General features: G+C 64.8%; 46 protein-coding genes (1 of these 46 running past the window's edge). 22 read left to right on the plus strand and 24 right to left on the minus strand.

The genetic code is table 11. The annotated features are described in order from the left end of the window. Both ACE3UG_RS04990 and ACE3UG_RS04995 read right to left on the minus strand, forming a co-directional pair. Positions 1–7,726: autotransporter-associated beta strand repeat-containing protein (locus tag ACE3UG_RS04990; protein ID WP_374620476.1), on the minus strand; the 7,726-nt coding region annotated here is incomplete at its 3' end. A gap of 616 nt (positions 7,727–8,342) precedes the next feature. Further along, positions 8,343–9,476: a 2-aminoethylphosphonate--pyruvate transaminase gene (locus ACE3UG_RS04995; RefSeq protein ID WP_374620478.1), complete on the minus strand. Its 1,134-nt coding sequence runs from the start codon at positions 9,474–9,476 to the stop codon at positions 8,343–8,345. 414 nt (positions 9,477–9,890) lie between these two features. Here ACE3UG_RS04995 and ACE3UG_RS05000 point away from each other — a divergent pair, with 414 nt between their 5' ends. The 5 genes from ACE3UG_RS05000 (at position 9,891) to ACE3UG_RS05020 (ending at position 16,179) form a co-directional block, all read left to right on the plus strand. After that, positions 9,891–10,607 carry a phosphonate utilization associated transcriptional regulator gene (locus ACE3UG_RS05000; RefSeq protein WP_374620481.1) on the plus strand — a complete coding sequence of 239 codons (717 nt, stop codon included), beginning with the start codon at positions 9,891–9,893 and terminating at the stop codon, positions 10,605–10,607. A gap of 104 nt (positions 10,608–10,711) precedes the next feature. Beyond that, entirely contained in the window at positions 10,712–11,965 is a 1,254-nt protein-coding gene (phnA, locus tag ACE3UG_RS05005) for a phosphonoacetate hydrolase (RefSeq protein WP_374620484.1), read from the plus strand. A gap of 102 nt (positions 11,966–12,067) precedes the next feature. Then, on the plus strand, positions 12,068–13,522 hold the full coding sequence (gene phnY, locus ACE3UG_RS05010; RefSeq protein ID WP_374620487.1) for a phosphonoacetaldehyde dehydrogenase: 1,455 nt from the start codon (positions 12,068–12,070) through the stop codon (positions 13,520–13,522). Between the two features lie 340 nt (positions 13,523–13,862). After that, positions 13,863–15,671, plus strand: a complete 1,809-nt coding sequence (locus tag ACE3UG_RS05015; RefSeq protein WP_374620490.1) for a Na/Pi cotransporter family protein — start codon at positions 13,863–13,865, stop codon at positions 15,669–15,671. Then, positions 15,631–16,179: a phosphonate degradation HD-domain oxygenase gene (locus ACE3UG_RS05020; protein ID WP_374620493.1), complete on the plus strand. Its 549-nt coding sequence runs from the start codon at positions 15,631–15,633 to the stop codon at positions 16,177–16,179. Before ACE3UG_RS05015 ends, ACE3UG_RS05020 begins: the two co-directional genes overlap by 41 nt. On the opposite strand, the gene ACE3UG_RS05025 is transcribed toward ACE3UG_RS05020, so the two are convergent. The 6 genes from ACE3UG_RS05025 to uvrA all read right to left on the minus strand — a co-directional run bounded on the left by ACE3UG_RS05025 (position 16,173) and on the right by uvrA (position 23,712). Further along, positions 16,173–17,210 carry a hypothetical protein gene (locus ACE3UG_RS05025; RefSeq protein ID WP_374620496.1) on the minus strand — a complete coding sequence of 346 codons (1,038 nt, stop codon included), beginning with the start codon at positions 17,208–17,210 and terminating at the stop codon, positions 16,173–16,175. The two genes, ACE3UG_RS05020 and ACE3UG_RS05025, sit on opposite strands and share 7 nt — an antisense overlap. 262 nt (positions 17,211–17,472) lie before the next feature. Next, a complete protein-coding gene (locus ACE3UG_RS05030) occupies positions 17,473–17,871 on the minus strand; it encodes a RidA family protein (protein WP_374620498.1) in 399 nt (132 codons plus the stop codon). Further along, on the minus strand, positions 17,868–18,848 hold the full coding sequence (locus ACE3UG_RS05035; protein WP_374620501.1) for a threo-3-hydroxy-L-aspartate ammonia-lyase: 981 nt from the start codon (positions 18,846–18,848) through the stop codon (positions 17,868–17,870). The genes ACE3UG_RS05030 and ACE3UG_RS05035 overlap by 4 nt, the downstream gene beginning before the upstream one ends. Continuing rightward, complete coding sequence (locus ACE3UG_RS05040; RefSeq protein WP_374620503.1) at positions 18,845–19,519, minus strand: transcriptional regulator; 675 nt, start codon at positions 19,517–19,519, stop codon at positions 18,845–18,847. Before ACE3UG_RS05040 ends, ACE3UG_RS05035 begins: the two co-directional genes overlap by 4 nt. Before the next feature lie 182 nt (positions 19,520–19,701). Continuing rightward, positions 19,702–20,730 (minus strand): AI-2E family transporter, encoded by a 1,029-nt coding sequence (locus tag ACE3UG_RS05045; RefSeq protein ID WP_374620506.1) that lies wholly within the window; start codon positions 20,728–20,730, stop codon positions 19,702–19,704. 117 nt (positions 20,731–20,847) lie between these two features. Then, the gene (gene uvrA / locus ACE3UG_RS05050) at positions 20,848–23,712 is read right to left on the minus strand and encodes an excinuclease ABC subunit UvrA (protein ID WP_374620509.1); all 2,865 of its coding nucleotides are present in this window, start codon (positions 23,710–23,712) and stop codon (positions 20,848–20,850) included. Positions 23,713–24,140: 428 nt separating this feature from the next. Between uvrA and ACE3UG_RS05055 the strand changes: the two genes are divergently transcribed. After that, positions 24,141–25,364, plus strand: a complete 1,224-nt coding sequence (locus ACE3UG_RS05055; RefSeq protein WP_374620512.1) for an MFS transporter — start codon at positions 24,141–24,143, stop codon at positions 25,362–25,364. A 30-nt stretch (positions 25,365–25,394) separates the two neighbouring features. Beyond that, positions 25,395–25,919, plus strand: a complete 525-nt coding sequence (locus tag ACE3UG_RS05060; protein ID WP_374620514.1) for a single-stranded DNA-binding protein — start codon at positions 25,395–25,397, stop codon at positions 25,917–25,919. 47 nt (positions 25,920–25,966) lie between these two features. On the opposite strand, the gene ACE3UG_RS05065 is transcribed toward ACE3UG_RS05060, so the two are convergent. From ACE3UG_RS05065 to ACE3UG_RS05075, 3 genes are read right to left on the minus strand one after another with little or no spacing between them, the layout of a single operon-like run. Further along, entirely contained in the window at positions 25,967–26,548 is a 582-nt protein-coding gene (locus ACE3UG_RS05065) for a DUF2878 domain-containing protein (RefSeq protein ID WP_374620516.1), read from the minus strand. A gap of 6 nt (positions 26,549–26,554) precedes the next feature. Next, entirely contained in the window at positions 26,555–27,070 is a 516-nt protein-coding gene (locus tag ACE3UG_RS05070; RefSeq protein WP_374620519.1) for a chalcone isomerase family protein, read from the minus strand. Between the two features lie 11 nt (positions 27,071–27,081). After that, the gene (locus ACE3UG_RS05075) at positions 27,082–27,768 is read right to left on the minus strand and encodes a lipocalin family protein (RefSeq protein ID WP_374620991.1); all 687 of its coding nucleotides are present in this window, start codon (positions 27,766–27,768) and stop codon (positions 27,082–27,084) included. A 226-nt stretch (positions 27,769–27,994) separates the two neighbouring features. Here ACE3UG_RS05075 and ACE3UG_RS05080 point away from each other — a divergent pair, with 226 nt between their 5' ends. Both ACE3UG_RS05080 and ACE3UG_RS05085 read left to right on the plus strand, forming a co-directional pair. Further along, a complete protein-coding gene (locus ACE3UG_RS05080; RefSeq protein ID WP_374620522.1) occupies positions 27,995–28,888 on the plus strand; it encodes an alpha/beta hydrolase in 894 nt (297 codons plus the stop codon). Positions 28,889–28,934: 46 nt separating this feature from the next. Next, positions 28,935–29,519: a fasciclin domain-containing protein gene (locus tag ACE3UG_RS05085; RefSeq protein ID WP_374620524.1), complete on the plus strand. Its 585-nt coding sequence runs from the start codon at positions 28,935–28,937 to the stop codon at positions 29,517–29,519. Between the two features lie 173 nt (positions 29,520–29,692). Here ACE3UG_RS05085 and ACE3UG_RS05090 read toward each other — a convergent pair whose 3' ends face one another. Further along, entirely contained in the window at positions 29,693–29,923 is a 231-nt protein-coding gene (locus ACE3UG_RS05090) for a hypothetical protein (RefSeq protein WP_374621015.1), read from the minus strand. A gap of 15 nt (positions 29,924–29,938) precedes the next feature. On the opposite strand from ACE3UG_RS05090, the gene ACE3UG_RS05095 reads away from it, so the two are divergent. Both ACE3UG_RS05095 and ACE3UG_RS05100 read left to right on the plus strand, forming a co-directional pair. Further along, positions 29,939–30,496 carry an HD domain-containing protein gene (locus tag ACE3UG_RS05095; RefSeq protein WP_374620994.1) on the plus strand — a complete coding sequence of 186 codons (558 nt, stop codon included), beginning with the start codon at positions 29,939–29,941 and terminating at the stop codon, positions 30,494–30,496. Between the two features lie 124 nt (positions 30,497–30,620). Beyond that, positions 30,621–31,892: a Zn-dependent hydrolase gene (locus tag ACE3UG_RS05100; RefSeq protein WP_374620526.1), complete on the plus strand. Its 1,272-nt coding sequence runs from the start codon at positions 30,621–30,623 to the stop codon at positions 31,890–31,892. A gap of 10 nt (positions 31,893–31,902) precedes the next feature. Here ACE3UG_RS05100 and ACE3UG_RS05105 read toward each other — a convergent pair whose 3' ends face one another. Then, positions 31,903–32,640 (minus strand): GntR family transcriptional regulator, encoded by a 738-nt coding sequence (locus ACE3UG_RS05105; protein ID WP_374620529.1) that lies wholly within the window; start codon positions 32,638–32,640, stop codon positions 31,903–31,905. Positions 32,641–32,877: 237 nt separating this feature from the next. Here ACE3UG_RS05105 and ACE3UG_RS05110 point away from each other — a divergent pair, with 237 nt between their 5' ends. Next, positions 32,878–34,332 (plus strand): 2-hydroxymuconic semialdehyde dehydrogenase, encoded by a 1,455-nt coding sequence (locus ACE3UG_RS05110; RefSeq protein ID WP_374620531.1) that lies wholly within the window; start codon positions 32,878–32,880, stop codon positions 34,330–34,332. A gap of 191 nt (positions 34,333–34,523) precedes the next feature. Here the strand turns inward: ACE3UG_RS05110 and ACE3UG_RS05115 are convergent, their stop codons facing one another. The 3 genes from ACE3UG_RS05115 to ACE3UG_RS05125 form a co-directional block, all read right to left on the minus strand. After that, entirely contained in the window at positions 34,524–35,729 is a 1,206-nt protein-coding gene (locus ACE3UG_RS05115; RefSeq protein ID WP_374620534.1) for a PLP-dependent aminotransferase family protein, read from the minus strand. A gap of 164 nt (positions 35,730–35,893) precedes the next feature. Continuing rightward, a complete protein-coding gene (locus ACE3UG_RS05120) occupies positions 35,894–37,393 on the minus strand; it encodes an aldehyde dehydrogenase family protein (RefSeq protein WP_374620537.1) in 1,500 nt (499 codons plus the stop codon). A 116-nt stretch (positions 37,394–37,509) separates the two neighbouring features. Next, entirely contained in the window at positions 37,510–38,535 is a 1,026-nt protein-coding gene (locus tag ACE3UG_RS05125) for a DUF1338 domain-containing protein (protein WP_374620540.1), read from the minus strand. A 168-nt stretch (positions 38,536–38,703) separates the two neighbouring features. Between ACE3UG_RS05125 and ACE3UG_RS05130 the strand changes: the two genes are divergently transcribed. Then, positions 38,704–39,642 carry a LysR family transcriptional regulator gene (locus ACE3UG_RS05130; protein WP_374620543.1) on the plus strand — a complete coding sequence of 313 codons (939 nt, stop codon included), beginning with the start codon at positions 38,704–38,706 and terminating at the stop codon, positions 39,640–39,642. Here the strand turns inward: ACE3UG_RS05130 and ACE3UG_RS05135 are convergent. Together ACE3UG_RS05135 and ACE3UG_RS05140 are read right to left on the minus strand one after the other, a co-directional pair. Next, complete coding sequence (locus tag ACE3UG_RS05135; RefSeq protein WP_374620545.1) at positions 39,627–40,286, minus strand: YitT family protein; 660 nt, start codon at positions 40,284–40,286, stop codon at positions 39,627–39,629. The two genes, ACE3UG_RS05130 and ACE3UG_RS05135, sit on opposite strands and share 16 nt — an antisense overlap. Positions 40,287–40,432: 146 nt before the next feature. Next, entirely contained in the window at positions 40,433–41,530 is a 1,098-nt protein-coding gene (locus ACE3UG_RS05140; RefSeq protein WP_374620547.1) for a branched-chain amino acid aminotransferase, read from the minus strand. 414 nt (positions 41,531–41,944) lie between these two features. Between ACE3UG_RS05140 and ACE3UG_RS05145 the strand changes: the two genes are divergently transcribed. Continuing rightward, a complete protein-coding gene (locus tag ACE3UG_RS05145) occupies positions 41,945–42,298 on the plus strand; it encodes a hypothetical protein (RefSeq protein WP_374620549.1) in 354 nt (117 codons plus the stop codon). A gap of 13 nt (positions 42,299–42,311) precedes the next feature. On the opposite strand, the gene yfcF is transcribed toward ACE3UG_RS05145, so the two are convergent. After that, positions 42,312–42,986: a glutathione transferase gene (gene yfcF, locus ACE3UG_RS05150; RefSeq protein WP_374620551.1), complete on the minus strand. Its 675-nt coding sequence runs from the start codon at positions 42,984–42,986 to the stop codon at positions 42,312–42,314. A gap of 209 nt (positions 42,987–43,195) precedes the next feature. Here yfcF and ACE3UG_RS05155 point away from each other — a divergent pair, with 209 nt between their 5' ends. The 6 genes from ACE3UG_RS05155 to ACE3UG_RS05180 all read left to right on the plus strand — a co-directional run bounded on the left by ACE3UG_RS05155 (position 43,196) and on the right by ACE3UG_RS05180 (position 49,875). Beyond that, the gene (locus ACE3UG_RS05155) at positions 43,196–44,095 is read left to right on the plus strand and encodes a LysR substrate-binding domain-containing protein (protein WP_374620554.1); all 900 of its coding nucleotides are present in this window, start codon (positions 43,196–43,198) and stop codon (positions 44,093–44,095) included. 228 nt (positions 44,096–44,323) lie between these two features. Next, positions 44,324–45,244 carry a LysR family transcriptional regulator gene (locus tag ACE3UG_RS05160; protein WP_374620557.1) on the plus strand — a complete coding sequence of 307 codons (921 nt, stop codon included), beginning with the start codon at positions 44,324–44,326 and terminating at the stop codon, positions 45,242–45,244. A 212-nt stretch (positions 45,245–45,456) separates the two neighbouring features. Further along, positions 45,457–46,320 carry a VOC family protein gene (locus ACE3UG_RS05165; RefSeq protein ID WP_374620559.1) on the plus strand — a complete coding sequence of 288 codons (864 nt, stop codon included), beginning with the start codon at positions 45,457–45,459 and terminating at the stop codon, positions 46,318–46,320. Positions 46,321–46,364: 44 nt separating this feature from the next. Further along, the gene (locus ACE3UG_RS05170; RefSeq protein WP_374620562.1) at positions 46,365–47,132 is read left to right on the plus strand and encodes a class II aldolase/adducin family protein; all 768 of its coding nucleotides are present in this window, start codon (positions 46,365–46,367) and stop codon (positions 47,130–47,132) included. Positions 47,133–47,233: 101 nt separating this feature from the next. After that, a complete protein-coding gene (locus ACE3UG_RS05175; protein ID WP_374620565.1) occupies positions 47,234–48,574 on the plus strand; it encodes an MFS transporter in 1,341 nt (446 codons plus the stop codon). A gap of 173 nt (positions 48,575–48,747) precedes the next feature. After that, entirely contained in the window at positions 48,748–49,875 is a 1,128-nt protein-coding gene (locus ACE3UG_RS05180; RefSeq protein ID WP_374620997.1) for a porin, read from the plus strand. Positions 49,876–50,107: 232 nt separating this feature from the next. Here ACE3UG_RS05180 and ACE3UG_RS05185 read toward each other — a convergent pair whose 3' ends face one another. Next, a complete protein-coding gene (locus ACE3UG_RS05185; RefSeq protein WP_374620568.1) occupies positions 50,108–51,157 on the minus strand; it encodes an aldo/keto reductase in 1,050 nt (349 codons plus the stop codon). A 402-nt stretch (positions 51,158–51,559) separates the two neighbouring features. Between ACE3UG_RS05185 and ACE3UG_RS05190 the strand changes: the two genes are divergently transcribed. Then, positions 51,560–52,531 (plus strand): AraC family transcriptional regulator N-terminal domain-containing protein, encoded by a 972-nt coding sequence (locus ACE3UG_RS05190; RefSeq protein WP_374620571.1) that lies wholly within the window; start codon positions 51,560–51,562, stop codon positions 52,529–52,531. A 75-nt stretch (positions 52,532–52,606) separates the two neighbouring features. Here the strand turns inward: ACE3UG_RS05190 and ligD are convergent, their stop codons facing one another. Continuing rightward, positions 52,607–53,494, minus strand: a complete 888-nt coding sequence (gene ligD / locus ACE3UG_RS05195; protein ID WP_374620573.1) for a non-homologous end-joining DNA ligase — start codon at positions 53,492–53,494, stop codon at positions 52,607–52,609. A gap of 201 nt (positions 53,495–53,695) precedes the next feature. Here ligD and ACE3UG_RS05200 point away from each other — a divergent pair, with 201 nt between their 5' ends. After that, entirely contained in the window at positions 53,696–53,947 is a 252-nt protein-coding gene (locus ACE3UG_RS05200; protein WP_374620576.1) for a hypothetical protein, read from the plus strand. Positions 53,948–53,960: 13 nt separating this feature from the next. On the opposite strand, the gene ACE3UG_RS05205 is transcribed toward ACE3UG_RS05200, so the two are convergent. The 3 genes from ACE3UG_RS05205 to ACE3UG_RS05215 form a co-directional block, all read right to left on the minus strand. Then, positions 53,961–54,869: a 2-hydroxyacid dehydrogenase gene (locus tag ACE3UG_RS05205; protein WP_374621000.1), complete on the minus strand. Its 909-nt coding sequence runs from the start codon at positions 54,867–54,869 to the stop codon at positions 53,961–53,963. Between the two features lie 314 nt (positions 54,870–55,183). Next, the gene (locus ACE3UG_RS05210) at positions 55,184–56,527 is read right to left on the minus strand and encodes an MFS transporter (RefSeq protein ID WP_374620579.1); all 1,344 of its coding nucleotides are present in this window, start codon (positions 56,525–56,527) and stop codon (positions 55,184–55,186) included. 221 nt (positions 56,528–56,748) lie between these two features. Further along, positions 56,749–57,671: the 3' portion of a 3-hydroxybenzoate 6-monooxygenase gene (locus tag ACE3UG_RS05215; protein WP_374620581.1), read on the minus strand. Its footprint extends 295 nt past the window's final position; 923 of the gene's 1,218 nt are visible here — the last part of the coding sequence; its start codon lies beyond the right edge, outside the window; the stop codon is at positions 56,749–56,751.

Below are 57,671 nucleotides of genomic sequence, written 5' to 3' on the forward strand. Positions count from 1 at the left end.
GGCCGCGGCGCGGGGGGCGCGCCCCCGCGCCGGCGAGGGCGAGCGTCACGCCGTTGTTCAACGCTACGTTGTTCGCCAATACGATGCCACCGCCGTTCGTCAGGCCCTTTCTCAAGGGGACTCGCGCGCCGGCGAGGGACCCCGCAGTGAGTGTGGCGCTGCCGTTCACGGTGAGCGGGCCGGTACCGAGTGCTGTACTACTACCGACGGACAGCGTCCCGGCATTGAGTGTCGTGCCGCCGGCGAACGTGTTCGCCGCGCCCAGTGAGAGTGCGCCGCTGCCGTTCTTGACCAGACCGCCCGCGCCCGACAGCGTGCCGTTGAAAATGTGATTCCCGCTGTCGCCGGTGATCAGCCCGCCGCTGCCGAGGACCAGTTGCGTGCCCACGTCGGCGGCGAGGGAGGCGAATGCCAGCGGTACTGACGAAGCGGACGCATTGAACGTCGATCCCGCATTGCGCAATGCCAGGCCACCGCTGCTGCTCACTTGTCCCGACGCACCGAGCGCCAACGTGCCGGCCGTGACAGACGTAATACCGGAGAAGGCGTTGTTCCCTCCGAGCGTCACGGTTGCGATGCCTTGTTTGGTGATACCGCCCGTGCCGTTGATGACACCGTTGAACGTGCTGTCCGCCTCCCCGCCGAAGGTGAGCGATTGCGGGCCGAGCGCCACGGTCGCGCCAGCGGCGCCGTCAAGACCTGCAATGACAACGGGGGCCGAGGCCTGTGTGATGTTCAACGTGGTTCCGGCGACAAGCGAAACGTCGTTGGCCCCCGAGAGCGCGCCGCCCGCGCCGATCGCGAGGGCGCCGGCGGCCACGTCGATCGTGCCGGTGAAGGCGTTTTGTCCGCTCAGCGTTTGCGTGCCCGACCCGGTCTTGACGATGCCGCCCGCCCCGGTGATCGCCGCTGTCAGCGAGTGGTCGGTGCCGTTGCCGAACGTCAGGGTATTGCCGCCAAGGTTCACACGAGAGCCAGTTCCCGAGAGCGTCCCGAGCGTCTGATTTCCCGCCGCGGATATATCGAACGTTGCGTTGCTGCCTGCCAGAACCACATTGGCACCGTTCGTCAACTGGCCCGACGCCCCGAGGGCAAGCGTGCCATCGGCGACGGTCGTGGTGCCGGTGAATTGTTGCTGACCGACGAGCGTTTGCGTTCCCGTGCCTTGCTTGACGATGCCACCCGCGCCGGTAATGGTGCCGCTCACGGTATGGCTCGACGCATCGCCGAACGTGAGCGTGTTGTTGCCCAGCGCGACGTTCGTGCCCGTCTGTGTGGTGAGTGCGCCGACCGCACGGTTGCCGTTGGCCCCTGAGATGTCGAACGTTGTCCCCGGGTTCTGCAAGGTGAGCGCACCCGACGCCGACATCGTGCCGGTCCCGCTCAACGCGAACGTACCCTCTTGCACGACCGTCCCGCCGGTGTACGTATTCGTGCCGGTCATCGTCTCGGTTCCCGTGCCGACCTTGACAACGCTGCCGGTGCCAATCACGCCGCCGCTGAACACCTCGTCGATGTCGTTCGTGCCGACTTCGAGCGTATTACTGCCCATATTGATGGAGCCGCCGCCCATGAGCGCGCCGAACGTCTGGGTGCCGTTGCCCGCAGACAGATCGAATATCGCCCCTGTCGCAACGTCGACGATCCCGTTGGAGTCGAGGCTCGCCCCCGCGCCGAGTGCCACCGTGCCGGTGTTGATGGTCGTGGCGCCCGCGTAGGTGTTCTGACCGTTGAGCGTCAGCGTTGCGCTACCGTTCTTCGTAATGCCGCCCGCACCGGTGAGCGAACCGTTGAGTGTGAGAGGGTTGGATCCGACGACGTCGAGATTGCCATTGAGCGTGATCTGATTGCCCAACGTGGTGGCTTGTGTCGAATCGAGCGAGGTTCCGTCGGCGAAAGTCGTTGCCCCCGTCCCCAATGCAGTGTTGCTGCCGACCGAGATGCCACCGGCCTGAACGCTGACGCCGCCACCGAAATCGTTGTTGCCCGTCAGTGTCTGCACACCGTTGCCAAGCTTGACGAGGCTGCCGCCGGCACCGTGAATGTTCGACGCCAGTGACTCGCTTGCGCCGTCGTTGAGCGTCAGCGCGGTATTACCGAGGTTGACGGTGCTGCCTGCAACCCCCGCGATCGACGCGACAGCCTGGTTGGGGCCTGTCGAGATGTCGAGTACCCCGGTCGCACCGTCGAGGGTCACGGCCTTTCCACCCAGTTGTGTGCCGTTGCGCAGGGCGACGGTGCCAGCGTCGATATGCACGTCGACGGTCAGCGCAGCACCGCCATTGAAGGTTTGCGTTCCGCTACCCTGTTTGACGACGCTGCCGGTGCCGTTGAGCGTGCCGCTGAACGTCGCGTCGGTTGCGCTGCCCAGCGTGAGCACCTGAGCGCCCGCGTTGACCGTGCTGCCTGCCGCGCCGTCCAACGATCCGATGACGGGCGCGGTGGCAGCGCTCACATCGAATGTCCCGCCGGACGCGAGCGTCACGTTGTTCGCATTGGACAATGTGCCGCCCGCGCCCAGCGCGAGCGTGCCGCTGTCCACGCCGACATTGCCCGTGAATGTGTTATGTCCGGTCAGCGTCAACCGTCCGCTGCCGTCCATGATGAGTGCGCCGGTCCCCGAGATGGCGCTGGCCAGCGTGGCGGTGTCGTTGTTGCCTGCGCGCAAGGTGTTACCGCCCCCGAGCACCACACTGCCGCCACTTCCCGAGAGATTCCTCAGTGACTGATTGCCCGCTGCGCTGATGTCGAATACTGCGCCAGACCCCGTCAATGCAACGGCCGCGCCTGCGCCCAGATTGCCCGTCGCCCCGAGGGCGAGCGTGCCGTCGGCGATCGTGGTGGTTCCGGTGTACTGCTGCACGCCGAGCACCGTCGTCGTCCCGCTGCCTTGTTTGACGATGCCGCCGCTGCCACCGATGATGCCCGCGACGGTATGGCTCGTCGCGTCGCCGAAGGTCAGCGTGTTGCTGCCGAGTTGAATCAGGGTGCCGGCATCTGCGGTCAGCGCACCGACCGTTCTCGGCCCGTTGGCGACGGACATGTCGAATGTCGATCCGGCGTTGGTCAGGGTGAGGGCACCGTTCGCCGCGAGGGCGCCCGCGCCGTTCAATGCCAGCGTGCCCGCCTGCACGACAGTACCGCCCGTGTAGGTACTTTGCCCTTCGAGCGTTTCCGTGCCGGTGCCGATCTTGACGACCGACCCCGTGCCGGCGATGTTGCCGCTGAAGATGCCGTCGTCGGCACTGCCGATCTCCGTGAGCAGGTTACCGATGTTGACGGTCCCTGCCCCGTCGATGGCGCCGATGACCTGCGTTCCGTTGCCGGCTGAGAGGTCGAGCGTCGCGCCGGCGGCGACGTCGATGGAGCCCTGCGCGTCGAGCGACGCGCCCGCCCCCAATGCCAGGGTGCCCGCGTCGATCGCCGTCGGTCCGGTGTACGTATTGCTGCCGCCCAGTGTCAGCGTCGCCAGCCCGGCCTTGGTCAGCCCGCCTGTGCCGGACAGCACGCCATTGAGCGTGAGATCGTGATTGCCGAGCACCGTCAATGTGCCGGTCATGCCGACACTGTTGCCGAGCGTGACCGCTTGCGTGCTATCGAGGCTGATGTTGCCGGTGAGGGTCAGCGCGCCCCCGCCGAAGGCGTGATCGTTGCCTGCAACGAGTCCGCCCCCGTTGACGGAGATGCCTCCCGAGAAGTCGCTGGCGCTCAGGAATGTCTGCGCGCCGCTGCCTGTCTTGATGAGCGAGCCGGTCCCGTGAATCGCGCCGGAAAACACTGCGTCGGTGATACCGCCGAACGTCAGATCCTGTGACCCGAGCGAGATGGCGCTGCCGGACACGCCGTTCAGCGTGCCGATGATCGTGGCGCTGCCGCCGCTGATATCGAACCCGCTGTTCGAGCCGCTCAGCGTCAGCGCGTTGCCCCCCTGAAGCGACCCGCTGCCGCTGAGTGCAATCGTCCCATTGGCGATATCGATGCCGCCGGTAAAGCCCTGAGGTGCCGTAAATGTCTGCGTGCCTGAGCTCTGCTTGACAACGCTGCCCGTGCCGGTCAGCGTCGCTGCCAACAACTGATTGCTCTCGTCACCAAAGATCAGCGTGTTGGCGCCCAGAGCAATCGTGCCCCCGGTGCCCGAGAGCGCGCCGACGGTTTGCACGCCGGAGCCGCCGCTGATATCGAACGTTGCCGCCGGACCGATCAACACAAGCGCTCCCGGCGTGGAGAGCGAGCCACCGGTACCGAGCGCGAGTGTGCCATCGGTGATGGTCGTGCCGCGCGTCCATGTGCCTGATCCGTCCAGCGTCAGCGTCGCCGCGCCTTCCTTCTGCAGTGCGCCGTCTCCCGACACGCCCCCCGTCAACGTCAGATCATGATTTCCGCCGATGGTCGATGTTCCGTGCAGCGTGATGTTGTTGCCAAGCGTCATCGCCTGGGTATTGTTGAGCGACGTCTGATCGCCCATCGTCACCGCGCCGGTGCCGATCGCGTTCGCGTTGCTCAACTGCAGGCCGCCGGCGGAGACATTGATTCCGCCGGTGAAGTCGCTGGACCCGGTAAGCGTCTGCGTGCCGTCGCCCTGTTTGACCAGCGAGCCTGTGCCGTGAATGCTGCCGTTGAATGTTTCACTGGAGCCGTCGCCGAAAGTCAGCGTGTTCCCGCCGAGCAAGACTTGCCCTGTACCACCGTTGATCGATCCGATGGTTTGCGCGCCTGCGGCGCTGATGTCCAGCGTGGTCGCGTTGCTCAGCGTGACGGCGTTCTGCGGAGACAAGCCGCCACCCGCCCCGACGGCGAGTGTCCCGCCGCTGACCACGATGCTCCCGGTGAATGTCTGCTGCGCCGAAATCGTCTGTGTGCCCGTGCCCAGCTTGACGATGCCCCCACCGCTACCGGTCAGCCGCCCGCCGAAGGTCTGATTGCTGCTGTCGCCAAAGGTGAGCGTGTTGCTACCAAGGCTGATCGTGCTGAACGCGGCCCCGGACAGCGCGCCGACGGTCTGGTTCGCGCCGTTGCTGATGTCGAATGCCGCACCGCTTGCCAGGCTGACGGGGTTGCCGGAAATCGTTCCCGTACCGCCGAGGGCCAGCGTTCCGTCCGTGATGCTGATCTGTCCCGTGAAGCCGTTCTGTCCGGTCAACGTTTGCGTGCCGGCCCCCCGTTTGACGATACCCCCCGTGCCATTAATGCTGCCCGCGAAGGTGTTGTTGGCGCTGTCGCCGAGCGTGAGCGTGTTGCCACCCAATGTGACCTGACTGCTGGCCGTGCCGATCAGCGAGCCGATCATCTCGACCCCGGCGCCGCTGACATCGAAGGTGGTGCCGTTCGCGAGTGTTACGACGTTGCCGTCGGTTAGTACGTTGTTACCCTGAAGGGTGAGTTGCCCCGCCGTGACGCCAATGCCGCCGGTGAACGTTTGCGATCCGGTAAGCACGAGCGTGCCCGAGCCTTGCTTGACGATCCCGCCTGAGCCCGAGACCGTGCCGCCGAATGTCGAATTTCCGGCATTACCGACGGTCAGCGTCTTGATGCCGAGCAATATCCTCGATCCGGTCACTCCGGAGAGCGTACCGAATGTAGTGCCTGCGGCCGAGGAAAGATCCAACGTCGCCCCGTTGCCCGTTAGCGCAAGCGGCGTGGTGTTGGCAAACGCGGCGCCCTGAAGCTGAAGCGTGCCCGCCTGAACGGTGATGCCGCCGCTGGCCGAACTTGCGCCGGTCAGCGTCATCGTGCCGGAACCTTGTTTGACAAGGCTGCCGCCGCTGCCGGTAAACGCCCCAGCGAACGTTTGATTGGTTGCATCGCCGAACGTCAGGGTATTGCTGCCCAGGGCGATCGACGCACTCCCGATACCCGTCAATGCGCCGATGGTTTGTGCTGCCGCCTGAGAGATATCGAACGAGGTGCCGCTGCCGAGCAGCGACACCTCGCCTGTGCTGGCGAGCGAGCCGCCCGCGCCGAGCGCGATGCCACCCGCGTTGATCGTTGTGCCACCCGTGAAGGTGTTCGCACCGGTAAGCGTTTGCGTGCCGCTGTTCGCCTTGATGATACCGCCCGTGCCGCTGATCGCGCCGGCGAACGTGCTGCCCGCATTGTCGCCGACCGAGAGGTGGTGGCTGCCGAGGAGGACCTGCGTGTTCGTCACACCCGAGAACGCGGTAACTTGCCGGTCGCCGTCTGCGTTCGACATATCGAAGACGGCCCCGCTCCCCGTGAGCGCGAGCGGCGTGCCCCCGATCAACAAACGGCCGCCCCCGGATAGCGCAAGTGTTCCCGCTGCGATATTGATCCCGCCGCTGAAAGAGTTGTTGGCGGTGAGCGTGACCGTCTGCGCGCCCTGTTTCGTGACGCCGCCACTGCTGGAGATCGGTCCGGAAAGGGTGAGCGGCGCGCTGCCGCCCAACGTCAACGTGCTGCCGCTGCCGATCGTGATTCGGTTCGCGAGGGTGAGCGGAGCATTGGCATCCAGCACGTTGGACGTGCCGGAGACCTGTAATGTCCCGCTACCGAGCGCGGTGTTGCTTCCGGCGATCAGCGTGCCGTTTGCCAGTGAGGTGCCGCCTGAATATGTGTTGGTTCCCGAAAGCGTCACGTTGTTCGTGCCAGCCAGTGACAGGCCGCCGCTACCGCCGAGCGTGCCGCTGAGGGTGAGCGGATTCGTACCGGACACCGTCAGCCCGTTGGTCCCGAGTGTGATCGGTAGCGCAATGCTCAACCCCGCGCTGGCGGCCTGCACTGCGCCGCCATTGGCGGTGAGCGAACCGGTGCCGAAGCTGCCGGGGTCGTCGAAGATGGCGAGGCCGCCGCTGAGCACCGTCGACGTGACGGCCAGCGGCCCGTGAAGCGTCCAGGTGCCGCCGTTCAAGGTCGCTTGCGAGAAGTTCAGATAGCTCGCGCCGTTGAGCGTGCCGGTGCCGGTCGTCGTGGCGTCGTTTGCGGTATTGCGCAGCACCAGCGCGTTGTTGCCGCCCGCGCCACCGTCGATCACGCCGGCGGCGGCGAAGCCGAGATTGAATCCGGTGACGGGCAACGCGCCGATGCCGGTACTGCCGCCGTCGTCGAACGTAGAACCGGTGACGGCCGTGTACGTATTGGTGCTGTTGACCCCGAGCGAGACGCTGCCGCTCAGTGCGCCCGCGTTGGTGAACGTGTTGCCTACGCCGGGCGTTCCGCTCGCCTCGAACGCGATACGTCCCAGCACCGTGCCCGTGTTGCTGAAGTTGACCACCCCGCCGCCATACATCGCCGCCACGGGCGCGCTGCCGGTGCCGATGGGCACGACGCCGAGCAGCGGTGTGGCGCCGAGCGTGCCGCCGTTGTTGACGACGGTGATGCCACCGGTGGTGTTTTGCACCGTCAGCGCAAGTCCGGTCAGCGCCGGCAGGTTCACGCCGAGAATGCCCACCGTGCCGCGCATGATGGCGTTGTTCGTCACCGTTTGCGTGCTGCCGCCGGCGTTGCTGTTGCCAATGACCGTGCCGCTCGAGAGGATGCCGATGCCGCCCAGTAACGAGGGATCGATGGTGCCGCTGTTCACCAGCGTCACGTTGCTGCCAGTGAGCGACATCGCTGCGCCGCCGATGCCGAGCAACACGCCGACCCCCGCACCGCTGTTGACGTTGACCTGCAAGCTGCCGGTCGCATTGGCATACGACGGCGCCAGCGGGTTGGCTGCACCGCTGCATGTGACAACATTGCCCGCCGTCGAGCAGGCCGCCCACGACAAGGTTGGCGCCGCTGCCCCGAGCAACGCGACACACGCGAGGCAAACACGCGTGAGAGCGAGGGACAGAGACGGGGATGAGCGAGCGACGCGGCGGGCACGGCGCACACGCGATGCCGGCGCGCCAGTGCCTTGGCGCGCCGTCTCCGGCGCGGGGACGAAATCGACGCGGCAATGCCGCCAAACCAATCGGTAGAGGTGGTTATTCATCGTGCTCCGGTTCCAAATGACGTGGCGTGCAGCAGGGGGGAGCGTGCGCAAGAGGAGCGCACGCCCTTTGAGGGCGACATTCGGGGGGAGGCGACGAAAGCGGCGCACGTAAGGTCGGTGGACCCAGAGCGCCGCATCGTTTCAGTGTCGGACGAAGCGCCAATGCGTGCGTTAAGTCCGGGGTAGTGTAGGAAGCGCGATGGGCAAGCGCCCGGCGTGCATCGGTGACGGGGCCTATCGAAAAGCGGCCGCCGATGTGAGATTTCGCCCTGGAATCAAGGTTGCGCGAACCATCGGGCGAGGCCGTAGCGGCAGCGGAAGAAGTGCAACGTTTCGGACGATTCCCTAAATCATCGGAAATCGACGACGCAGAACTGTGTCGGCCACCCGTCCACGGGTGACCGAACGATCATGCTGCGCGCGTGAGCGGTGAGACTTGCCGGATACCGAGCGATGCCAGCGACTGCGCAATTGCCATGGCGACGTTGCGCATTTCGTTGTCGTCGACGGCGCCAATGCAGCCGACGCGAAAGGTGTCGATCTGCGTGAGCTTGCCCGGATAGAGGACGTAGCCGCGCTCGCGCACCGCCGCGTAGAAGGCCTTGAAGTCGTACTTGCTATCGGTTGGCGCATGGAACGTTACGATCACGTGAGACTGGACTTCCGGCGCGAGGAACGGTCTGAAGCCGAGCGATGCCATTGCGTCGAGCAACGTTCGGCAGTTCTTTTGGTAACGTTCGCCGCGTGCGGCTTGCCCGCCTTCCGTAAGGAACTGATCGACGGCGGCACGCAGCGCAGCCACGACGTGCGTCGGTGGCGTGAAGCGCCATTGAGTGGTCTTCTGCAGGTAGGTGTACTGATCGTGCAGATCCATCGCCAGCGAATGGCTGTTGGCGGCGCTCGCTTCGAGTACCGACTTCTTCGCAATGACGAAGCCCATGCCCGGCACGCCTTCGAGACATTTGCCGCTCGCGGCGATCAGGGCGTCGAACGGCATCGACCGCACATCGATTTCCACCGCACCGAACGAGCTCATGGCATCGACGATGAGTCCCTTGCCATGCTTTTGGCAGACCTGCGCGATATCGGCGAGCGGATTGAGCACGCCCGCGCTGGTTTCCAGATGCACCTGCGCCACATGTGTGATGGAAGGATCGCGTGCGAGCGCTTCATCGATGGCGGCAGCGCTGACCGCCTGATCTTCCGGCACGGGCAGGGCGATGGCGTCGCGCCCGAGATAGCGGCAGATCTTCAGAGTGCGCTGACAATACGCGCCGTTATCCGGCACGAGAATGCGCGCGCCGCGCGGCGTGAGCGTGCCGATGGCCGCTTCGACCGAGAATGTGCCCGAGCCTTGCAACGGCACGCAGACATACGCGTCGCCGCCATGCACGATGTCCACGAGATCACGGCACAACGACGCGGTCATATCGTTGAACCGGGCGTCCCACGAGCCCCAGTCGCGCAGCATGGCCTGCCGCGTTGCCGGCGACGTCGTGAGCGGGCCGGGGGTGAGCAGTATCGGTTCCTGTCCGAGAATCATGGGCGCCTCCTATCCGGCGGGAAAACACGTGAGCAAGCGAGAAAGACGAACGCGTCATCGACCCTGTCGACGTGACGGTGGATGCCTTCCTCAGAACCATATTTTGCATATTATTGGCAATTTATGTCATTTTATTGACATCGGAAATCGCTTGTCATCTGCTCGTCAAATACTCGAAATAGTATTGAAGTATTTGATTTTCATGGTTTTTATTTCTCGCTTGTGCCCGAGAATTCGGAGATGTTGCGAAGCTTCCCCATAACGTCGAAGTTTATTTGTTGACAATCTACAAATCACCGTGCTTGAATATCGAAAAGCACAAATAAGCGCTTGATGCCACAAATTGCCACGGATGCGCGTCTAAGCCATGACGTCATGAGCGAGCACCCGCGCACAACGACAAGGAAGACCGGCATGACCCCGAAGCCCATATCGCCCTCGGCGATCGAGTTGTTGCAGAGTCAGTCGCTCACCACGCTCGTCCAGCACGAGATCGAGCGCCAGATCGTCACGGGCATGCTCACGCCCGGCACCAAGCTCAACGAGATTGAAGTGGCCGGCCGGCTGGGCGTGTCGCGCGGTCCGGTGCGCGAGGCGTTTCGTGCGCTTGAAGAGGCGGGCCTGCTGCGCACCGAGAAGAATCGCGGGGTGTTCGTGCGCGTCATCTCGCTTGAGGAAGCCGAAGAGATCTACACACTGCGCGGCGTGCTGGACGAATACGTGGCACGCACATTGGCCGAGACAATCACGTCGGCGCAGCTCACGCGCTTGCGCGAATCCGTCGAGGCAATGCACCGCGCCGTGACGGCGGGCGACAGCGAGGCGTACTACCAGCTCAATCTGGCGTTTCACGACGCGCTCGTCGAGATGGTCGACAACCGCAAGCTGCTCGAAACCTATCGGCGGCTGGTCAAGGAACTGAGCCTGTTCCGTCACGAAGCGCTGACGGGCGACACGTCCGCGCCGCCGAAGTCGGAGCGCGAGCACCGCGACATCGTGAGCGCGATTGCATCGCGCGATCCCGAGCGTGCGGTGCAAGTCACGCGCGAGCACTTGTCGCGAGGCCGTACGCGCATTCGCGACGCGCTTGCGCGCGCACCCGGCACCCCAGCGCAGGCGAAAGCCGGCTGAAGGCATGTCGATGTTGTCATGCGAATGACCCGGCCGCCGGTTGGATGTCGCCTCGCAGGCGATGCCATCGGCGGTCAACCGAGTTGCTATCAAGGAGACCCGACGTGAACCCGCCCGTACAGATTCAGGTGAACGGCCGCCAATATCGGCTGCCGCAACAGCCGACCGTCATCGTATGCGTCGATGGCTGTCAGTTCGAGTATCTCGAAGCCGCCGCCGCCGCAGGCGTCGCGCCCTATCTGAAGCATTTGCTTGCCGATGGCGCAGTCTTCCAGGGCGATTGCGTCGTGCCGTCGTTCACCAACCCGAACAATCTCTCGATCGTGACCGGCGCGCCGCCTGCCGTGCATGGGATCTGCGGCAACTACTTCTTCGACGCGGCGGCCGATGGCGGCCGCGGCGCGGAAGTCATGATGAACGATCCCGCCTATCTGCGCGCGGGCACCGTGCTCGCGGCGGCGGCCGATGCGGGCGCGAGCGTTGCTGTCGTGACGGCGAAGGACAAGCTGCGCAAGCTGCTCGGCCATGGCATGAAGGGCATTTGCTTCTCGTCGGAGAAGGCCGATCAGGTCACGCTCGCCGAGAACGGCATCGACGATGTGCTCGGCCTCGTCGGCATGCCCGTGCCGGACGTCTACAGCGCCGCACTCTCGGAGTTCGTGTTCGCCAGCGGCGTGCGACTGCTCGAGACACGTCCCATCGACCTGATGTATCTCTCGACGACCGACTACGTCCAGCACAAGTGGGCGCCCGGCACGCAGGGCGCGAATGCCTTCTACGCGATGATGGACGGATACCTGAGTCGCATGGACGCGTTGGGCGCGATCATCGGCCTGACGGCGGACCACGGCATGAATGCCAAGCACGATCCCCAGACCGGTCGGCCCAACGTCATTTATCTGCAAGATCTTCTCGACGACTGGCTCGGCAGGGGCGTGCAAGCGGGTGGGGCGCGTGTGATTCTGCCGATTACCGATCCGTACGTCGTGCATCACGGCGCGCTGGGCTCGTTTGCCACGATCTATCTGCCGCATGACGTGGACCGCGTCGCCCTGCGTCGGCGCATTGCCGCCCTGCCGGGCATCGAGGTGGTGCTGAGCAACGCCGAGGCGTGCGCACGCTTCGAGCTGCCGCCCGATCGCGTAGGCGATCTGGTCGTCGTGAGCGATCAGTCGGTCGTATTGGGCACGAGCGCGAGCCGTCACGATCTGAGCGGGCTTACCGTGCCGCTGCGCTCACACGGCGGCATCTCGGAGCAGACGGTGCCGCTGCTGTTCAACCGCAAGACCGAGGGCATTCCGGGCAAGGCGCGATTGCGCAACTTCGACATTCTCGACGTGGCGCTCAATCACGTCTGACACCGCATCGCCAGGATTTGCCATGAGAACCAACGGCACGCAACCCCCTGAACGGTTGCATCGCCGGCCCCCTGTCCAGTGGGATACGCTGTGGAGAACCCCATGAACGCGCCGCACAAGCTGCACCCCGAGTTCCGCGCCGAAGCGCTTCGCATCGGTGGCGAGAAAGTGACCCGCGAACGGATCATCGAAGTCTTCAATCCTTACTCGGGCGATCTGGTCGGCACGGTGCCGAAAGCATCGCTCGACGACGTGCGCCGCGCGTTCTCGATTGCCAAACAGTACCGCTCGACGCTCACCCGCTTCGAGCGCGCCAATATCCTCGAGAAGGCCGCTGCGCTGCTGCGCGAGCGTACCGCCGAAGCGGCCGCAATCATCACGATGGAGTCGGGGCTGTGCAAGAAAGACGCCGTCTACGAAATCGGCCGGGTGGCCGACGTGCTCGGCTTCGCCGCCGGCGAGACCCTCAAGGACGACGGGCAGGCTTTCTCGTGCGACCTCACGCCGCATGGCAAGCGGCGCCGTGTGGTGACGCAGCGCGAGCCGCTGCTCGGGGCGATCTCGGCCATCACGCCGTTCAACCACCCCATGAATCAGGTGGCGCACAAGGTGGCGCCGTCGATTGCGACCAACAACCGCATGGTGCTCAAGCCATCGGAAAAGGTACCGCTCTCGGCCTACTACCTGGCTGACACGTTATACGAAGCCGGGCTGCCGCCAGAGATGCTGCAGGTCGTGACGGGCGACCCGATGGAGATTGCCGACGAACTCATCACGAACGAGAACATCGACATGATTACGTTCACGGGCGGTGTGTCGATCGGCAAATACATTGCTTCGAAGGCGGGCTATCGTCGCATCGTGCTGGAGCTCGGCGGTAACGATCCGTTGATCGTGATGGAGGACGCAGACCTCGATCGCGCGTCCGACTTGGCGGTGCAAGGCTCCTACAAGAATTCCGGCCAACGCTGCACGGCCGTCAAGCGGATGCTCGTGCATCGTGACATCGCGGCGCAGTTCACCGACCTCGTGGTGGAGAAGACCCGTGCGTGGAAGTACGGCGACCCGGCCGACGATACGAACGACATGGGCACCGTCATCGACGAGGCGGCGGCCCGTCTGTTCGAGGCGCGCGTCAACGAGGCGGTGTCGCAAGGCGCACGCTTGCTCGTGGGCAACCGGCGCGAAGGTGCGCTGTATTCCCCGACCGTCATCGACCGCGTCGATCCGACGATGACCGTCGTTCGCGAGGAGACCTTCGGGCCGGTGTCGCCGATCCTGACGTTCGGCAGCATCGACGAAGCCATCGCCCTATCCAACGGTACGGCGTTCGGTCTATCGTCCGGCGTGTGCACGAACCGCCTCGACTACGTGACGCGCTTCACCAACGAACTTCAGGTCGGGACGGTCAACGTCTGGGAAGTGCCGGGCTATCGTATCGAACTGACGCCGTTTGGCGGCATCAAGGATTCCGGCCTGGGCTACAAGGAAGGGGTGCAGGAGGCGATGAAGAGCTTCACCAATACCAAAACCTTCACCTTGCCATGGGGCGTCTGAGGTCGATTCGCTGACGTGGATGGGGGGGGGGCGGCAGAGCGGCAAAATCGGCCGGCAGGCGGCATGCCGTCGCCGGTTGAACGGGGCTGTCACCCTTACGCAACAAGGCTGAGCGGAATCCTGGCAAAAATTGTGACAAATTCATGACACGATTGTTGCGCGGGTCGTTTTGGTGTACGGTGTACCGATTGGGGATACGCATGACGCGTGAACTTCATACGCATCCCGACGCCAGTGTTGGACTGACGCGGGATGCCGGTTTGGCAAACCAGTGGGCGCGTCATGTGGGCGGCGCAGGGCGCTGCCCGTCCCGTCGACAACAAGATCACGGAACACTGGCATGCTGACTCTGCTCAACCTTCTCTCCGGCGTGGCGATGCTGATCTGGGGCACGCACATCGTGCGTACCGGGGTCCTGCGCGTCTATGGCGCCGATCTGCGGCGCATTCTGTCGCACAGCATTTCGAATCGCTTCCTTGCGTTCGCGGCCGGGGTACTCGTCACGGGGCTCGTGCAGAGCAGCAATGCGACGGCGCTCATCGTTTCGTCGTTCGGCGCGCAGGGCCTGATCGCGCTCGCGCCCGCGCTGTCGATCATGCTGGGGGCGGATGTCGGTACGGCGCTCATGGCGCGAATTCTGACATTCGACCTGCACTGGCTCTCGCCGTTGCTGATCTTCTTCGGGGTGATCTTCTTCCTGTCGCGCAAGCAGACGCGGGCTGGCCAGCTCGGCCGCGTGGCCATCGGGCTGGGGCTGATCGTGCTGGCGTTGCAACTGATCGTGAGCGCGACCACGCCGATGACCGAAGCGGCCGGCGTCAAGGTGCTGTTCGGCTCGTTGACCGGCGACGTGATGCTGGACACGCTGATCGGCGCGCTCTTCGCGATGGTGTCGTACTCGAGTCTCGCGGCGGTATTGCTTACGGCGACGCTGGCGTCGTCGGGCGTAATCTCGCTCAAGGTGGCGCTGTGCCTCGTGATCGGCGCGAATCTGGGCAGCGGCATGCTTGCCATGCTGACGTCGGCCGGGCAGAACGCGGCGGGCCGTCGCGTGGTCTTCGGCAGCCTCATCTTCAAGTTGGTCGGCTGCCTGGTCGTGCTGCCGTTCATCGACTATGCGCCGAGGCTTGTGAGCTGGCTCTCGGACGCACCCGCGCAAGCCGTCGTCAATTTCCACGTGCTCTACAACCTGGTTCGCTGCCTGGTGTTCCTCGCATTCACGCAGCCGATGGCGCGCCTGTGCGTTCGGCTGCTCGCGGAAAAGCCCGAGGCCGACGGCGTCACGCGTCCCCGCCACCTGGACGAGAGCGCGTTGGAGATGCCGTCAGTTGCGCTGGCCAACGCGACGCGCGAAACGCTGCGCATGGGCGACCTCGTCGAGCAGATGCTCAACGGTTTGCTCGACGTCATTCGCAGCAACGACGTGGCGCGGGCGCGCGAGACGCGCCGGATGGACGACGACGTCGACCATCTCTACACGGCGGTGAAGATGTATCTGACACGCGTATCTCGTGAAAACCTGAGCGAGCAGGACAGTCGCCGCTGGACGGACATCATTTCTCTTACGATCAATCTCGAGCATGCGGGCGATATCATCGAGCGCATGGTGACGGAGGTCGAGGAGAAGAAGATCTCGCACAAACTGTCGTTCTCCGAGGCGGGACTGCAGGAGATCTGCGATATGCACGCGCGGCTGGTGACGAACCTGCAACTGGGGCTTTCGGTGTTCCTGAACACCGACCTCAAGAGCGCGCAACGGCTCATGGCCGAGAAGGAGAGTTTCCGCGATCTGGAGCGCGCCTATTCGTACACGCACCTGAACCGTCTGGCGGGCCAGTCGGTGCAGAGTATCGAGACGAGCTCGCTGCATCTGGACATCATCAGCGACATGAAGCGTCTGAATTCGCTGTTCTGCTCAACGGCGTACCCGGTGCTCGACGACGCGGGAGCGCTGCGCAAGAGCCGTATGCGAGACAAGCCGAAGGACGGCAAGGAAGGCAAGGACATCAAGACGCCCAAGGAAACAAAGGTGTCGAAACTGGTGGCGTTTGCCGATGCCGCGACGGCCGCCACCGCAAGCATTCGCGACGACAACGAGAGTTCACACGATGGCCCTGAGCCTTCCGGACATCCGCACCCTGTTCGATAAATTCGGCTCGCTTGCCTACAGCGGCGAGCCCGTGACCCAATTGGAGCACGCGCTGCAAAGCGGCGCGCTCGCCGAGCGCGACGGGGCCGACGAGGCGCTCGTGGCCGCCAGTTTCCTCCACGATCTCGGCCATCTGCTCAATCTGCAGGGGGAGACGCCCACCGAGCGTGGCATCGACGATCTGCACCAATACTTCGCGCTGCCGTTCCTGCGACCGTTGTTCAGCGACGCGGTGCTCGATCCGATTCGCCTGCATGTGGACGCCAAGCGCTGCCTGTGCGCCATCGATGCCGAGTACTACGGCAAGCTCTCGCCCGATTCGATACGCAGTCTGGCGTTGCAGGGCGGGGTGTTCAGCGATGAAGAGGTGAAGTCGTTCCTCGCGCGCGCGCATGCCGACGCAGCGCTACGGCTGCGTCGCTGGGACGACCGCGCGAAGGTCGCCGGCATGCCGACGCCTTCGCTCGATCATTACATGAAGGTGCTGGAACGCGTGTCGCTTCAGTGAGGCAGGCGTGCGCGCCAGCTTGCGGGGAGCTGTTTCAGTACCCGTGCGCGCGCCGGCTGCCAGAATGCCGACAGCAGCAAGAGCGTGCTGCCGACAGCGACGGCGACAACGGCTAACGCGTGCGTGTCTTGCGACGTCACCAGCAGGTTGAGAATCGCGACGATCACATAGAGCAGCGACGACATCATGAGCGCACGACGGTCGATCGCAAGCGATATTCCGGTCAGCAGCACGAAGACGGCGATGGCTGCGACGGGATGCGCCGGCATCAGCATCCAGAAGATCGGGTGCGTGACCATGCATGCCGCGAGCAGATGCAGCCAGAACGCGACGTCCGAGCGGAAGGTGGTGCGCTGCGTGTCAGCGGCATCCCAGCGCAGTGCCCAGACGAAGATCGCGAGCCCGCCGACGATGCTCACGACGCTCATTGCGCCAATGAGGTTCTCACCGACAATCACGACGAAGAGCCAGGTCAGGCAGACCGCGCCGCCGATGCCCATCGCGATTGTGACGGGTACCCGGAAGCGTCGCCAGTACATCACCGTGCCGATGCCGATGCCGATGTAACTCGCGATGAGCGAAAAGAAGATTTGAGCGCCGAGCGCAAGCCCGTGCGCCTCGGCAGGAATCTGCGTCGTGTCGCTGAGTCCGTGCACCCCTTGAATGCTGATGAAGCCAATACTGGCGAACGCAGCGATAAAGCCAAAGCTATAGCACAGCGCGGGCAGCGCCATGCGGCGGCGGCGAACGAAGATCTCGGAGAGTCCCCAGACGACGGCTGCATAAAGCAGTGCGGAAACCCACGGCGGGAGCGCGCGGGTCAGCCACACCGTGCCGAACGTGAGCAGCGCCGACGCGACAACGACGAAGACGTCGTTGAAGCTGGTGATCAGGCGCATCGGCTCGTCATCGACGCGCGTTTGCTGCGCCGGATTGGAGATATCGCTTTGCAGGGCTTCGGGCGACGCTGACACACCCAAGGTGGGCGTGGGATCGGCGGAAGCTTGCGGAGAAACAGGTGGCGTCGTCATGGGCAATCGGAATGGACCGGCGCCGAGCGCCGCGAACACGCATGCTGCTGCGGTACGGGGCAGACGCCAGTCTTTCAAAAGACCCCAGAGTAGCGAGGTTTGCGGGAGATGGCTACGCACGGGCGGCTTCTTTTGCCTATGTGCGCTGACTTTTGGGAAATTGTCCGGCAAATAGCCGCGATATGCGCCCTTTTTTGAGGGCATCGCGGCATATTGGGGCGACGCCCCCGCACCAGGGCGCTGGCAAACGACACGCCAACCGTCAGCCGGCCAACGCCGTCGCCTCGACCTCTACCGCCACGCCATGACTGAGCGCGGGGACGGGCACAACCGCGCGAGCCGGTTTCGCGTTGCCCGCCCAGGCGGTGTAGACCTCGTTGAATGGCCCCCAATCGTCGACGTTCGTGATGTACACGCGCACTTGCACCAATCGGTCGATGCGCGTGCCGCACGCGGCAAGAATTGCGGCGACGTTATCCAGCGCCTGCTTCGCCTGCACGGCGAACGGGGCGCCCACGAGGCGTTCGCCTTCGGGCGTGATTGGCAACTGGCCCGACACGAAGACGAATCCTCCGGCACAGACGCCGTGCGAATAGTGGCCGCGCGGCGGCTGCAATGTCGCTACGTCGACCCCTTTGATGTCCTGTTCCTGCCCGCTCATACGGCTTCCCCCAGAATCAGCTTGGCGAAGCGTGTCATATCGACGTTGCCGCCCGACAGAATGACGCCCACGCGTTTGCCACGAATATCGACCTTGCCCTGCAGCGCCGCTGCGGCTGCAAGGCAGCCGGTCGGCTCTACCACGATCTTCATGCGGCTCGCGAAGAACTGCATGGTCTGCACGAGCTCGTCGTCGGTCACGGTCACGATGTCGTCGACAAGGGCGCGGATCACTGGGAACGTGAGTTCGCCGAGATGCTGGGTTTGCGCGCCGTCGGCAATCGTGCGCGGCGTGTCGATGTGCACAATCTTGCCGGTGCGAAAGCTCTGCTGCCCATCGTTGCCGGCCGCCGGCTCTACGCCGTAGATCTCGATCTCCGGGTTCAGCGCCCGTGCCGCGACGGCGCAGCCCGAGAGGAGACCGCCGCCGCCTAGACATACCAGGAGGGTGTCGAGTTCGCCCGCGTCTTCGATCAACTCCTTGGTTGCCGTGCCCTGGCCCGCCATCACATGCGGATGGTCATAGGGCGGAATCAGCGTCATGCCGCGCTCGTGCGCGAGGCGCTTGGAAAGCGCTTCGCGATCTTCCTTGTAGCGGTCGAACAGAATGACTTCCGCGCCGTAGCCGCGCGTAGCGTCGATCTTCATCTGCGGCGCGTCCTGGGGCATCAGAATGACTGCCGGCACGCCGAGTTCGCGTGCGGAGAGCGCAATCGCCTGCGCGTGGTTGCCCGACGAGAACGCCAGCACGCCGCCGCGCTTTTGCTCGGCCGTGAACTGCGAGATCGCGTTGTAGGCCCCACGGAACTTGAAGGCCCCCATGCGCTGGAAATTCTCCGCCTTGAAGAACAGCGTGGCGCCGGTCATGGCGTCGGCCGTGCGAGACGTCAGGACGGGCGTGCGATGCGCGGCTTCGCGAATTCGGTCGTGGGCGGCGACGACGTCGCCATAGGTAATCGCCAGCGGGGGAGTTGTCATGAGGTGCCTTTCGGGTCGCAGAGGTAGGTGTAGACGGTCGAGCGCGCGATCCCCAACACGCGCGCAATTTCAGCATGGGCGTGACGCAGGTCGAGCAGGCCGCGTGCCTCGATGAGGCGGATCGCTTCACGGCGTTGCGTGAGCGTCAGGCCCTGCGGCGTGGTGTTGCGCTGCGCGGCAAAGTCGGTGATGAGCGAGACGATGTCGTCGAGACGGCGGGGCGCGAGCGTTTCACGCACGGGCGTCGGCGCATCGCTCGACACGCTCACCAGTTGTTGCACGCTCGCGGCGGCCGCGGCGAGCATCGAGATGTCCATGTTCAGGCAGATGGCGGCGACATACTCGCCGCGGCTGTTCTTCAGTCCAATGGACGTACTCTTCGCCGGACGTCCGTCGGGAAAGCGGTTCGCGTAGTTCGCAATGACTTCGGGAAACGTCGGGTCCGCGATGCGCGCGAGGCCCATCTCCGTGACGGCGTCGCCGGGCTTGCGTCCGGACAAACGGTTGGCGATCGCCACGATGGCGTGATCGGGATCGGTCAGGTCATGCAGCACCACTTCCACGAGCGGCGCGAACGTCTGGCCTAACGCCTCGACGATCTTGCGTCCTTCACGCAACAGCAAGGTGTTTTCGTTGAGCTTGCCCGCAGGCGGAGATTGGATCGATTTCATGATTTGACATTATGTCACTGGGTGACGAAATGTCAAATCGCATCTAAAAAATAGGCCCGGCGCGGGCACCGTCCGATGGGGACCCCATGGGCGGTGCGAGGCGGTCGGGCAATGGGTCGGGCAATAGGTCGGGCAATGGGTCGAGCAATGGGTCGAGCAACGGGTCGGGCAACGGTCGAGACTCAGACGAGTTGCTTGTCGGCCAGTTCGCCCTTGAGATAGCCGTAATAGATGGGCGCGGCGACGAGTCCGGGCAGTCCGAACGCGGCTTCCATCACGATCATGGCGAGCAGCAGTTCCCAGGCGCGCGACTGGATCTGCGTGCCGACGATGCGGGCGTTCAGGAAGTATTCGAGCTTGTGAATCACGATCAGGAAAGCCAGCGCGGCGATGGCCACATACAGCGAGACGGACAGGCCAAGCACCACGATGAACGTGTTCGAGATCAGATTGCCCACGACGGGCAGCAGTCCGACGACGAACGTCACCACGATCATGGTCTTGCGCAGCGGCAAGTGCACGTCGAACAGCGGCAACACGCCGAGCAGGAAGATCGCGGTAAAGGCGGTGTTGATCGCCGAAATCTTGACCTGCGCGAATACGATACGGCGGAAGGCGTCGCCGAACAGCGTGACGCGGCGGGCGAGCGCGGCCGCGAGTGGGCGCATGCTGTGAACGGGCCGGATCGACGAGAGGGCGACGAGGGCGCCAAGTACCAGGCCCACCACGATATGCACCATCGCGTTGAGCGCTTCCTTGCCAACGAGCGACATCTCCTGCGTATGGTCTTTCAGGTAGCCGGTGATCGTCTGATGCATGTCGTCACTGCCGACGGGCAGGCGTGCTGTGATCCACGCGGGCAATTGCGCACGCGCCTGCTCGATGACTTCCATCATTCGGCCGTTGAGGCGCTCCAGATGTCCTGCGTCGCTGCGAAAGAAGGTGATGATGCCGAAGATGAGCGCCGTCATCAATGCAACGATGACCGCCGACAGGAGGGCAACGGCAACCAGCCGGGCGCGCTCGCTCGAGATGCGCAGTTGCAGGCGTGGGCCGAGCATGTGCACGAGTTGATAGACGATCATCCCGGCGAGCACCACCGAGAGCAGACGAACGTGGAGAATCAGCCAGAGCGCCAAGGCGGCCAGGACATAGCTCGCCAGTTCGATCCAGAGATCCCGATCCGGATTCCAGCCAGAGCGCGGTTCCATGCAACGACGTCTCCTTCCAAAGGGATTACGCAGTGACGACACGAGCGGCGCGTCCAAGACGCCCAAGACGCACGCGCGTGCGTGGCGTGGGCAATGCGCTCACTCCACTCACTTCAGTCACTTCACTCGTGCGAGCAACGGTGCGAGGTACTTGCCGGTGAAGCTCGCCTTGTTCGCCGCCACTTGCTCGGGCGTGCCCTGGGCGATGATCTGCCCGCCGCCGGCCCCGCCTTCGGGCCCGAGATCGATCACCCAATCCGACGTTTTGATGACGTCGAGATTGTGTTCGATGATGACGACGGTATTGCCCTGATCGCGCAGCCGGTGAATCACCGTAAGCAGCAACTCGATATCGTGAAAGTGCAGCCCGGTCGTGGGTTCGTCAAGAATGTACAGCGTTCGGCCGGTGTCGCGCTTGGAGAGTTCGAGCGAGAGCTTCACACGCTGCGCCTCACCGCCCGAGAGCGTGGTGGCCGACTGACCGAGGCGGATATAGCCCAGGCCCACGTCGAGCAGGGTTTTGAGCTTGCGCGCCACGACCGGCACGGGCTTGAAGAACTCGTGCGCTTGCTCGACCGTCATGTCGAGCACCTCGGAGATGTTGCGTCCCTTGTACTGGACTTCGAGCGTCTCGCGGTTGTAGCGCTTGCCGTGGCAGACATCGCAAGGCACATACACGTCTGGCAGGAAATGCATCTCGACCTTGATGACGCCGTCGCCCTGGCAGGCTTCGCAGCGTCCGCCCTTCACGTTGAACGAGAAACGCCCCGGATCGTAGCCGCGTTCCTTGGCCGCAGGCACGCCGGCGAAGAGTTCCCGGATCGGCGTGAACAGGCCCGTGTACGTCGCCGGGTTGGAGCGCGGTGTGCGTCCGATGGGGGACTGGTCGACATTGATGACCTTGTCGAAGTGTTCCAGCCCTTCGATCTGGTCATACGGCGCTGGCTCGGCGGAGGAGCCGTACAGGTGCCGCGCGACGGCGTGATACAGCGTGTCGTTGATCAGCGTCGACTTGCCCGAACCGGACACGCCTGTCACGCAGGTCAGCAAACCGACCGGCAGGTCCAGATTGGCGTTCTTGAGGTTGTTGCCCGTCGCGTCGAGAATGCGCAGCCGGTCGTCGCCAGGCGCGTGGCGCTCGGCGGGGACTTCGATACGCCGTGCTCCCGACAGGTACTGCCCGGTCAGCGATTCCGGTGACTGCTCGATCTGCTCGGGGCTGCCTTGCGCGATGATCCTGCCGCCGTGAATACCAGCACCGAGCCCCATGTCGACGACGTAGTCGCTGGCGAGAATCATGTCCTCGTCGTGCTCGACCACGATCACCGAGTTGCCGAGATCGCGCAGATGCTTGAGCGTGCCGATCAGGCGATCGTTGTCGCGCTGGTGCAGGCCGATGGAGGGTTCGTCGAGCACGTACATCACGCCGGTGAGGCCGGAGCCGATTTGCGAGGCCAGACGGATGCGCTGCGCTTCGCCTCCGGAGAGCGTATCGGCGCTGCGCTCCAGCGAGAGGTAGTCGAGACCGACGTTGTTCAGAAACGTGAGGCGCGCGACGATTTCCTTCACGATCTTGTCGGCGATCTCACGCTTGGCGCCGTGCAGCACCAGTTCGTGGAAGTAGCCGAGCGCCGCGCGCAGCGGCAGGTTGCCGATCTCGTAGATGGCTCGCGCCTGCTGGCCTTCCCCCACTTTGACGAAGCGCGCTTCGCGGCGCAGCCGGCTGCCTTCGCAATCGGGGCACGCGCGATTGTTCTGGTACTTGGCGAGTTCTTCGCGTACGGCAACGGAGTCGGTTTCGCGATAACGCCGCTCCAGATTCGGGATGATGCCTTCGAAGGCATGTTCGCGCACCGACGTACGGCCCTTCTCGTTCACATAAGTGAAGGGAATGGTTTGTTCGCCGGAGCCATAAAGCACGATTTTCTGCGTGGCTTCCGGCAGGTCCTCGAAGGGCGTGTCGACGTCGAAGTCGTAGAACGCCGCGAGGCTTTGCAGCATTTGGAAATAGAACTGGTTGCGGCGATCCCACCCTTTGATCGCGCCCGAGGCGAGCGAGAGCGCCGGGAAGGCGACGACGCGCTTCGGGTCGAAGAACGTCATCTGACCCAGCCCGTCGCAGGTGGGGCACGCGCCCATCGGATTGTTGAACGAGAACAGACGCGGCTCGAGTTCCTGAAGCGAGTACGAGCAGACCGGGCACGCGAACTTCGAGCTGAACACGTGTTCCTTGTCGGTGTCCATTTCCAGCGCAATGGCGCGGCCGTCAGCCAGGCGCAGTGCCGTCTCGAACGATTCCGCGAGACGCTGCTTCAGATCGGCGCGAACCTTCACGCGGTCGACGACGACGTCGATCGAGTGTTTCTCCGTCTTCTTGAGCTTGGGCAAGGCTTCGATGTCGTAGACGCGTGCCGTGCCTTCGTTGGCCGCGCCGCCCCCCGAGCGAATGCGAAAGCGCACGAAACCCTGGGCCTGCATCGACTCGAAGAGATCGGCGTGCTCGCCTTTGCGATCGACGACGATCGGCGCGAGGATCATGAGCTTGGTGTCTTCGGGCAGCGCGAGCACCGCGTCGACCATCTGCGAGACGCTTTGCGATTCGAGCGGCAAGCCGTGGTCGGGGCAATAGGGCGTACCCACGCGGGCGTAGAGCAGACGCAGGTAGTCGTGGATTTCGGTGACCGTGCCAACCGTCGAGCGCGGGTTGTGCGATGTGGCCTTTTGTTCGATGGAGATCGCGGGCGAGAGGCCCTCGATCAGATCGACGTCGGGCTTTTCCATCAGTTGCAGGAACTGGCGGGCATACGCCGACAGGCTCTCGACATAGCGACGCTGGCCCTCCGCATAGAGCGTGTCGAACGCGAGCGACGATTTGCCGGAGCCGGACAGGCCGGTGATCACCACGAGTTGGTGACGCGGCAAGTCGAGATTGACGTTCTTGAGGTTGTGGGTACGAGCCCCACGAATACGAATGGTTTCCATTGACGGTTCCGGGTCGTCGCCGAGGAATCCGCGCGGCGAATTGTCGCGGGGCGGTTTCCGGCCCCCAAGAGACCGAGTTTCCCGGCACGTCGCGTCGCGCCGGCGCGACGTTGGCCGGGCGTCGATGCAGTTGGCGGCGGGAGCGGTCGGGCGGGCCGCTGGGGGGAAATCAGGGCGGCTAAACCTGCTAATATACCTAAGTTTGATGGCTGGGGCTGATCCGGCTGACGGGGCTGTCTTGGGCGATACGCCGGCCTGACGCATAGGTGGGGGCAAAGCGTCCGCTTTCCAGGGGGTGCCCGGCCGAAATCCGGATGCCATCGACGCGCCCACCGGGGGGCTGACCTGCCGCGCGAGCGGGCTGTCATCATCAGACGATTCCGAGGCAGAATGATGCCGCGCACGTTTTTTCCATCTCTCACGACGTAATGTCCACCGATTCCGTGACTTCCGCTTCCCCTGCCACGACCGGCGGCCGAGGTGGCCGCATGACCCCGCTAGAAGTGCGCGCGAGTGCATCGCTTGCAGGGATTTTTGCGCTGCGCATGCTGGGCCTGTTTCTGATCATGCCGGTCTTCTCGGTGTTCGCCCAGACGATTCCGGGCGGCAACAATACCTTTCTTGTCGGACTGGCGATCGGCATCTATGGGCTGACGCAGTCGCTGCTCTATATTCCGTATGGATGGGCGTCGGATCGGCTGGGGCGCAAGCCGGTCATTGTGTTCGGTCTGATCGTGTTTGCGATCGGCTCGCTTGTCGCGGCGCTGGCGCATGATTTGACGTGGATCATCGTTGGCCGGGCGATTCAGGGCGCCGGGGCGATTTCTTCGGCCGTGATGGCGTGCGTGGCGGATTTGACGAGCGACGCGAACCGCACGAAGGCGATGGCGATGATCGGGGGCAGCATTGGCGTGTCGTTCGCGGTGGCGATTGTGTGTGCGCCGTTCCTGTACCACTGGCTGGGCATGAGCGGGTTGTTCTCGGCGATTGGCATTCTGGCTGTGCTGGCGATCTTCGTGGTGGTGTGGGTCGTGCCGACGCCGCCTGTGCATCCCAAGGCTGGGCCGGCTCCGTTCTCTGAGGTGCTGCACAACCCGGAGTTGCTGCGTTTGAACTTCGGCGTGTTCGTGCTGCATGCGACGCAGACGGCGCTCTTCGTCGCGATGCCCCGCATGCTGGTGGCGGCGGGGCTGCCGGTGACGCAGCACTGGGAGGTGTATCTGCCGGTGATGGGGTTGTCGTTCGTGGCGATGGTGCCGGCGATCATCGCGGCTGAGAAGCGGGGCAAGATGAAGGCGGTGTTGCTCTCGGCGATTGCGCTGGTGGCGTTGGCGCAGGCGGCGCTGGGCGGATTGCCGCCGACGGTGAGCGTGATTGCGGTGGTGCTGTTTGTGTACTTCCTGGGCTTCAATGTGCTCGAGGCGTCGCAGCCGTCGCTGGTGTCGAAGCTGGCGCCGGGGCAGCGCAAGGGCGCGGCGGTGGGTGTCTACAATACGACGCAGGCACTTGGGCTGTTCTGCGGCGGGGCACTAGGGGGTTATCTGATGACTCACTACGGTCAAAACGCAATATTCGTGACATGTGCCGTCGGCGCTTTCGTGTGGCTTATAATCGCCGCACCGATGAGGACGCCAGCGCCTCGTCAATCCTGATCGGATTTCAGCAATACCGGAGAGAGTTTTATGGCATCAGTCAACAAAGTGATCCTGGTCGGCAACCTGGGTGCCGATCCCGAAGTCCGCTACATGCCGAGCGGCGATGCGGTCGCGAACATTCGTCTGGCGACGACCGACCGTTACAAGGACAAGCAGTCTGGCGAGTTCAAGGAGCTGACGGAATGGCACCGTGTGTCGTTCTTCGGCCGTCTTGCCGAGATCGTCAACGAGTACCTGAAGAAGGGCTCATCGGTGTATATCGAAGGTCGTATCCGCACGCGCAAGTATCAGGCGCAGGACGGCACGGACCGTTACAGCACGGAAATCGTGGCGGATCAGATGCAGATGCTCGGCGGCCGTAGCGGTGGTGAAGGCGGCGGCGGTGGCGGCGGTGGCGGTTACTCGCGCGGCGCCGGCGACGAAGGCGGTGCCGGCGGTGGTGGCTATTCGCGTGGCGGTGGTGGTGGTGGTGGTGGTGGTGCCCGTCAGCAAGCGCCGGCCAAGCAGCCGGGCGGCGGCTTTGACGACATGGATGACGATATCCCGTTCTGACGCGAGCTTCTCTGTCAGGCGAGACCGAAAACCCCGGAGACCGACGGTCATCGGGGTTTTTTTGTATCGGAAGACGCGGGCGGCCCCGACCCTATCGCAGCGCCCAGTTCGATCAGGCCGGCCAACATGACCGCCCATCCGGCGCCGATCAGCGCGTACGTTCGCCAGATGTCGATGAACTCGACGGCCCCCAATGCCGATCCCGCGCGAAACGACAGCGGACCGCCCACCGCACCCAGCAACGCACATAACACGCGGCGATGGCGCAACGACGAGAAGACGGGGTTGACCTGCAATGCGAACAAGGCCCATAGCCCGGCCATCCAATACGGTGCGTAGCCGCGGACGATCACACCATTGGGGTAGGCAATCCAGCCGGTACGAAAAACGAAGGACTCCCATCCGAAACCAAGCACGGTGACGACGATGAGGAACCCGGCCTCGCGAAGCGGCCGCCGGACCAGGCGCAGATGACCCGCCGCCATGGCGGCTACAAGCGCGACGCCTATCCATGCGTCTCCCTTGGCGGCACTGAGCACGCACGTGAACCATCCCACCTGGCCGAGCACAACGTAAAGCAGGCCATGGTAACGACCGGAAAGCGCTGGGCTGCGTCGTCGCGATACCACGGCCGCTCAGGGGCCTTCGCCCAGCAAGCGTTTGCGAAGCGAGGGCGCCCGCGTGTTCGGGTCGAGCCAGATGCCGAAGAATGCCCGGGCAAACGCCAGGTCGGGAACGTCGGCCTTCAACGTCCCGTTCGTATAGAAACGCGCCCCGCGCCCAGGCAGATAGACCCCGCAAAGCTCGTCTCCGCGCGACACGTCGCCGAACGCGCGCCGCATGTCGCGGCGCCATGCGTTTAGCGTTTCGTTCGCGATCGGACGCGGTGCCAGGCGCTGCATTTCGTCGATGCCGGTCGAGACGATCCGCTCCCCACTGACGCTTCGTTCATAGGTGAGGACAAGTGCAAAGGGCGTGTCGGCCGAGACGGGGGGCTGCGTCGACCAAAGCTCCGCCTTGTACAAGCAGAAGCCCAGGATGCAGAATTCGCCCGCGCCAATGCGATGGGCCGTTGTCAATGCGTCGCGGCATCCCGACCACGCGGGCAAGGTGGTGAGCGTGCCGGCCAGACACACGATCACGCTTGCCATCAGGCTCGTTCTCATTCGCGCTGCCCCGGCGTGGCGAAGCCCGGTTGCCCCAGTTGCCCGGGAACCTGGGGGACGCGCCGGAAGCGCGTGGTGTCGTAACCCATCGCCTCGAAGCGGGACAGCATGGCCCGGTAGGTCGCGTCGTCCATTACCGGCTCGCGCGAAAACACCCAGCCCAACGATTTATCGGGGTAGCCGAGCAGCGTGTAACGGTAGTCGGGATCGACGTACACCGTGAGCTGTGAGACGTAGATAGGCCAGAACAGCCGAACCCGCCAGTGCCCGCCGCCGCTGCCCGGGACCACGCTATCGAGGAACTGGTAGTGGCTCTCGGGTTGGTCGAACCCATTCTTACGGCCATAGAAGTGATCGTCGATCTTGCCATCGGCGCGCAAAATCCACTCGGCGCGGCTGGCGACAAAGTCGCGTTCGGCGAAGTAGGGAATGTTCGCGATCACGTACCACGTGCCCATGTACCGCGCCAGATCGACAGGCACCGTCTGAAGCGGGACGTCCGCGCGCGGATTGGGGTTGGGCGGCGCGCCGGAGCAGCCCGCCAAGAGCAGGGTTGCGCCGGTAGTCAGTGCGACCGCAACGTTTCGAGCGCGTCTGCCGGCGCCGTATACGTACCATCGACGACGCCTTGCGGCGTGAAGCGCGAGCGTTAGTCCAGCAACTGCAATGACGGCGGCAATCATCATGCGGGCTCCGAGGCGGGGGGAACTCTGTAGGTACGTATACGAGGGGCGCGAACTTGCGGATGCAGCAAAAAACAAAAAATCGTCAGACTTCGCGTTCGAATTGCATCCGCTCGGCGATCGCGCGCGTATTCACGAAAGCGAACATTCGGTGGGTCCGCCCTATCCGTGCTCGTTTCGCGTGATCAGACGAATCGAACCTCCTCCCCAATCGACAGGAAAGACTATGGTGAATGTCTCGCTCGGCGCGATGTTGGCGCTCGCGCTAACCTGCGTAACGTTGTGCGCATGTAGTCCCGTCACGCTCGTGAATGCGCTTACGCCGCGGGCGACTTATCGCGACGTAACAGATCTCGCGTACGGTACGTCCGAGCGGCAGCGGCTTGACGTCTATTTGCCGGTGGGCCATGACGCAACCGGTCGCGACATGCCGGTGGTGGTGTTCTTCTATGGCGGCAGTTGGCAGAACGGCCAGCGTGAGGACTACCGCTTTGTCGGCGAGGCGCTTGCCTCGCGCGGATTCATGGCGATCTTGCCGGACTATCGGACTTATCCCGAGGTGACCTTCCCGGCTTTCATGGACGATGCCGCGATGGCGGTGCGCTGGGCCCGAGATCGTGCGCCCGAATTCGGCGGAGATCCTGCAAGGCTGTTTCTCATGGGCCATTCCGCAGGCGCGCAGATCGCGGCGCTTCTCGCCACCGATGCCCGCTATTTGCAGGTCGACGGACTGGGAAAGTGCGATATCGCTGGCGTGATCGGACTTGCCGGGCCCTATGACTTTCTGCCGCTGCAAAGCGACGTGCTGCGCCGGATCTTTCCCGAGCCGACGCGACGTGCGAGCCAGCCGATTCATTTCGTGACGGGACGGGAGCCACCGATGTGGCTGGCCGTCGGCGATGCGGACACGGTGGTCGACCCCGGCAACACCGAGCGCTTTGCCCAGCGATTGCGAACGATGAACGACCAGGTTGAAGTCCGCCACTACGACCTGGGACACGCGATGCTCCTGGGAACGCTCAGCGCACCGCTCAGACGATACGCGCCAGTGCTGGACGACATCGCGACTTACGTAAATTCATTTCCGAAACATGCATCCGCGCGTCCGGTCTGTCCGTAATTACAAGGGCTTCCGCTTTGCGAAGCGCCATCAATGGGGTGAATAAATGAAGACTCGATACGCAACCGGATTTCTGCCGGTCCTCGTGGCAACGTGCTGTGTGTTCGGATGGCAAGTCAGCGCGTCCGCCGCGCCCATGGACAGCGGGGAGAAGACGGTCATGGTCGGCGGTGCGGCGATGTACCCTTCGAAGAACATCATCGAGAACGCGGTGAACTCAAAGGACCATACGACCCTCGTCGCGGCAGTGAAGGCTGCCGGGCTTGTCGAAACGCTCTCCGGTCCCGGCCCGTTCACCGTGTTTGCGCCCACGAACGAAGCCTTTGCGGCGTTACCGGCAGGCACCGTTGACACGCTGCTGAAGCCGGAAAGCAAACCGACGCTCGTCAAGGTGCTCACGTATCACGTGGTGCCGGGCCGTCTCACCGCACACGACTTGATGAAAGCGGTCGAGCACGCGGGCGGCAAGGCCATGTTGAAGACCGTCGAAGGCGATTCGTTGACCGTGACGCAAAACGGCGGTCATCTGATGGTGACGGATGACAAGGGCGGCGTGGCGCACATTTCCATCAGCAACGTGATGCAATCAAATGGCGTGATTCACGTCGTGGACAAAGTGCTGATGCCCTGACGTTTCCCCGATCGTTCGCCAAGCGCGTTGCACTCAGGCGAGCGATCGAGGATAGGGCTGTGCGATTGGATGGGCCGGGCACCTGCGAGGGTGCCGGGTGTCGACGCGAACCGCGTGCGGGCCGTCGGTTGGCGACGGGCGAACCCCGGAGACCGTAAGGGCTCCGGGGTTTGTCAGGGTTTGTCATATACGCGGCCAGCGATGGCGCGCGCCGGATCGGTAAAATCGCAGACGTTCCTATCGTCAATGTCCTCTTCGCCATGCTGCAACAAGCCTTCAGCCCTTATGAGAAAACGATTGCTGCCGTGCTGCAGACGCTCAACGTCGCGCGACAGGCGGGCCGCGACGACAAAAGCGAAGGAGATGGCGGCGATGACAGCGATGACAGCGATGACGGCGCGCATGACAGATCGCATCTGATTCGCGTGTGGACGCTGGTGAAGGACATTGCAACGAACGAGACGGCCGTCGATCTCGAAATGCTCGCCGTCGCCACGCTGCTTCACGATTGTGTGCCGGTGGAGAAGACCGACCCGCGACGTGCGCAGGCGTCGCGCCTTTCCGCCGACAAGGCGAGCGGCATATTGCAGGCGTTGGGGTGGCCCGATGCGCGCGTCCGGGCCGCCGCGCATGTCATCGAAGCGCATAGCTTCTCTGCGGGCATCCCCCCCAGATCGCTCGAAGCCTGCATACTGCGCGATGCCGATCGGCTCGACGCCATTGGCGCCATCGGCATCGCACGCACGTTCTACGTTGCTGGCCGTATGGGGTCCCGCCTGTACGATCACGCCGACCCGTTCGCCGAACGGCGTGCGCTCGACGACCGCCGTTTCTCGCTCGACCACTTCGAGACGAAGCTCTTTCGTCTGGTCGACGGACTCACGACACCGGCCGGCAAGGCGATAGGCGAGCGGCGCGTTGCGACGATGCGTGCCTTTCTCGAGGTGCTGCGCGCAGAGATTTCGATGTCGTCGTGATCGCTGCGTTCGTTGACTTCGCGAACGGCAGCGCGCCGCTCGCGCGCCGCAGATCCCGATGGCCGTGGGTCTAGCCAAGGGTGCCGTGCCCTCAACACCTCAACCGAAACGAGTGCTTCGCCTCATGCCCGATAAGAACACCGCTGCTGCCCTTCGATTGAATGGCCTCGTCCTGTTGCAGCAACTGCGTGAGTTGGGCGAGATCGGCGCCGATCCCGTCGCGGGCGGACGAACCCGTGTCGCCCTCACCGACGCCGAGAAGGCCGGTCGCGACCGGCTCGTCGCGTGGATGCGCGAACTCGATCTCGACGTGCAGATCGATCGCATCGGCAATATCTTCGGCACGCTTTCGCCCGCCGTGGCAGACGCTCCGGGCAAGCCGTCGCGTCCGCTCATGATGGGCTCGCACATCGACACCGTGGTCAACGCGGGCGCGCTCGACGGCTGTTACGGCGTGCTCGCCGGTCTGGCCGTCGTGCGGGCGTTTCGCGATGCGGGCCGGACGCCGTTGCGACCGATGACCGTCGCCGCGTTCACCAACGAGGAGGGCGCGCGTTTTCATCCGGACATGATGGGCTCGCTGGTTCACGCGGGGGGCTTGCCGTTGGACGAGGCACTCGATGCCATCGGCACCGACGGTGCACGTCTGGGCGACGAACTCGCGCGCATCGGCTACGCCGGGGCGATGCACCCGGGCACACTCGTGCCCCACGAGTATCTCGAACTGCACATCGAGCAGGGGCCGATTCTCGAGGCAGAAGGCCTGGAGATCGGCATCGTGGAAAGCCTTCAGGGCATCTCCTGGCAGCAGGTCACCGTGCAAGGCAACGCCAATCATGCGGGCACCACGCCCACGCGTCTGCGTCACGATGCCGCCTACGCCGCCGCAGCAGCGGTCGCCGAACTGCGCCGCATCGCCGTCGACTCGGGCACAACGCTCGCGACCGTCGGCACGATGCGCATCGAGCCGGGCGTCATCAACGTGATTGCGCGCAAGGCCGTGTTCACGGTCGATATGCGCGACCCGGACGAACAACGCCTGGTCGCAGGCGAGGCGCGATTCGCGCGCTTCCTGACGAAGCTGGCGCACGACGAGGGGGTGCGCATTTCGACCGAACGTCTCGCGCGCTTCTCGCCGGTGGTCTTCAACGCCGAGTTGACCGACGCCATCGAGGCGAGCGTCAAGCGGCTGGGCCTGTCATACAAGCGCATGACGTCGGGCGCGGGCCACGACGCGCAAATGATCGCGCGCATTGCCCCGGCGGCGATGATCTTCGTGCCAAGCCGCGGCGGCATCAGCCACAATCCGCGCGAGCATACCGATGACGATCAACTGGTGCGTGGCGCCGAAGTGTTGCTCGACGTCGTGGCGCAGCGCCTGGGCGCGACGCGATAAGCTCGCCGCGTTACCGGGAATTGACGACGGCTTCGGGCAGTTCGCGTACGGCTTCAAGCGTCTTGCGAATGTGCGCCGCGAGCAGGGCCGACGCCTTGTCGGCATCGCGCGCCAGGCAGGCCTCGAAGAGGGCTTGATGTTCTGCGTGGACATCGCGCGGCACCGGCTGGTGCGTGATCGACAAACGCCGGTAGCGCTCGGACTGGCGATACAGAATCGCCAGAAAGTGGTGCAGCCAGCGCGACGGGCACGCCCGGATCAGCGTTTCATGAAACGCGCGATTGCGCGCCTCCCATTGGGCAAACTGGCCGCCGTCTCCGCGCGGCCCGTCTCCCAGCCGCTCCTCGGCGAGCGCGAGCAGGTGAAACGCGCTCGTCAGATCGGCTTCCCAGGCGTCGTCGCCCAGCGCGATGGACTGACGTAACGCCGCCGTCTCCAACTGCACACGCGTCTCGGTGATGTCGACGAAGTCGGCGAGCGAGATGGACGTCACCCGAAATCCGCGATGCCCGTGCTGAACGACGAGGGCGTCGGCCACCAGTAGCGCCAACGCCTCACGCAGCGTTCCCGCACCGACCTCGTAACGATCCTTCAGATGCTCGACGCGCAGCTTCTCTCCCGGCGCGAGCCGCCCCTCGACGATGTCGCTGCGCAGGCGCATGTACGCGCTTTGCGCCAGCGTGGTGTCGCCAGCCTGAGGGGAAGTCTGGATGGAAGTCTGGACGGAAGACGGGGTCGGACGATGCATGCGCGGCGGGAATCGAGGGAAGTGCCGAGATTATAAGCAGCTTCGTTTCGATTTTCGCAAAATCGATAAAATATCGAGATAAATAAAAATTCTCGAGAAAAAGTTGACGAGAACGCGGAAGCGGATTTATCGTGTGCTTCATGCCGCTGTCCCCGGAACACGGGGTATGCCGAGTGACGCTGCACGCGCCCCGGCCTGGCAGCCCCATCCCGAAGCAACCGACAGAACGAGAGAGATATGAAGGAATTCCAGAACTTCATCGACGGTGAGTGGGTGTCGAGCCCGCGCACCTTCGAGAACCGCAACCCGGTCGACAACAGCGTGATCGGCCGCGTGCATGAAGCCGGTCGCGCCGAGGTCGATGCCGCCGTGCGTGCGGCCCACGCCGCGTTGCAAGGCCCCTGGGGCAAGATGACGGTCGCGCAGCGCGTGGCGTTGCTGCATGCCGTGGCCGACGGCATCAACCGCCGTTTCGACGACTTCCTTGCCGCTGAGATCGCGGACACGGGCAAGCCGCACGGTCTGGCCAGCCATCTGGACATTCCACGCGGCGCCGCGAACTTCAAGGTGTTCGCGGACATGATCAAGAACGTGCCGACGGAGTCGTTCGCGATGACCACCCCCGACGGTGGCAACGCGCTGAACTACGGTGTGCGCACGCCGCGCGGCGTGATTGCGGTGGTGTGCCCGTGGAACCTGCCGCTGTTGCTGATGACGTGGAAGGTCGGCCCGGCGTTGGCGTTCGGCAACACGGTGGTGGTGAAGCCCTCGGAAGAGACGCCCGCCACGGCCACGCTGCTGGGCGAGGTCATGAACGAAGTCGGCGTGCCGCCGGGCGTCTACAACGTGGTGCACGGCTTCGGCCCGGGGTCTGCGGGCGCGTTTCTGACCGAGCATCCAGGGGTGAACGGCATCACATTCACGGGTGAGACGCGCACGGGCGAAGCGATCATGAAGGCGGCCGCGAATGGCGTGCGTCCGGTGTCGTTCGAACTGGGCGGCAAGAATCCCGGCATCGTATTTGCGGATGCAGATTTCGATCAGGCCGTCGCAGGCATCGCGCGTTCGAGCTTCGATAACAGCGGTCAGGTGTGTCTCGGCACGGAGCGTGTGTATGTGCAACGCCCGATCTTCGAGCGCTTCGTGGCGGCGCTCAAGGCGCGTGCCGAGTCGCTGAAGCTGGGCGATCCGTACGCGCAAGGAACGAACTTCGGCCCGCTCGTCTCGCAGGTGCATCGCGAGAAGGTGCTGTCGTATTACGCCAAGGCGCGCGAAGAAGGCGCGACGGTCGTCACTGGCGGTGGCGTGCCCGAGATGCCGCCGTCGATGAAGGACGGTGCGTGGGTGCAGCCGACGATTTGGACTGGCCTGCCGGAGACCGCTTCGGTCATCCGCGAAGAAATCTTCGGGCCGTGTTGCCACATCGCGCCGTTCGACACGGAGGAGGAAGTCGTCGCAATGGCCAACGCCACGCCGTACGGCCTGGCCGCAACCGTCTGGACGTCGGATGTCGGTCGCGCGCATCGCATGGGCGCCGCGCTGGAGGTCGGCATCTGTTGGATCAACGCGTGGTTCCTGCGCGATCTGCGCACGGCGTTCGGCGGCGCCAAGCAATCGGGCATCGGTCGCGAAGGCGGGGTTCACTCGCTCGAGTTCTATACCGAATTGCGCAACGTTTGCGTGAAGCTCTGAGCGCAGACGCCAAACGCCAAGGGCCGCGATGTCCATCCCTCCGGGGATGACCCTCGCGGCCCTCGCCGTCATCCTGCTATCCCTTTGCTATCGCCGCGATATTGCTTCGGATCGCTTCGGATCGCCATCGAAATAGCGTCGAAATAGCTTCGATGTCGTTTGCGTCTGGCGACTGCCCGGTCGCTGCGTGACTACCCCACCGACGTGCCGGTCGCGTCCAATGCGCGCGCCAGTCGTGTCACGCCTTCCTCAATCGCCGTGACGTTCGGTGCGGCAAACGATAAACGTAGCGTTGCCTCGTCCGCGTTCTCGGCAAAGAAGGCTGTGCCGGGTACGAACAACACCTTCTCGGCAATCGCGTGCGGCAGCAGCGCGCTCGTCTTCACCGCTGCGAGACGCGCCCACACGAACATCCCGCCCTGCGGTGCGTGGAACTCGATGGCATCGCCCAACTTGTCGCGCAGCGCGCCGCACATCGTTTCGCATTTGTGGCGATAAGCCTCGGTGATGGTTGGCAGATTCCGCGTCAACGCGCCGTCCGCGAGATACTCGGCCGCTACGGCTTGGGTCCACGGCACGCTGCACAGATCGACGGTTTGCTTTGCGACGACACATCGGCGCGCGATCTCCGGCGGCGCAACCGTCCAACCCACACGCAACCCCGGCGCGACGATCTTCGACAGGCTCGAGAAGTGCACCACCCAGTCGCGCGATCCGGGTACCTCGGCCGTCAGGGCGAGCAAGGTCGGCACCGCTTCGCCTGCGAAGCGCAAGTCGCCGTACGGGTCGTCTTCAACGATGATGAAGCGGTACGCCACCGCCAGCTTGAGCAGGGCAATGCGCCGCTCGCGCGAGAGCGTGGCGCCGGTCGGATTGGCAAACGTCGGCACGGTGTACAGCAGCTTCGGCACGGCGATCTGGCCGTCGTGCAGCCTTGCCGCCAGATGCTCGACATTCAGGCCGTGCGCATCGACAGGCACCGTGACGATCTTCGCCTGCTGGAGTCGCAGCGCCTGCAACGTTGCCGGATAGGCCGGCTGCTCGGTCACGACGACATCGCCCGGCGCAACCATCACGCGCAGCAGCAAGTCCAGCCCTTGTTGCGAGCCTGTCGTCACCACGAGTTCGTCGGCGCTGCATGTCGCGCCACGCGACGACATCAGTGCGACGACCTGGGCCTTGAGTTCCGCCAGGCCGTCGGTCGGGCCATATTGCAGGCAGCGCGTTGGTTGGGCGAAGGCGCGCGCCTGGGCCGCCGCAAGACCGTCGACGTCGAACAGGTCGCTTGCGGGATATCCGCCCGCGAACGAGATCATGCCCGGCTCCGACAGGTATTTGAAGAGTTCGCGAATCGGCGAGCCGGCCGGATTGGCGAACGGGGAAGTGAATGCGTACATGGAGGCCTCGCTACAAAAAGCGCGACGGATTTCGGCGACTTCGGGAGGAGGCGCCGAACGCATCTGCCCTGTTGGCACGATGCGTCCGGCGCTGACAGACGTTGCAGCAGTCTCCGGGGCGTGGCGCATTGGAATGTGCGACGCCGGGGTCTGCCTGCGCGACTTCACTCGATCGAGAAGTCGATACCTTGCGCGAGCGGCAGGGCGGAAGAGTAGTTGACGGTGTTGGTCGCACGGCGCATGTAGCCCTTCCACGCGTCGGAGCCCGACTCGCGGCCACCCCCCGTTTCCTTCTCGCCGCCGAATGCACCGCCGATTTCCGCGCCGCTCGGACCGATATTGACGTTGGCGATGCCGCAGTCGCTGCCCGACGAGGACGTGAAGCGCTCGGCTTCGCGCAGATCGGTGGTGAACACACACGACGACAGGCCGTGCGAGGCGGCGTTGTTGGCGTCGATGGCGTCGGAGAAGTCGCGGTACTTCAGCACGTACAGGATCGGCGCGAACGTCTCAGTGAGCACGATCTCCGTCTGCGACGGCATTTCGACGATGGCAGGGCTCACGTAGAAGCCGTTCTCTGCGCCCGCGACGGCACGACGCTCGCCGCCGGTGACCTTGCCGCCCTGTGCGCGCGCCTTGTCGAGGGCGTCCTGCATGCGCTTGAACGCGCCTTCGTCGATCAGCGGACCCATGAGGGTGCCGCGTTCGAGCGGGTTGCCGATGGCCACCTTGCCGTACAACGTCTTCAGACGCTCGACCGTCTTGTCGTACACGTTCTCATGCACGAACAGCCGGCGCAGCGTAGTGCAACGTTGACCGGCGGTGCCTACCGCCGAGAACAGAATGCCGCGCGGGGCGAGTTCCATGTCGGCGCTCGCGGTCACGATGCCCGCATTGTTGCCGCCCAGTTCCAGGATCGAGCGGCCAAAGCGGCGCGCGACTTCCACGCCGACCTTGCGGCCCATTTCCGTGCTGCCCGTCGCGCTCACAATGGCCGAGCGCGGATCGGCAACGAGTGCCTCGCCCACGTCGCGACCCCCGACGACGAGGGCGGTGAGGCCTTGCGGCGCATCGCCGAATTCGGCGATCGCCTCTTCCATCAGCTTGTTGACGGCGAGCGCGCTCAGCGGAGTCTTCTCCGACGGCTTCCACACGACGGCATTACCGCACACGAGCGCGAGCGCAGCGTTCCAGGCCCATACGGCCACCGGGAAGTTGAAGGCGGAGATGACGGTGCACACGCCCATCGGGTGCCACGTCTCGGCCATGCGGTGGCCCGGACGCTCCGACGCGATGGTCAGGCCGTACAACTGACGCGACAGGCCGACGGCGAAGTCGCAGATGTCGATCATTTCCTGCACTTCGCCCAAGCCCTCTTGCAGGATCTTGCCGGCTTCGAGCGTGACGAGCGCGCCCAGCGCCTGCTTGCGCTCGCGCAGCTTTTCGCCGAGCAGGCGCACCAGCTCGCCGCGACGCGGTGCGGGCACGTTGCGCCATGCGGTAAACGCGGTCTGGGCGCGGGCGAGTGTGGCTTGGGCATCGGCCACCGAGGCGCTGGCCACGCGACCGATCAATGCGCCGTCGATGGGCGAATGCACGGCGATGTCGCCAGCGTCGGCCAGTCGGGCAATGCCCAGTTCGTTGAGGATGGAAGTTGCGTTCACGTTGGTACCCCTATGGAATTCAGTGTTGGCCGCCGGTACCGTTCACCGGCGTCGGCAGGTGAGGACGCAGCCTTGGGCGCACAGGCGTATTGTGCGCCGAGGCTGCGCAGGCGCGTTTACTTGGCGTTGGCCGTCATTTTGAAAATACCCTGCGCGTTGCCGGCATCGAACCGCAGGTCGGTCTTCCAGCGGCGCTCGACCGTGTCGAATTCACGATGTCGCGTGATGAATTCGTAAAACGAACCGGGCACCTCGCGGGTCACGAGCTCGCCGTCCTTACCGCGGAACTCGCGGCGCACGGTGTCGGCGCGGTAAGCCGTCTGGAACACGCGGCCCGAGCGCGAACGCTCCACCTCGGGCTTCATCGGGCGGCCCTTGGCCTTCTCGGCGTCGGACAGCGCGAACACATCGTCGACGCGGTCGGTCGCATGGTTGAACGCATTGCCCTCGGTTGCGATCCAGGCCATTTCTGCGGATTCTGCCAGCAGCAGTTCGTAATCGGCTTCGTCGGGGATGTCGTGCTGACGTGCAAACGCGCCGACGATCACCGGCAGCAGGGCTTGCGCGCTTTCGAGCGGCAGCGTGCCATCACGCTCCAGTTCCCAGAGCTGAGCGACGGCCGCAGGCGTGAGCGGATCTTTCGATGTACCGACGACACGCGACACGGCGTGCTGAAACGTCTCGGAGAAACGCTCCGGATGCAGCTCGCTCACGAAGAATTGCGAAATCTCCTCGGGGGCGTCTTCGTGCGCGTAGGCTCGGCCGGTCATGCCGAGACGATCGAGCGGATAGCGCCCGTTCAGGCGGAAGCCCAGCGGACGCAGAATGCGCGTGAAGGCGGCTTCTCCCGGCGGCAACGCGCCATTGCGCTCCCAGCGCACGGTGCGCAGCGCGCCGTGATCGAAATACACGCTGCCGCCGCTGGCAATCGCTTCTTCCGTGTAGGTGCGCCCGTTCGGCGAGCGCGACAGCAGCCCTTCGAACAACGCCATGTTCATCGCTTGCGCCAACTCGGCGCGGGTCACGCGCCCCGGCTCGCAGTCCGCCAGGATCGACGGCGAATTGAGCGTGGCGAAGAGCGCGTCGGCGCGCGCTTGCCCGATCAGGGAGACCAGCAGGGACAGCACATTGGCATTACGCATCGGATCGTCTCGCGAAGAGGATGCCGTCTCCGACAGCATCGCAGGGGGGGCAGGGCATGGCTCGGAGCGCCTCACCCCGTGCCTTCTTGCAGTGACAGCATTATTGGAACGGATCGCGCTGACGTAAAGCGAGATAAAATTGCCACTTGATGCGTTTTTGGAATCAACATGCGCAAATTCAAGACCCCTGGAACGGCGGCGCTGCTGGCCTTCGAGGCCGCCGCCCGGCATGAGAGCTTTACCCATGCGGCGCGCGAGCTGTTCCTGACGGAGAGTGCCGTGTCGCGCCAGATCGCCACGTTGGAGGCGCAGCTTGGTGTGCGGCTGTTCGTGCGCGCCAAACAGCGGGTGGTGCTCACGCGCGCCGGACGCCTGTATGGCACGCAAGTGCGCCGCACGCTGGAGCAACTGGATCGCGATACGCTCTCGATCATGGCGCACGGTAGCGGTGGCGGGTATTTGGAGCTGGCGGTGCTGCCAACGTTCGCTTCGGAGTGGTTGATTCCGAGAATGAAGGACTTCGATGAGCGCTACCCGGACGTGCGCGTGAACATGGGCGTGCACACCGACCTCTTCACGTTCGACGACACGCACTTCGAAGCGGCCATTCACTTCGGGCAGCCCACGTGGCCGGGCACCTCGTCGGACTATCTGTTCGGTGAGGCGGTGGTGCCGGTGTGCCGACCGTCGTTACTGAACGGACCGGTGCGCACGGCCGCCGAGCTGCTGACGTATCCGTTATTGCACTCGACGACTCGCCCGAACGCGTGGACGCAATGGTTTGCCGAGCAACGCATCGAGGACAACCGCACCGTGCAGGGCGTTCGCTATGAACTCCACACGATGCTCATCGCGGGCGCGGCCGCCGGGCTGGGTATCGCGCTGGTGCCGAAGTTTTTCGTCGAAGGTCAGTTGGCGACGCTTGGCCTGACAATTCCGTTCGACGTGCAGAGCGTGGTCGAATCGGCCTACTACCTCGTGTATCCGACGGAGCTCACGCACGGCCGGCCGCTGAGCGTGTTCCGTGCATGGCTGTTGGCGCAGGCGAGTGCCTATCGGCCGGCGGGACTGGACGGTCCGGCCGGCGCGGCTCAACGTCCGGTGTAGCGGCCCGGTCGGTGCCACGCGACTACCATGGCGCTCATGGCCACCGCCGAGAGCCCGGACCACGCGACGCGTGCGACCGGGAGGGTGGTGAGTGAGGCGAGCAGAATCGTCGCGTCGATACACACCTGGGTGATGCCCGCGTTGATGCCGCGCTCCCGTTGCAACCACAGCGTGACGATACCCGTGCCGCCCACGCCTGCCCCGTGGCGCGCGAGCGCCAGAATGCCCATGCCGCACAGTGTGCCGCCGACGAACGCAGCGAACAGCGGATTGACAAAGGCGACGTTGAACGTCTGGGGCATGGCCGCGAGGGCAAAAGTGATGCCGACGCTCGCGACCGTGGACTTGAGCGCGAAGCGCGGGCCCATGGTGAAGTATGCGAACAGGAAAAACGGGATGTTCACCAGGGTGAAGATGGTGCCCACCGAGAGAGGCAAGACATAGGAGGCGAGCAGCGCAATGCCGGCCACGCCCCCGGTGACGAGTCCAGCCGCTTTGAGCAGCACCAGACCGACCACCACAAATGCCATGCCGATGACCATCGCATAGATGTCTTCGAGCACGGAGTGCGGGACGCCGATTGTGTCGGTTGCCGCAATGGCGCTGCGAGTGCTGCTCGCGATTGCGCCCGAATGATGTTCCATGATCTTCACGTCAAGTACAACAAGACGGCGCGCCCGACTCTCCTGGTGTCGCGGCGCGCCGCCGATGGTTTCCCGCGTCGCTGTCTCGGGCGACGCGCAGCTTTACAGCTTGTTATGTCGACAACCTCGTCGAATTCAACGTGCGATTACGCAACGTGGTGCACCCAGCCGAACGGATCGGCGACCTTGCCGCGTTGAATGCCCGTGAGTTGATCGCGAATGCGCTTGGTGACCGGGCCTTCGCCACCGTCGCCAATGGTGAATTCGCCGTTGGCGTGACGCACCTGACCGATGGCTGTCACGACCGCTGCCGTACCGCATGCGAACGTTTCCTTCACACGGCCGCTGGCGGCGTCGGCTTGCCACTGCGCAAACTCGTACGGCGTTTCGTTGACGCGCAAGCCTTCACGCTTGGCCAGTTCGATGATCGACGCACGCGTGATGCCCGGCAGGATGGTGCCGGAGAGCGGCGGCGTCTGGAGCGAGCCGTCGTCCATCACGAAGAAGACGTTCATGCCGCCCAGCTCTTCGATCCAGCGATGCTGCGCGGCGTCGAGGAACACGACCTGGTCGCAGCCCTTGGCGCTCGCTTCGGTCTGCGCGATCAGGCTCGCGGCGTAGTTGCCGCCGCACTTCGCCGCGCCGGTGCCGCCCGGGGCGGCGCGCGTGTACTGGTCCGACACCCACACGGTCACGGCGGACTTGCCGGGCTTGAAGTACGGGCCCACCGGGCAAGCGATCACGCAGAAGATGTATTCATGTGCGGCGCGCACGCCCAGGAAGCTCTCCGAGGCGAACATGAACGGACGGATGTAGAGGCTGCTGCCTTCTGCGCCCGGGATCCATGCGCGATCGATGTCGACGAGCCGTTCCACGGCTTCGAGGAACACGGCTTCCGGCAACTCGGCCATCGACATGCGCTGCGCCGACTCGCGGAAGCGCCGGGCATTGGCTTGCGGGCGAAACAGCGAGATCTTGCCGTCTTCGCCACGATAGGCCTTCATGCCTTCGAAGATCTCCTGCGCGTAGTGCAGCACGGCGCACGCGGGGTCGATCTCGAACGCACGGCGGGCCTCGACCTTCGCGTCATGCCAGCCCGTGCCCTCGGTCCAGCGAATCGTGACCATGTGATCCGTGAAGACGCGGCCAAATACCGGGTTCGCCAACTTGGCGGCGATCTGGTCGGCAGGGGTGAGGTTGGCGTGCGGCTCCACGACAAAACGCAATTGATTATCGGCGCTCATGTTTCTTCAATGTCTCGGCAGAGGGGGCTTCAGTCGTCAGTGCCGTTAACGTAAACGGCAAGGTGGCGATATTTTCCTCCTTTCGGCCCCTGCCTGTCGACTGAATTCACTGATCGGGCCGCATCCGCCGGCTTTACGCGGCGATTGCGCCGAAAAACATCGGAATTTGGCTGATTTTCGCAAGAAACGTGCGAGATTTCGCTGCCAAGGCCGCCTGATGCGGTGCGGCGCAATGGGGGTGTAACGGCGTGTAAAAAAAACGTTTCCGTTCACAGGTCGGCCGGTGCTCGACATTTAACATTGGAAGCGGATGATGTCGGAAACACCGCAGATTCGCCGACTGTGCGCCCCCATTGGGGGGGCTTCGGAATTGCGGAAATGCTCGCTCAGCGAGTGCAAAGGAAGCGCAGACAGATGAAATCGTCAACCATTCGGATGTTGCGCGCGTACCTGCTCGTGGTCTCGCTGGGGGCTGCCTGCATCGACGCGTGTCTGGTGATCGCCATGTTCGTGTTCGACGTGCCCGAGCGCATCTTCACCACCGCCGACTTCCGTATCGCGATGGCGGCATCACTGCTGCTGCTGATTCTCGCGTCGCGCTCGCTGGCGGCCGCTGCGTATCAGGCGGCGATCGCCAGCCGCCATGCGGCGGTGGATGCAACGCAGGGCCGGTGCAGGGTCGCATTGCGCGACGACTGTCCGAACCGTCTGCTTGTGCTGCTTCACATCCGCATCCACAGGCAACGGCTGGCGATCGTGGCCGCCTGAGGCGCGTCACGGCTCAGGCGGCTTCCTTGGCGCCGGTCGCATCGCCCGGACGCGGCGGGCGCGTCATGGCCAGCCATTCCTGCACCGCGGGGCGGGCGAATTGACGGCGCGCATACTCGGCCAGCGCGGGTGGCACCACGTCGTCGTTGTACACAAGCCGGTTGAGCATCAGCGCAAGCTCGACGTCTGCGACACACCACTTGTCGAAGAGCGACATACGGCCGTCGGGCAGCAGGTTCAGGGCAATGGCGATCAGCTTGCTCGCGGCCGTGTAGCCCGCGTCCGAGAGCGGCGTGTCCACCGGCCGATAGAAGATCACTTCCGTAGAGCGCTCCTCGCGCAACGCGCCCAGATCGCTGCGCAGCCACGCCTGCACCTGACGCGCGCGAGCCCGGTCGCGCACCTCCGTCGGATACACGGGCGCCTCGGGTGAAATTGCATCGAGATACTCGGTGATGGCCGACGATTCGGACAGCGTGAAGCCGTCGTGCACGAGCGTGGGGACGCGCCGCGTGAGCGAGAGGTCCGCGTAGCGGGTCTCGAACTGTGCACCCTGCACGAGATCGACGGTGCGCAGTTCGAACGGAAGACCTTTCTCTCGCAGCGTGACGAAGACCGACAGTGCATAGGGGCTCGTGAATCGAGCGTCCACATAGAGCATGAGCGAGGCGGGGGCAGCGGCTGACACGATGGACTCCTGGAATGGAAAGCGCGGGCCGCGCCGATGTGCGATGAATGCCCATCCGACGTCGGCGCAACGGCCCGCAAGCCCTTATGTTGCCGCACGCGGACGGTGATAAGCTACTGCACAAATCGCGGGTGAGCCGTGCGTTCGGTTCACACCTGCCGCCCCGTCTTCGCGCCTATTGCTTCGCGCCTATCGCTTCGACCCTACCTATGAACAGTCTGCACCGTGCCCGCCCGCCGCTGGCCAACCTCGAGACGGTCTGCCTCGTTGCGCGTCACGGCTCGTTCACGGCGGCGGCGGCCGCGAGCGGCCTCACGCACGGTGCCATCAGCCGCCGGGTCGGGGCGGTGGAAAACTGGCTCGGCTGCGCGCTCTTCGAGCGGCACGGCCGGGGCGTGAGCCTCACGTGCGACGGCCAGCGCTTTCTCGGGCGCATCGAGCATGCGTTCGACGTGATCGATGCGGCTGCCGACCAGTGGCATCAGGCGCGCAAGGCCCCGGCCGTGCGTCTGAGTGTCGTGCCGTCCTTCGCCAAACTCTGGTTGCTCGAGCGGTTGCGCTCGCTCGAGGCGGGCCAGCCGTTCATCGATATCCACGTCACGACCGAACACCGCAATGCCGACGTGGGTGCGGGAGAAGTCGACATCGCGCTGCGCTATGGTCGCGGCGGCTGGGCAAGTGTCGACGCCGAGCCGCTGATGTCCGAGATGCTGTACCCGATCGCATCGCCCGAGATCGCGCATCGGCTTGAGGGGGCGAGCATATCCGACCTGCTCGCGATGCCGCTGCTGCACGACTCCGATCTGACGGGGTGGCGCGCGTGGTGCGGCGTGCACGGTGCTTCGCTGCGGCCGCGTGCGCGCGACCGGCGCTTCGAAGACTACACGGTGGTACTCGCAGCGGCGGAAGCCGGGCTGGGCATTGCATTGGCCCGCGCGCCGCTGGCCGACGACTGTATCGCGCGCAGTCGTCTCAAGCGCCTGTCGGACGTTGAAGTCGACTCGCCGTTGCGTTACCACATCGTGACGGCCAAGCGGGAAAAGCGTCCGGAAGTGCTCGAAGTCATCGCGCGCTTGCACGCGGCGGCGCGTGCGGGGGCGCACCCGTGAATATCACGAACGCGACGCCGCGCGTGGCCGGGGTTTCCCGCACTGCGCACGGGGTCGGACGTTGCCTAGAATGCGGGGCAGTCCCGGCGGCGCGATGCGGGTCCACGTCGTCGCGTGCCTACGAAGAAACGCGACAAGACGTTCGTGCGTCCCGGGTTTGCGGCGCGCCAACCGGGGTGCGCTCACCCTTGCGCTCGTAACGCTTCTTGCAGGATGGCTCGGCTGGGGATGAACTTACGCTCGCTCGATTTGAATCTGTTACCCGTGTTTGAGTCGTTGCTGCGCACGCGCAGCACGACGGTCACGGCCGAGGAATTGAACCTCACGCAATCGGCGGTGAGCAACGCGCTCAAACGTCTGCGCCTGGCCTTTGGCGACCCGCTGTTCGTCAAGACGCCGCAGGGCATGTTGCCGACCGACCTCGCGCGCTCGCTGGCGTCTGCGGTCACCGAGGGACTCGGTCTGATCCGCAGTGCCGTGGAAGCACCGCAGGACTTCGTGCCCGCCAATGCACAGCGCACCTTCCGGCTGTACCTGAGCGACATCGGCCAGTTGATTTTCATCCCGAAGCTGATGGCGACACTCGCGGTGGAAGCGCCGGGCGTGCGCATCGTCACGGTCGACACCACGCCGCGCGAGGCCCAGAACGCCATGGCGATGGGCGACATCGATCTCACTCTGGGTCTCTTCACCCGCTTCTCGTCGGGCTTTCATCAGCAACGCCTCTTTCGCGAACACTACGTCGCGCTCGTACGCGACGAGCATCCCACGATTCGCGGACAACTGAGCGCCGACGCATTCCTCAATGCCGCGCACGCGGTGTATCGTCCGACGGCGGGCAATCACGATCTCTTCGAGACGGCCGTCGAGCACTGGTTCGCACAGTCGGGGCGTCAGCGTCATGTCGCGCTGCGCATGGCGCATTCGATGGGCCTGTCGGCGCTCATCGCCGCGAGCGATCTCGTGGTTTGCGTGCCCACCCGGCTCGGACGCGCGCTCAAGGCCGCCGCCGATCTGCGCACTTATGCGTTGCCATTCGACGGCCCCGAGTTCGACATCTCGCAGCTCTGGCACGAACGCTTTCACACCGACGCCGGCCATCGCTGGTTGCGCAGCACCCTCTTTCGTCTGTTCCACGGCGAAGACTGACCCGGGCGTCTCTCGTGCGCGCATGACACGCCGCCGTGCGAGGCGGCGGCATCGTGACGCGCGCATGCTGCACCCCCAATTCACGTCGTAAATACCGCGCATTTACGCAATTTGTTGGCGTCATGCGGCGTCGATCCTTATCGTATCCCTCACGAGATTGCCGTCATCGGGCGCAGGCCCGAGGCAAAAAAAATATCCGCAGGAGACAAGAGGTGATCAATCTGCACGACATTCGTTACGTGCGGCTGGGCACGCGCGACCTTGAAGGTGCCACACGTTACGCGCGCACCATTCTCGGGTTGCAGGAAGTGCGTCGAGAGGCCGGCCATGTTTTTCTTCGCAGCGACAGCCGCGACCACTCGGTGTGCTACTTCGAGGGCGATCCCACCGACCACACGGTTGCGTTCGACATTGCGAGCGACGCACATTTCGATGCTGCCGCCGCGCAGCTCGATGCCATGCGCATTGGGTTTCGCCGGGGCACGCGCGACGAGGCCGACCTGCGCCGAGTGGCCGAGGTACTGACGTTTCTCGACCCCAGCGGCAACCGGATCGAGCTGGTGTTGCGCGCGGCTCAGACGGGCCGGCGCTATCACGGCGAACGCGATGCGGGCATCGACGCCTTCAGTCACGTTGGACTGTGCACGACCGACGCGCGTCGCGACGAAGCGTTCTGGACGAGTGTTTGCAACGCGCGTGTCTCGGATCGCATTGGCGACGCACCGCTGCTGCGCATCGACGAGGTGCATCACAAGATTGCGCTGTTCCCGGCGACGCGCGCGGGTATCCAGCATGTGAACTTCCAGGTGAACGCCATCGACGACCTCATGCGCTCCTGGTATTTCCTTCGCGAGCAGGGGGTGCCGATTCGCTTCGGGCCCGGACGTCACCCAACGTCGCACGCCATGTTCCTGTACTTCGCGGGGCCGGACGGCATGGTCTACGAGTACTCGACGGGGGTGCGCACGATTACACCGCAGGACGAGGCGACCTACGTGCCGCGCCAGTTTCCGTTCGATCCGACCGGGTTCTGCATGTGGGGCGCGACGCCCGAGATTCCCGAATTTTCGGCCTGACGCATCGCGTCGATCTTGCTTGTGGCGATATCGCCAGGTTTCTCATGACACCCCATGGATTCGATCCCGCATACCTCGCCGAGCGCAACCGCGCGGTGCGTGTGGCGGCCCGCACGCTGGCCCGCGCAGGGCTGGTCCACGCTTACGGGCATTGCAGTGTGCGTCTCGACGCCGATCGCTTCCTCGTGTGTGCGGCGCGCCCGATGGGCCTCATCGGCGTGGGCGAAGCGGGCACGGTGGTGCCCGTCGACGGCGCGCTGCCCGAGGGTGTGCTTGGCGAGGTTCGTCTGCATCAGACGATCTATCGCCGCCGTCCGGAGATCGGGGCCGTGGCGCGCACGATGCCGCCCAAGACCTTGTCGCTCTCGACCCTGCGTCGCACGCCGCGCGCGTTGCACGGTCCGGGGACTTACTTCGCCCCTGGCGTACCGCTCTGGGACGACCCGCAACTGATTCGCGCCGACGCGCAGGCCGACGCGGTCATCGCCACGATGGGCTCGAACGCCGCCGTGGTCATGCGCGGCAACGGCGCCGTGGTCGCGGCCGACACGCTCGAAGCGACGGTGGCGCTCACGTGGTACCTCGAAGACGCGGCGCGCGTCGACCTTGACGTACTCGCGCTTGAAGCCACGCACCCCGCTGCGGTACTCGCGCTCGACGAATGCCTCGCTCGTGCTACACGCTCGGGCCGAATCATCGAACGCATGTGGGAATACCTCTCGGCGGGCGATCCGGAGCTGCACGACGTAGCTGTGTCGCACGCTGCGCGATCGTGTGCCGGGTCACCCGATTCGACATGCACAACGTTGTGACGTAATCGCCCCCAACCGGCTGCGTGGCTCTTACAGAGCGTCGTCGACAGACGCCACGGCCCGCCGCCCAGTCTGCGGTCACTACCGCACAGGAGACAGACATGGAAATATCCGCTTTGATGGACCGCAGAGGCATCACGCCATTTCAATGGCGCGTGATTGCACTGTGCTTTCTGATCGTCACCTTGGACGGCTTCGACACGGCCGCCATCGGCTATCTCGCCCCGGCCATCCGGAGTGAGTGGGCCATGGCGACGACGAGCCTTGGCACGGTCTTCGGTGCAGGGCTGGGCGGTCTGATGCTCGGCTGCTTTATCTTCGGCCCGCTGGCCGACCGCATCGGCCGCAAGCGCGTGCTGATTCTGTCGGTCATCCTGTTCTCGCTCGGCAGCATGGCGTCGGCGTACGTTCATAGCCCGACCGAGCTTGCCGTCATGCGCTTCCTCACGGGCATCGGCCTGGGCGGCGCCATGCCCAACGCCATCACCCTCAGCTCGGAATACTGCGCACAACGCATGCGCTCGCTGCTCGTCACGGCCACGTTCTGCGGCTTCACGCTGGGCTTTGCCATCGGCGGCGAGATCGTCGCTCAGACACTCCCGCACATCGGCTGGCGCGGGGTGCTCATCGCCGGCGGTGTGGTGCCGCTTGCGATCGTGCCGGTGCTTGTCCGCTGGTTGCCCGAGTCGATGCGCTACCTTGCGGCGCGCGGCGATCGCGCCGAGCAGGTGCTCGCGATCGCAAGGTGCATCGACCCGCAGGTCACGCGCATCGATCCGGAGGTCGCGCCTGCCGGGGCGCCCAATTCGGCCGTGGGTGGATTGTTCGCGCGCCAATACGTCGTGGGCACGATGCTGCTTTGGGCGACGTACTTCTGCACGCTGTGCGCGTTCTATCTGCTCACGAGCTGGCTACCGCTGATCGTCAAGGACTCGGGATACACGCTGTCGGAGGCCGCTCGCATCGGTGCGATGCTGCCGCTTGGCGGCACGGTCGGCGCAGTGCTGATCGGCTTCGCGATGGATCGCACCAGCCCGTATCGGGTGCTGGCCGCCTCGTATGTCATGGCCGGCATCGCGCTATGCGTGCTCGGCTCGGTGACCCATCAGACCGGATGGTTGATGGCGGTGGTGTTTCTCGCGGGCTTCGGCGTGGCGGGGTCGCAGACGGGGGCCAACGCGCTGACGGCCGCGTACTACCCGACGGCCTCGCGTGCGACCGGAGTGGCCTGGGCGCTCGGCGTGGGGCGTCTCGGCTCGATTCTCGGTTCGGGCCTCGGCGGCGTGCTGATCGCCACGGCGTCGAGCACGGCGCAGGCGTTCCAGATCGTCGCCATCCCCGCGTTCGTGGCGGCGGCGCTCATGCTCGTGATGCGTCGCCGTGCGAGCCGCACAGGCGCGCTCGCGGCGGGGGCCGGTAAGCCCGCAGCCCGCGCAGTCTGATGCGTGTGCCGGGCGGACGCCCGGCAGCGCCCACTCGCGTAGTACCCGCCGCGTGCGCGTCTTCCGACGCCCGCGCGGCATTGCGGGCATCTGCCCGTATTCATCCGCAACCGGCCGGCACAGGCCGGATCGTTACACGCTTGAATGGAGACATCACCGTGACCCACAAGGGACTGCCTGCGCTCGCGCTGGCTGCCAGCCTCGCGTTGGCCTACACATCCGCGTCGGCCCAGAGCGTAACGCTCTACGGCATTCTCGACACCGGTATCGAATACCTCTCGCACGCCGGTGCCAACAACAGCGCGCTCATGCGCATGCCGGCCAACACTGGCTCGCTGCCGTCGCGCTGGGGCCTGCGTGGCGACGAGGATCTTGGTGGCGGCCTGCATGCCGTGTTCGCGCTCGAGAGCGGCTTCAACGTTCGCGCGGGCGACCTCAATCAGGGCGGGCGGCTGTTGGGTCGTCAGGCATGGGTGGGGCTGTCGAATCGGTACGGCACGCTGTCGTTCGGGCGTCAGTACTCGATGACGTTCTGGGTCATGAGCGACGCCGACATTCTCGGCCCGGACCTCTACGGCAGCGGATCGCTCGACAGCTACATCCCGAACGCGCGCAGCGACAACACCATCGCCTACAAGGGCGTGTTTCAAGGGTTGACGGTGGGCGCGACCTACTCGTTCGGCCGCGACAACGGTGGCACCGGCAACTCGCCGGGGCAGGGCACATGCGCCGGGCAGACGGCGGGACAGATGACGTCTTGCCGCCAGATCTCGGCGATGCTCAAGTACGACACGGCATGGTTCGGTGTGGCCGGGGCGTGGGACGAGCAGCGCGGCGGCCCCGGTGCCGCCGCAAACTTCTTCAACGGCGTGGCGAGCGTTGCGCTCACGAGCGCGTCCGACAAGGACACCCGCTGGCAGTTGAACGGCTATGTGAAAGGGAGCAAGTGGAAGGCGGGGGCGGGCTGGCTTGGACGCCGCGTGCAAACGGCGTCCGCTGCGGTGACCGACGTGAATGCCGATATGTTCTATGTCGGCGCGATGTACCAGTTCACACCGGCCTTCGCGGTGGACGGCGAAGTATTCCGCATGTTGAACGCGCGCCAGAACACGCGGGCGACGATGGCGACGCTGCGCGGGACGTACTTCCTCTCGAAGCGCACGGCCGTCTACACACAAGTGGCGTGGCTGGGGAACAGTGCGCACGCGGCGTATTCGGTGAGCTCGGGCGGGGCGGGCGGTGCGCCTGGGACGGGCGCGAGTCAGCTCGGTGTGAACGTCGGCATGCGCCACACGTTCTGATGACGACGCATCGCGCGCGTTGCCAACGGGCAGTGGGTTGCCGCGATGAAACGACGGCGCACCGCTTTCACGGTGCGCCGCGCCTCGATGACGGCGCATTAGCGCCGGTTAGTGTAGTGCGGTTGGCGCGGCCCTTGCGCTAGGTGCGGTTAGGTTGCTGAATGCGAATTGGCCGTTGGGCAGTTTGGCCGTTTGGCGCAGACCGAAGCCAATTCACGTAACTCACCACGTCTCAGAGCAGACCGGCTTCGGCGAGTTGTGCGCGGCGCGGGTCGCCTTGGCGCGAGAGCATCCAGCCCGGATACTCGCTCGGCAGTGCGCTGGCCGCGTCGAGGGCGGACAGTTCGCGCGCGCTGAGCGTGACACGCGTCGCCGCGATGTTGTCGTCGAGCTGATCGGCGCGCTTGGCGCCGATGATGACCGTCGAGACAACCGGCTGAGCGAGCAACCAGGCGAGCGCGATCTGCGCGACCGACACACCCTTCTCGGCGGCAATGCCGCGCATGACATCGATGGCGTCGTAGGCCCGTTCCACGTTGACCGGGGGGAAGTCGAAGCTTTGGCGGCGGCTGCCGGCTTCGGTCTGGCCGTCACGCGTGTACTTGCCCGAGAGCAAGCCACCGGCAAGCGGGCTCCATACCATCAAGCCGACGTTCTCGCTGCGCAGCATCGGGACGATCTCGCGCTCCAGATCGCGGCCGGCGACGGTGTAGTACGCCTGCAGCGACGCGAAGCTCGCGAGATTGCGCCGCGCCGAGATGCCCAACGCCTTGGCGATCTGCCACGCGGCCCAGTTCGAGACGCCGATGTAGCGAACGTGCCCTTGACGCACCAGGTCGTCGAGTGCGCCGAGCGTTTCTTCGATGGGCGTGACCGGATCGAAGCCGTGCACCTGATACAGATCGATGTGATCGAGTTGCAGGCGTTTGAGGCTGGCTTTGATGCCGTCCATGATGTGATAGCGCGACAGGCCGCGCGAGTTAGCGCCTTGTGCGCCCGTCGCGCCAAAGACCTTGGTGGCGACCACGACGTTATCGCGCGGCACCTTGAGATTGCGCAGCGCCTGCCCGGTGAGGACTTCCGACTGACCTTCCGAATAGACGTCGGCGGTGTCGATGAAGTTGATACCTGCGTCGAGCGCACGGCCCACGAGTGTGTCGACATCGTTCTGCTGCAAATGGCCGATCTTGCTCCACAGTTCGCCCTGTCCGCCGAAGGTCATGGTGCCCAGACACAGTTCCGAGACGAAGAGGCCGGTGTTGCCGAGTTTCCTTTGTCGCATTGCATCGCTCCGTTGAAATTGCCGCCCGTCGCAGATGGCCGTCGGAACTCGGACGGCTTGCACGGGATGGGATGCATTATGCGTCGCGGGGCATCAGGCAAGCAGTACCTGTTCCTGCACATTTCCTGCCTGATTCTGCAAGGGGCTGCTTTCATGCATCGCCATGGGGCATGGCGCGGCCGAAAAGCATTGCCGAATATGGCGGGAAGTCGACGTGCGTCCGCGCCGCGACGAGGCGATCGGCCAGTGCGGATGTCCGGAATTTGCCGAATTCTCCGAAATTTTTGCCCGATCGTGGGTATTCGGAGGCAGAGGATCAGGCAAGTTCCTGCGGCAGGCGTATGCTGTGCCTCATTGCGGCCGTCGCGTCGGTGACGGTCGATTCGGAATGAGGACATCGTCATGCATCTGGTCAAGATCGCGCCTCGCGGGGCGGCGCAGCGCGAGTTCGCGGACGATCCGTCGCACACCGCCCGCAACGAACTGGTGCGACTGCTCGATCGAGCCACGCACGGCCTGGAGGGCACGGCGCCGACGGCCGTGGACGGTCTGTTCGTGCATCGTATCTCGCACCCGGGCGGGCCGAAGCCAGCGTTGCAGCAGCCGGCGTTCGCGGTAATCGCGCAAGGCGAGAAGCGCTTGCAGATCGGCGAGGCGCAATACGCCTACGATCCGATGCATTACATGGTCTCGTCGGTGCATTTGCCGGTGGTGGCGCAGGTGTCGGGGGCGAGCGAGCCATCACCCTATCTCGGGTTGCGGCTCAATCTGGTGGCAGAGGACGTGACGTCGCTCATTGGCGACGAGCATCTGCCACCCCCGGCACCTGCGGCGAGCGGTCGGGGCATGTACGTTCATCGGCTGGACGCGGCGCTGCTCGACGCCGTATTGCGCCTGCTTCGCCTGCTGGAAGCGCCGCGAGACATTCCGATCCTGGCGCCGATGATCAAGCGCGAGATTGTCTATCGATTGCTCATGAACGGGCAGGGCGTGCTGTTACGGCAGATGGCGTTGCAGGATAGTCAGATGAATCGCATCGCGCGCGCCGTGCGCTGGTTACGCGAGCACTATGCGCAGCCGTTGCGGGTAGAAACGTTGGCGCAGGAAGTGCATATGAGCGTTTCGTCGCTGCATCACCATTTCAAGCTGGTGACGGCGATGAGTCCGGTGCAGTACCAAAAGCAGTTGCGCCTGCAGGAAGCGCGCCGGCTGATCTTTGCGGCGGATATCGCCGTGGCGGCGGCAGCGCAAGCCGTGGGATACGAGAGTGCTTCGCAATTCAGCCGCGAATACGCGCGCGTATTCGGCGAGGCGCCGCTGCGCGATAAACGCCGCTGGTTGCAGGATGGCGAGGCAGGCGGCACGCGAGGCTAATTGTCGCGACGCCGGGGGGCTGGGGCGCTGGAGCGCGTCACGCCGACGATCGGCGCGTGTCGACCCGCTGCGGACTCAATCCCCCAGCCGATCCAACACCCCTTTTGTCACGCGCTGCAACTCGGCCTTGTCGTAGCCGGCCCACGGGTCCTGCTTCAGTGCACGCAGCCGTTCGACGGCATTGCGCACGTTCCACGCATCCGCGCCGGGTAAATCGGGCAACTCTTCCCAGTGCACCGGCATCGAGACGGCCATCCCTTCGCGGGCGCGGGCCGAGTATGCGCACACCGTTGTCGCGCCACGGTAATTGCGCAGATAGTCGATGAAGCACTTCCCGACACGGTGCGTCGGTCCCATGGTCGCGGTAAAGCGATCGGGGAACACGCGCGCCATGTGGCTGGCGACGGCTTGCGCGAAGCCTTTGGCGACGTCCCACGCATGCCGGCGTGCCAGCGGCGTCACCACATGCAGTCCCTTGCCGCCGCTCGTCTTCACGAATGTCGTCAGGCCAAGCTCGTCAAGCAATCCGCGAATCAGTTGCGCGTCTTCCACGATGCGCGCGAACGGCACGTCGTCGCCGGGGTCCAGATCGAAGATCACCCGGTCAGGACGCTCGATCCGATCACTGCGCGCATTCCACGTGTGGAATTCCACCGTCCCCATCTGTACCGCGCCGACGAGACCGCGAACGTGATCGATCTGCATGAGCGGCGCGTGGTCCGGATCCAGCGATGGGTCGAGCGCGCGTACGCCCTGTATCGTCTTCGCCGCATGCTTCTGAAAGAACATTTCGCCACCAATACCTTCGGGGGCACGCAACACCGCCACCGGCCGATCGGCCAGATGCGGCAGCATCCACGGGCTGACGGCGTCGTAATACGCCGCGAGTTCGGCTTTCGTGACGCCGGAATGTATGTCCATGACGCGCTCGCCGTGCGTGATCTTCACGGGCAAGGCGGACATTCCCGGACTCGGTTGGGCGGTGCGCGGCATGGATGGCGTCTCGCTGTGTGGGTTGACGATGGCGGCCCCGGTGCGATGGACATTCGCGTGGAATGCCCTTCACCGATTCTCTCGCAGGGATTGTCGCATTGCACGCGACGCACCGGACCGCCATCCAACGACTGGCGTAGAATCGGTGGCGTTGCCTACAGGAGGCCCACCATGCTGTCGATCCATACCGGTTTCGTCGTTTGTCCCACCTGTAACGCGCGTTTTCCCGTCGCGGCCAGTGAGCCGACCGTGCAGGCGCTCCACGACTATCTCCATTCGGATGCCGAAGTGAAGTGCCCGACCTGCGAGACCGTCTTCACCACGGCCAGCGCTAAGAGCAGCATCGAGTTTGAGCCGGTCAACGACGGCGTCACCCTTTCATCGTCGCCGGAGCGCAGCATCGACGGGTTGGACAATCACTGAGGCGTCTCGCCACTCACAGCGGTGTCAACAGCGGCTCGCCCGACTGATAACGACGGGCGTTTTCGAGAAACAGGGCGAGCGTGGCGGCTTCGGCCTCGGGCGAGCGGCCCGCCACATGGGGACTCAACACCACGTTCTGCAAGTCGATGAGCGCGGCAGGCGGTGACGGCTCGCCTTCGTAGACGTCCAGCCCGGCACCGGCGATGGTGCCATTGCGCAAGGCGTCGGCAAGGGCGGCGGTGTCGACGATGCTGCCGCGTCCCAGGTTGACGAGAAAGCCGTGTTTGCCGAGCGCGCGCAGCACCTGCGCGTTCACCAGATGATGGGACGCCGCGCCACCCGGGGCCGTCACGACGAGATAGTCGGCCCATTCGGCCAGCGCCAGCACGCTGTCGAAATATTCGTAGTGCGCCGGCACATCGTCGCGGCGGTGGCGGTTCCGGTAGCCGATCTGCATGTCGAAGCCTTCGCCGCGTTTGGCGAATTGACGGCCGACGGCCCCCAACCCAACGATGCCCAATTTCTTGCCCGACACGCCCGGTTGCATCGGCAGCGCATCGCGCCATATGCCGTTGCGGCACGCGGCGTCGTATTCCGGAATGCGACGCACGGCGGCGAGCAGCAGCGCGAAACCCTGATCGGCCACGGTCGGTGCATTCGCGCCGGCGCCGTTTACGGCCACGATATTGCGCGCGCGCATCGCGGCAATCTCCAGATTCTCGTACCCGGCACCCAAAGCACTGACCAATTCCACGTTCGGAAGGTGGGCCAATTCGACGGCGCTCAGACCGCGTGCGCCGTTGGTCAGCACGAAGCGCGCGCGAGCGCCCTCGGCGCCCCAACCGTCCGGCACGGGGTGATGACTCGGGCGGTAGATCACATCGAAGCGGGCTTGCAGTTCGAGCAACTGCTTGGGATGCATCGGAATAACGACCAGCAGGGGGGGCAACGACACCGTCAGTCTCCGCAGGGGAAGTGGATTTCGAAAGGGGGCTTCGCGGCGCAGCGTCGCAATGACGCGGGTGCCGAACGCACACCTCGAACGCGCCGCCAGTCGACACTTTATTCCTATCCGCATCGATTTGCGCGGTGCAACCCGCTCCGGTGCACCTGCCAGCGTTATCCCTTTGCCCGACAGGCCTGCGGGCGTCATCGCGCACTGCGAACGACGCCCGCGCGAAGCGCTCGGCCTGCGGTATGTCTGGCGAAAGTCTGGCGAAACGTCTGACGAAGCGCCTACGCCGTGGCTTCGAGTGCAACCGTGGCCTGACGGTGGCGCAGACGTCCCAGGGTGAGCATCGTCAGGCCGGCGAGCACGGCTGGCACGCCGATGGCGGCGAAGAGGGCTGGCATCGACCACCCCATGGCGAGCATCGAAGCACCGCCGACCGAACCGACCACCGAGCCCAGACGCCCGACACCGTTGGCCCAACTGACGCCGGTGGCGCGGCAGTCCGTCGGATAGAACCCGGCGGACAACGCGTTCGCGCCGACCTGGCCGCCCGACACGCAGAAGCCGGCCCAGAACACGGCCACCGATGCGAGTACCGGTGAACTGGCGAACGGACCGACGGCCGCCACGCAAATGCCCGCCAGCACGTAAGCGGTGGCGAGCACGTAGTGCGGATTGATGCGGTCCATCAGCGCGCCGAGCACAATGGCGCCCAGCGTGCCGCCGACCTGAAACATGGCGGTGACGATGGCGGCATCGCGCAGCGTCAGGCCGTTGGTGCGAAGCAGTGTCGGCAACCAGCTCGAGAGCAGGTAGATCACGAGCAGACTCATGAAGAAGGTGACCCAGAAGAGCAGGGTGCCGCGCAGCAATTCGGGCTTGAACAGATGCCGCACCGGCGACGTGGCCGACGGCTTCGTTGCGATATCGAACGTCGCGCCGCGCAAGTCTTCTTGCGGCGCAATGCGTTGCAGCGATGCCGCGATCCGCTCGGGCGATTTGCCCGCCATCACGAGGTAGCGCACCGATTCGGGCAGCGCGCGCACCAGAATCGCCCCGAGCACGAGGGGCATGACGCCACCGACGATCAGCACGGCACGCCAACCGAAGGCGTCGATCAAGCCAGCCGACGCAAGACCGCCCAGCGCCGAGCCGAGCGTGAAACCGCAGAACATGGTCGTCACGAGGAACGAACGGCGTGAGTCGGGGCAATACTCCGACGTCAACGTGATCGCGTTGGGCATCGCGCCGCCGAGGCCCAGGCCCGTCAGGAAGCGTAAGGCGATGAGATGCCACACGTCCGTCGACCAGGCCGACGCGAGACTCGCCAACCCGAAGAACATCACGGAGAAGATGAGGATGGTCTTGCGGCCGAATTTGTCCGCGAGCGGCCCGAACAGGAACGCGCCAGCCATCAGGCCCGCCAGCCCCGCGCCGAAAATCGGCGCGAGATGCGCGGGCGTGAGCGACCACTCGGCGCGAATGGCGGGCGCGATGAAGCCGATGGCGGCCGTGTCGAAGCCGTCGATGGCGACGATCAGGAAGCACAGGACGACGATCATCATCTGGAACGGCGAGATGCGATGCCGGTCGATGAATGTCGTCACGTTGATGGGCGTGGCTGGCATAGGTTGTCTCCTCGAAGGTGCCAGAAGCGGCGCGGCAGGGGGCCTGCGTCGCCGGAGTGCATTGCATTGCAGTGCAGTGTTTGTTGTTATGCGTGCTGCAAATCCAACGCTCGCCATACGCGCAGCGATGGTGTGCAGCGCGACGGCGGGTGGCCGTTGCGCTGCGGAACGACCTGACGTCAGGCCGTGGGGCTTGTGATGCCGCGTGGTCTCGTCCGGGCTTATGCGTCGGCCAGCCAGGGGGTTTGCGACAGGCAGTGCTCGGCGCGCCAGCCGTGCAGCCATTGCAGGGCGTCGTAGAACTGCGTCTGGGTGCGCCCCTTCCACAGCGAGTTGCGCACCCAGCGATCCACGCCCTTGGCGTGGTACACCCGGCCCATGTCGCGCGCGCCATAGAGCACACGGGCAGTGCGGGGAATGCGCGCGTGTTCGTAGCGGCGGAAGGCGTCGACGAAATCGCCGTTCGCCGCCGCGTAGGCGGCGCCCAGCGTGACGGCGTCTTCCAGGGCCTGGCACGCCCCCTGTGCGATGTACTGCGTCATCGGGTGCGCGGCGTCGCCCAGGAGCGTGGCACGGCCGAAGCTCCACTGCGCGACCGGATCGCGGTCGGCGGTGGCCCAGCGACGCCACGAGGTCGGACGGTCGAGCATCTGGTGGGGCAGCGCGTCGATGCCCTCGAAGTACGACAGCACTTCGTCCTTGCTGCCGTCACGCACGCCCCAGACTTCTGGCTCCCGGCTGTGGAACGTCACCACGAGGTTGTATTGCTTGCCGCCGCGCAACGGGTAATGCACGAGATGGCAATTCGGCCCTGCCCAGACCACGGGCGCGTTGACCTGCAAGTCCTTGGGCATGTTCTCGACGTCGACCACCGCGCGGTACACCACATGCCCGGTCACGCGCGGCGCGTCGCCGATGAGCACCTCGCGCACGGCCGACTTCACGCCGTCGCAGCCGATCACGGCGTTGGCCGTGTGACGTTCGCCGTGCTGGTCGACGACGCTCACGCCGGTGTCGTCCTGCGTCAGCGTGACGACGCGCGTCGCGGTCCGGAACTGAATCAGCGGGTTGCGCTGAACCGCTTCGAGAATCGAGAGATGGATATCGGCGCGGTGAATCACGGCGTACGGATTGCCGAAGCGCT

The organism is Pandoraea sp. (genome assembly GCF_041919235.1).
GTDB lineage: Bacteria > Pseudomonadota > Gammaproteobacteria > Burkholderiales > Burkholderiaceae > Pandoraea.

What these genes read in the sequence shown, in the direction of transcription:
- ACE3UG_RS04995 (WP_374620478.1), bottom strand. Translation starts at nt 9,476, where the DNA reads ATGATTCTCGGACAGGAACCGATACTGCTCACCCCCGGCCCGCTCACG.
- ACE3UG_RS05000 (WP_374620481.1), top strand. Translation starts at nt 9,891, where the DNA reads ATGACCCCGAAGCCCATATCGCCCTCGGCGATCGAGTTGTTGCAGAGT.
- phnY (WP_374620487.1), top strand. Translation starts at nt 12,068, where the DNA reads ATGAACGCGCCGCACAAGCTGCACCCCGAGTTCCGCGCCGAAGCGCTT.
- ACE3UG_RS05015 (WP_374620490.1), top strand. Translation starts at nt 13,863, where the DNA reads ATGCTGACTCTGCTCAACCTTCTCTCCGGCGTGGCGATGCTGATCTGG.
- ACE3UG_RS05020 (WP_374620493.1), top strand. Translation starts at nt 15,631, where the DNA reads ATGGCCCTGAGCCTTCCGGACATCCGCACCCTGTTCGATAAATTCGGC.
- ACE3UG_RS05025 (WP_374620496.1), bottom strand. Translation starts at nt 17,210, where the DNA reads ATGACGACGCCACCTGTTTCTCCGCAAGCTTCCGCCGATCCCACGCCC.
- ACE3UG_RS05030 (WP_374620498.1), bottom strand. Translation starts at nt 17,871, where the DNA reads ATGAGCGGGCAGGAACAGGACATCAAAGGGGTCGACGTAGCGACATTG.
- ACE3UG_RS05035 (WP_374620501.1), bottom strand. Translation starts at nt 18,848, where the DNA reads ATGACAACTCCCCCGCTGGCGATTACCTATGGCGACGTCGTCGCCGCC.
- ACE3UG_RS05040 (WP_374620503.1), bottom strand. Translation starts at nt 19,519, where the DNA reads ATGAAATCGATCCAATCTCCGCCTGCGGGCAAGCTCAACGAAAACACC.
- ACE3UG_RS05045 (WP_374620506.1), bottom strand. Translation starts at nt 20,730, where the DNA reads ATGGAACCGCGCTCTGGCTGGAATCCGGATCGGGATCTCTGGATCGAA.
- uvrA (WP_374620509.1), bottom strand. Translation starts at nt 23,712, where the DNA reads ATGGAAACCATTCGTATTCGTGGGGCTCGTACCCACAACCTCAAGAAC.
- ACE3UG_RS05055 (WP_374620512.1), top strand. Translation starts at nt 24,141, where the DNA reads ATGTCCACCGATTCCGTGACTTCCGCTTCCCCTGCCACGACCGGCGGC.
- ACE3UG_RS05060 (WP_374620514.1), top strand. Translation starts at nt 25,395, where the DNA reads ATGGCATCAGTCAACAAAGTGATCCTGGTCGGCAACCTGGGTGCCGAT.
- ACE3UG_RS05070 (WP_374620519.1), bottom strand. Translation starts at nt 27,070, where the DNA reads ATGGCAAGCGTGATCGTGTGTCTGGCCGGCACGCTCACCACCTTGCCC.
- ACE3UG_RS05075 (WP_374620991.1), bottom strand. Translation starts at nt 27,768, where the DNA reads ATGATTGCCGCCGTCATTGCAGTTGCTGGACTAACGCTCGCGCTTCAC.
- ACE3UG_RS05080 (WP_374620522.1), top strand. Translation starts at nt 27,995, where the DNA reads ATGGTGAATGTCTCGCTCGGCGCGATGTTGGCGCTCGCGCTAACCTGC.
- ACE3UG_RS05085 (WP_374620524.1), top strand. Translation starts at nt 28,935, where the DNA reads ATGAAGACTCGATACGCAACCGGATTTCTGCCGGTCCTCGTGGCAACG.
- ACE3UG_RS05090 (WP_374621015.1), bottom strand. Translation starts at nt 29,923, where the DNA reads ATGCGCGCCGTCATCGCTGTCATCGCTGTCATCGCCGCCATCTCCTTC.
- ACE3UG_RS05100 (WP_374620526.1), top strand. Translation starts at nt 30,621, where the DNA reads ATGCCCGATAAGAACACCGCTGCTGCCCTTCGATTGAATGGCCTCGTC.
- ACE3UG_RS05105 (WP_374620529.1), bottom strand. Translation starts at nt 32,640, where the DNA reads ATGCATCGTCCGACCCCGTCTTCCGTCCAGACTTCCATCCAGACTTCC.
- ACE3UG_RS05110 (WP_374620531.1), top strand. Translation starts at nt 32,878, where the DNA reads ATGAAGGAATTCCAGAACTTCATCGACGGTGAGTGGGTGTCGAGCCCG.
- ACE3UG_RS05115 (WP_374620534.1), bottom strand. Translation starts at nt 35,729, where the DNA reads ATGTACGCATTCACTTCCCCGTTCGCCAATCCGGCCGGCTCGCCGATT.
- ACE3UG_RS05125 (WP_374620540.1), bottom strand. Translation starts at nt 38,535, where the DNA reads ATGCGTAATGCCAATGTGCTGTCCCTGCTGGTCTCCCTGATCGGGCAA.
- ACE3UG_RS05130 (WP_374620543.1), top strand. Translation starts at nt 38,704, where the DNA reads ATGCGCAAATTCAAGACCCCTGGAACGGCGGCGCTGCTGGCCTTCGAG.
- ACE3UG_RS05135 (WP_374620545.1), bottom strand. Translation starts at nt 40,286, where the DNA reads ATGGAACATCATTCGGGCGCAATCGCGAGCAGCACTCGCAGCGCCATT.
- ACE3UG_RS05140 (WP_374620547.1), bottom strand. Translation starts at nt 41,530, where the DNA reads ATGAGCGCCGATAATCAATTGCGTTTTGTCGTGGAGCCGCACGCCAAC.
- ACE3UG_RS05145 (WP_374620549.1), top strand. Translation starts at nt 41,945, where the DNA reads ATGAAATCGTCAACCATTCGGATGTTGCGCGCGTACCTGCTCGTGGTC.
- ACE3UG_RS05155 (WP_374620554.1), top strand. Translation starts at nt 43,196, where the DNA reads ATGAACAGTCTGCACCGTGCCCGCCCGCCGCTGGCCAACCTCGAGACG.
- ACE3UG_RS05160 (WP_374620557.1), top strand. Translation starts at nt 44,324, where the DNA reads ATGAACTTACGCTCGCTCGATTTGAATCTGTTACCCGTGTTTGAGTCG.
- ACE3UG_RS05170 (WP_374620562.1), top strand. Translation starts at nt 46,365, where the DNA reads ATGACACCCCATGGATTCGATCCCGCATACCTCGCCGAGCGCAACCGC.
- ACE3UG_RS05175 (WP_374620565.1), top strand. Translation starts at nt 47,234, where the DNA reads ATGGAAATATCCGCTTTGATGGACCGCAGAGGCATCACGCCATTTCAA.
- ACE3UG_RS05185 (WP_374620568.1), bottom strand. Translation starts at nt 51,157, where the DNA reads ATGCGACAAAGGAAACTCGGCAACACCGGCCTCTTCGTCTCGGAACTG.
- ACE3UG_RS05190 (WP_374620571.1), top strand. Translation starts at nt 51,560, where the DNA reads ATGCATCTGGTCAAGATCGCGCCTCGCGGGGCGGCGCAGCGCGAGTTC.
- ligD (WP_374620573.1), bottom strand. Translation starts at nt 53,494, where the DNA reads ATGTCCGCCTTGCCCGTGAAGATCACGCACGGCGAGCGCGTCATGGAC.
- ACE3UG_RS05200 (WP_374620576.1), top strand. Translation starts at nt 53,696, where the DNA reads ATGCTGTCGATCCATACCGGTTTCGTCGTTTGTCCCACCTGTAACGCG.
- ACE3UG_RS05205 (WP_374621000.1), bottom strand. Translation starts at nt 54,869, where the DNA reads ATGCATCCCAAGCAGTTGCTCGAACTGCAAGCCCGCTTCGATGTGATC.
- ACE3UG_RS05210 (WP_374620579.1), bottom strand. Translation starts at nt 56,527, where the DNA reads ATGCCAGCCACGCCCATCAACGTGACGACATTCATCGACCGGCATCGC.